This is a genomic window from Stenotrophomonas sp. YJH_SMC_127 (genome assembly GCF_059372445.1).
This window is the reverse complement of sequence record NZ_JCAFVO010000001.1, coordinates 1,076,650-1,133,224: the sequence shown is the minus strand read 5'-3', so window position 1 is coordinate 1,133,224 and position 56,575 is coordinate 1,076,650. Positions and strand designations below refer to the sequence as shown.

The following is a 56,575-nucleotide window of genomic DNA, read 5'->3' as shown; positions in this document are numbered from 1 at the left end:
CAGGCGCTGGTGGACGACCGTATCGACCTGGAAGAGGCCGCACAGCTGCTGCAGCAGCCGGCGACCCTGCAGGCGCCGTTCTCGTCGCCGCAGCGCCCGTTGCCGGCGCCGCGCCAGTGTATCCGGCGGCTGCTCGCGTTCATGGATGCACACAGCCGGCTGCAGCCGGAGCGGACGCTGTTCCCACTTGATCCGTTCGCGCACTCCACCAACACGATGAGCCTTGGTCTGGGGGCGACCGGTGTGATCCACGCCTTCCATGGGGTGGGTCATCAGCCGTCGCCGGCGGTGATGGAGCGCTATGCGCAGGAGCTGCAGGCCCTGGATCGCAGATCGCTACCGCCGGGGTTCCTCACCGGCCTTGCCGGCATCGCCTGGTCGGCGCTGCTGCGTGGCGAGGTGGAACTCGCCCGCAGCCTGCTCGACAGCGCTGACGGCAGTGACCTGTTGCATGCGCATCACTCGCTCTATCACGGCATGGCGGGTATCGGAATGGCGCACCTGGCCATGCATCACGCGACCGGCCTGCCCGGGCATCTCGACAGGGCGCTGTCGCTGGCGCGGCGGCTTGCAGACACCGTCCACCACGGAGAGCGGGGTGCCTACTGGCAGGACGAAGGTGGCGTCCGCATCGGCATGGGTTACGGCCAGGCCGGCGTGGCGCTGTTCCTGCTGAGGCTGTCGCAGCTCAGTGGTGATCCGGCATGGCGCGTGCTTGGCGAGCAGGCACTGCGACACGATCTCTCCTACGGCTTCGAGCTGGAGACCGGAGTGACCACCTTCCCCAGCTCACCGGAAGAGGTCAACACCTATGAACCCTATCTGGAGCAGGGGACTGCGGGCATCGCCAAGGTCGCGATCCGTTACGGCCTGTGGCAGGACGTGAATCGGCTGGTGGATGACTTCCATCGCAAGTATTCCGGCTTCTGCGGCCTGTTGTATGGCCTGTCGGGCATGCTGGATGTGTTTGTCGACGCCCATCTCTACTCCGGTGACCCTAGGTACCTGCAGATGGCGGAGCGACCGTACCAGGGCATCGTCGATCTGTATCTGTTCGAGGAGGAGGAGGGAATGGCGGCGGTGCCGGGCGAGAATCTGTTCCGCATTTCCTTCGACCACGGTACCGGCATCGCCGGAGTGATCCGCGCCCTGCATCGGTACGACACGCTGGCGCCGGATGAGTTCTTCCTGGATGCACTCGATGTGCATGGCGCGGTGGTACGGGAAGTGGACGGAGTCGGGGTGGGGCAGGCGGCGGTTGCATGAATGCGCGCCCGCACCCGGCCGGACAGCCACTTCAGCGCGAGCAGACCGCGCAGCGGCACAGCGTGCGCGCCATCCTCGCCAGCTTCGCGATCCTGCTCGGCCCCCTCCGCGGGCGCTACCTTGCGGTGGCCGCCACCACCGCGATGTTCGGCGGACTGGGCGGGCTGCTGCATCCGCTGCTGATCCGCGCGATCTTCGACGAGGCCGCCAGCCGGCAGGATTTCAATCGCTTCCTGCTGCTTACCGGTGCATATCTGCTGCTGTGCCTGGTGACCAACCTGGGCAACTACAGCTGCGCGCTGTGGCAGCAGCGCGTGGATAACCGCATCGTGGAGCGGATCGGGACCTCGTTGCTGACCGCCTACTATGGCCGCAGTTATGACGAGGTGGTGCAGAAGGGGGCTGGCTACTATGTGGCGCGGATCCGCTCGGACGTGAAGGATGGCGTGGTGCCGATGCTGTCGGTCGCACGCACCACCCTGACCCAGGCGGTGACATTCGTCGCCTTGATCGCAGCCCTGCTGATCATCTCCTGGCGTGCGTTCCTGGTGCTGATGGCCATCATTCCCATCGCCACCACTGTCAGCGTGCTGGTCGGCCGACGCATCCGCGAGCTGACCGTGGTGGAGCGTGACCGCGAGGCCGAACTGGTTTCTTTGCTGACCCGGGCCGTGTCTGCCTTCAAGATGGTCTGTACGTTCGGCCTGGGCCCCAGGACGGTGCAGGCCCATGACCGCAGCCTGCGCGAGGTGCTGGATTCGACCTACCAGCGCTTCAGGGTGGTGAGGACCCTGCAGGGTGCGAGCGACCTGACGATGGTGATCTCGGATGTCTGCTCGATCTTCGTCGGCGCACTGTTCGTGTTCCGCCAACAGATGACACTGGGTTCGTTCATCGCCTTCATGAACGCCTTCTGGCGCTCAGCCACGACGCTCATCGGCATCTTCAAGAACATTGCCGAGATGCACAGCCACGGTGTGGTGGTGGTGCGGGTGGCGGAGTTCATGACCGCGCCGGCAGCCGCGGCGTCGGCCACGCACGTTGATGGCGGTCTGCTGGCGACGTCGATCGGCTACGGGTACGGCGCCACTCCCGTGTTTTCGGATTTCACCCTGGCCCTTTCACCCGGTGAACGTGCACTGGTGATTGGCGACAATGGCAGCGGCAAGACGACCCTGGCCAACGTCCTGGCCGGGTACTTCCAGCCCGTCGCCGGCCAGCTGCTGCGACCGGCGCGTATCCGCGCCATCACGCTTCCTCTGCAGTTCCCTCCGCTGAAGGTGCGCGACCTCGGCGCCGATCCGGTGCTGCTGGCGCGACTGGGGATGGACGGCGACGGGATCGCCGACAGCCTGCCGGAAACCCTGTCGGCAGGGCAGCAGCAGAAGATCGCCTTGGCGATGGTGCTGGGCGAGGACGCCGACCTCTACATTCTTGATGAGCCGGTCGCCAACCTCGATACGGCCAGCCGCGAGATTGCGATGGACGCGATCTTCGCACGCAGCCATGGCCGCATGCTGGTGATGATCATGCACGGCGCCGAGGCCTACCGCGCCCGATTCGATCACGTACACGAACTTGGCAGGTCCATGTGGCAACCGGCACGGGTCACGCCCGTGCACGTCCGGGGAGAGGCATGACATGAAGTCGATACAGGGTGCAGAAAAGGGTGCGGGCATGCGCAGGCTGGTCTACTGCGCGCAGGTGGCGCTGCACAATACACTGCGGAGCAAGGCCATCACCGCCCTGATGGTGCTGGCCATCGCGGTGGGCATTGGGGCCAGCATGACCACCTTGACCGTGGTCTACCTGCTGTCCGGCGATCCCTTGCCCGGGCGCAGCGGTGACCTCTACTACCCCCAGCTGGATGCCAACCCGAACTCGAAGGGCCGCGAGCCGTACGACGTGCTGGACTATCGTTCGGCCTACGACCTGTGGTCGTCCGGGCGCGCGGACCAGCAGACACTGCTGGTCACCAATCCGGTCAAGCTGCGGCCCGATCAGGGCAGCGCGCCACCGGTCATCCGCTCATCGATCTCCACCACCACCGACTTCGCGACGATGTTCGCGGTGCCGCTGGCGCATGGACGCTGGTGGTCGCGCGAGGAGGATGACGCGCGCGCACGTGTGGTGGTGATCTCGTCGGAGCTCAACGAGCAGATGTTCGGTGGGGGCGACAGTGTGGGGCAGACACTGCGGGTCAAGGACACCGCGATGCGCATCGTGGGCGTGCTCGCGCCCTGGCGGCCCTCGCCGCTGTTCTACAAGGTGCGGGGCGGCCGCTTCAGCGGCGGCAACACGTCGGGCTTCTTCGCCTCGGCCGATGATCTGTTCATGCCGCTGACCTCCAGCCTGGAGATCAATGACGGCGACTTCGTGCCGTTCACCTGCTGGTCCACGCCGGAGGAGCGCGGCCGGCTGCAGACCGCGCCGTGTGTCTGGGTACACCTGTGGGTCAAGCTGGACAGCGCCGCCAAGGTGGCCGCCTATCAGCGGTTCCTGCAGAACTATGCCGCTGAGCAGAAGGCCCTGGGCCGGATCAGCCACGCCGACAACACGCGGCTGCGCTCATTGATGCAGTGGCTCGACTTCAACCAGGTGGTACCCAGCGACGTGAAGCTGCAGGCCATCCTGGCCTTCGCCTTCCTCGGGATCTGCATTGCCAATGTGGTCGGTCTGCTGCTGGCGAAGTTCCTGCGCTACAGCGGCGAGATCGGCTTGCGTCGCGCACTGGGCGCAAGCCGCGCGGCGATCTTCCTGCAGTGCGTGGTCGAGGCCGCGCTGGTGGGGGCACTGGGTGGCACGCTGGGCCTGTTGCTGACCTGGCTCGGCCTGAGCGCGGTGCGCAGCCAGCCGGTGGCCTATGCGGACCTGGCGCGGCTTGATACCACCATGCTGCTGTTCACCCTGGCGCTGTCGGTGCTGGCCAGCCTGCTGGCGAGCCTGATTCCCGCGATCCGTGCCAGTGCGGTCCAGCCCATCGCCCAACTGAAGCTTCTGTAGAGGAACCACCATGCAGATCGGCATCGTACTTTCGGCCCTGCGCCGGCACCGCCTGGCGACCTTCCTCATCGCGATGGAGATCGCATTGGCCTGCGCCGTGCTGTGCAACGCGATCTTCCTGATGATCGAGCGGAACGCTGCAATGCAGCTGGTCAGTGGCCTGGACGAGTCACGGCTGGGGGTGATCCAGCTCGACGGCATCGATGCCGAGCGCGCCAACGATGTCAACGCGCGGGTCGTTGGTGCATTGCGGGGGCTGAGCGGCGTGACGGCGGCCGGGCTGGTCAGTGCCATGCCGTTCGGCAGCCCGGGCATACGCGCCGGCGTCAACCTGGACGAGGACCAGCAGGTGCCCGGCGGTGTTCTGGATTTCTACCTGGCCGATGCCGTGGCCCTGGACGCGCTGCAGTTGCACCTGGTGGGGGGGCGCATGCCCGGTGCGGACGAGTTCGCACCGACCGATGAACTGGTGCCGGCCAATCCCCCGGCGCTGGTCACCCAGGAGCTGGCCCAACGCTACTGGCCCGGCGAAAACGCCGTGGGCAAGAGCCTGTGGGCGATGGACACCCGGCTGCGGGTGATCGGCGTGGTCGAGCACATGGCCGTATCCCGCCCCGGCCGCGGTGAAGCCAAGGGCTCGGACTGGTCGGTGATCGTGCCCGCATCGCAGGGGCCGCGCCTGACCGGCCGCTATCTGGTGCGCGCCGAGGCCGGCGACATGAACCGCGTAATGCGCGATGCGCAGCAGGCAATCCGCCGTGTCGCGCCGGACGTGGTGTTCGATGTCGAGGGCAGCCGGCGGATCTCCGAACTGCGCGAGCGGCATTTCGAAGGTGACCGGGTCATGATGGGGCTGCTGGGCGGTGTCATCATCGCACTGCTCGCTGCCACTGCCCTGGGCATTGTCGGACTGGCCAGTTACTGGGTGGAGCAACGTCGCAAGCAGATCGGCATCCGCCGCGCGCTGGGGGCCACGCGCACCGATGTGATGCGCTATTTCCAGATCGAGAACCTGCTGATTGTCTCCATCGGCATCGCGGCCGGGGCTCTGCTGGCCTACGCGATGAACCTGACCCTGATGCGCTTCTACGAACTGCCGCGCCTGCCACTGCTGTACCTGCCGGTGAGTGCGGTGATCCTGCTGCTGCTGGGCCAGGCGGCGGTACTGCTGCCGGCGCTGCGTGCCGCGGCCATCGCGCCGGTGTCGGCCATCCGTTCGTTGTGAGTCCCGCAGCGGCCTTGGCCGGTCGCTGCTTCCATCTGCAAGCGAGAATTTCCATGCTCAGGATGCAAGGCGTCAGCAAAGTGTTCCAGGTGGGTGAAGTCATGACCCATGCATTGCGCTCCATCGACCTGTCGGTGCAGGAGGGCGATTTCCTGTCGATTACCGGCCCTTCCGGCTCCGGCAAGTCCACACTGCTGAACATCCTCGGTCTGCTCGAGGGCTTTTCCGGCGGCCACTACGCGATCGGCGGCGTGGATGTTGGCGGCATGCGCGACGCGGCGCTCAGCGCGCTGCGCAACGAGAAGATCGGCTTCGTGTTCCAGGCGTTCAACCTGATCCCGGATCTGACCATCCAGGCCAATGTGGAGGTGCCGCTGCGCTACCGTGGCATGGCGGCAGCCGAATGCAGGCAGCGTGTGGTCTCGGCACTGGCCCAGGTCGGACTGGGCAGCCGCATGTCGCACTATCCCGGCGAACTGTCGGGCGGGCAGCAGCAGCGCGTGGCGATCGCCCGCGCCATCGCGGGTACGCCGGCCCTGCTGCTGGCTGACGAGCCGACCGGAAACCTGGACTCGCAGATGTCGCAGGGGGTCATGGAGATTCTGCGTGAGCTCAACCAGGGCGGCATGACCATCATCATGGTGACGCATGACAAGGAGCTGGCGGCATGCGCGGGTCGCAGCGTCCACATCGTGGATGGGCAGATCGTCGAGGTCACAGCACAGGCCATGCAGGCGCTGTGCGCCTGAGCTGAAAGAGCGTCACCTGCAAGCAGAAGGGGCGGCCGATCGGCCGCCCCTCCTGTTTTCATCGCATTGCAGGCACAGATCAGAAACGCACGGACCAGCGTGCATTCGCACCATGGTCACGGCTCTCGCTGCCGAACTGGCCGCTGTAGCCCAGCTCCAGCTGCTGGCGCGAGGTCAGCCACGCCGACAGGCCCAGTTCGGCCACCACCGCGTTGTCGGCGATCGGCGCGCCGTTGACCGCGAACGTGGAGCTGCCATTGGCAAACGCAAGGTTGGCGACCTGGCTGCGATCCCCCGAGGCACGACGATAGCCGACACCCCCGCGCAGGTGCAGCCAGCTGTCCTGCTGGAACGAAGCCTTCAGCCCCTTGTCGAAGCGCACGCCGGCGGTGGCGATCGTGGTTCCGGTGTCGTCCACCTTGCCCTGCAGCGCCGCTGCTCCACCGCGTTCGCTGATGCGCTTGAGGTCCACTTCCACGCGCGCCACCTGCAGGTACGGCTCCAGCCCGGCTTCGGGGCCACCGAAGCGATAACCAGCTTCGATGAAGGCCTGGCGGGTGCGGGCGTCGTAACGCGCGCTCAGGCTGTCACTGAAACCTGCGAAGGCGACTTCACGCGTGCTCTTCACCTCGTGCTTGCTCCACGCCACACCACCGCGCAGGCCGAAGCCGCCCCAGGTGTGGCTGGCGTAGGCACCGAAGTGCGTGTTGTCGATCTTCGACTTGGCGCGGCGGTCCTGCTGCTTGACGTCGGTACGGCCGGTACCGGCCAGCACGCCAACCTGCCAGCCGGAGAACTCGCGGTCGATGCCGACCAGCAGGCCGTTGCTGTTGGCCTCGGTGCGGGCGGTGTTGAAGTCACCGTCCAGCCTGCTGTTGCCACCGATGGCCTGCACCCATGCACCCGTCGCATCACCCACGTCGCTGCCGGGCGCGCTGGCGCCGGCACGGCGTGACAACGCGGCATCGCGCACGTAGCGGCTGCCCTCGACCAGGGCGATGGCCGTGGCAGGATGCAGCTCGCCGCTGAGGCCATCGAGCACGCCACCGACCTGCTGCGGGAACAGCTGGGTCAGCGGCTTGGGCAGGCCCTGGGCGATCGGCAGCAGGTCGGCGGCGGCCGCCACCGCACGCTGGTTGGGCGTGTTGGCAGCCGTGGCCAGCGAAGCGCCACGGGCAACGTCGATGCGCGTGCCATTGGCGCCGTAGGCCAGGCTGAACTGCAGGAAGGGCGAGAACGCACTGAAGTCGGTCTTGGCGAACTGGCCGCTGATGCCACCGTCGGCACGCAGGACGTTGAACTGTTCGCCGAGGTAATACACGCCCGGTTCCGGCAGGGCGACCAGGGTGCCGCCGAGGGTGGCGGTGCCGGTCACGTGCAGCTGGTCACTGCGACTACCCGGTGCCAGCTCCGCCGCATACACGCCGGTGGCGCCCTGCACGTAGTTGCCGTTGATGGTCAGCGTGCCGATCGAGTTGCCCGGCGCGATGATGCCGTCCACGCGGGTGTTGCCGAGCGTGCCGACGCCCTTCAACAGGCCATTGGCGCCGACCGTGGTGGTGCCACCGGCCTGCGTGCCGTTGAAGGACACCACGCCGCCGTTGACTACCAGGTTGCTGTTATCCAGCACGCCGCTGGTGCTGACCGTGCTGACGCCGCCGGTGGTGGTCAGGGCGGTGGAGACCAGGCTGCCGTTGAGCAGCAGCCGGCCACCCTGGACCTCGACCGCCGAGGTGAGCGTGTTGGCGCCGTTCAACTCCAGCATGCCGTCCTGCACCACGGCGCCGTTGAAGCTGTTGTTGCCGCTCAGGCGCAGCCAACCGATACCGGATTTGGTCAGCTTGCCGGGGCCGCCGATGTCGTTGGTCCAGTTGTCCCACGCATCGCCTTCCCAGACCTTCAGGCCGCCGGCCCTCTGGTTCATCACCACGTTGGTGTCCACGCGCAGCGAACCATAGCCTTCGATGGCCTTGCGCAGGTCGACCATGCCCCAGCCGTAGATTGCATCGATGCCTGGCGCGCCGAGATCGCGTGCGGTGGTCAACAGCACGTCGCGGACCTGGGCGTTGTCCAGGTACGGGAAGCGCTCCATCAGCAGGCCGAGGGCGCCGGTGATATGGGGTGCGGCCATCGACGTGCCGGTCTTGGTGCCGTAGACGTAGCTGGTGTTCTCGCTGTCGATGATCAGCCGCACGTAGGCGGAGGTGTTCTCGATGCGGCCCTGGATATCGCCGGAGACGATGGTGCTGACGATATCGGTACCGGGGGCCGAGATGCACCAGTTGGCGGCAACCCCGCAGATGCTGGAACTGCCATCGATCACGTAGTCGGTTTCACCTGCGGCGGTGTCGGGCCGGCGGACATTGGCGACCGCCAGCCAGTACGGTTCCAGTTCGGGCTTCCAGCGCGGCATCGAGGCGGTGATGCCGGCAACCGCACCGCTGCCGTTGCCAGCCGACCACACCTGGATGAGAGTGGAGCCCGGGGCATCGCCGTTGTTGGCGTAGATGCTGCCGTACACGCCGTAGTCGGCACCGATGCTGGCGTACTGCTGGTCCAGCGCGGCGGCGGTCATGTTGCGCGTGGAAATGCCCCAGCTGTGATTGATGGCGCGTACACCCTGCGCCTGGATCTGCGCATACATGTCCAGCGTGGCGGCATCATCCGGATCGGTGCGGTACACCGCGCGCGGACGATAGAACCTGTCCGGGTCCAGGCGCCACTCGTAGTAGGTGTCACCGAACACGCGGGCGGCAGTGAGATCCGCACCAAAGGCCACGCCATGCATGCCGGTGCCATTGCGGTTGGCGCCGATGGTGCCAAGCACATGCGTGCCGTGATCGGCGTAGCTGAAGCCATAGGGCTGGCCGGCGGCGATCAGGCGTGCCGCCAGTGAGGCCGGAACGCCGGCGCCCAGTCCGTAGTAGTTGTAGCCGGGCTGTTCGCCGCGGGTCTGCCCGCAGGCGCCGGCCCCTGCGACCACGCCCGGCGTCGCACAGTCGGCACCGATGGTGATGCTGGAGGTATTGCGTCCTGCGAACTCCGGATGCGCCAGTGCGGAGCCCGAGTCGAACAGCGCCAGGCGTACGCCCTTGCCGGTCAGGCCGCGCGCATAGGCGTAGTCCGCGCCCATCGCGCCCAGGCCCCAATCGGCGTTGAATTCGTCGCTGCGCCAGCTGGCCGGATCGCCGGGATTGCCAAGAACGGCGGTGCTGCTGGTGGCAGCTGCCGTGGCCGTGGTTGCAGGTGCGGTGCTGGCAGCGGGCTGCGCCCACGCGGCCTGCAGCTGGCGCTGCTGCTGCCAGGTCTCGAGTGATTCGCTGGCCATGGCTGGCAGTGCGGTGGCCAGCAGCAGTGAGCTGGCGACGGCAAGCGCCAGCGGGCGATGCGACAGGGAGCGGGACGAACGGCCGTACAGCGGGTGATTCATCGGACAACTTCCTTGGTTGACGGACAACAAGGCCGTTAACGCCAACGCATGGCGATATCCCCCAGTAATGTGAAGGGAATTTTATGAACGTGTTAATGTTTTGTGATCGGTGCATGGTGTGGCTCCAGCGGGCAGGGCACCGTGACCCGTCCTTCCGAGGCTTCGGAAGCGTCCATGCGTACCGCATTCCGTAAACCACCGTTGGCGATATTGGGTGGTGCCGATCCTGGCAGCGACGCGTTCGAGCGCGCAGCTGGTGGCCAGGTGCCCAGCGTCATCCCGGAAGGCAGCATGCCGCAGGCCGACTGGCCGGCCACGGTGGTGGTGCCCTGTGGCATGGGGGATGCGCGCAACCTGATCATGGCCCTTGCCGGTGATGCCTGCATCGTCAGCGGTGGGCGCGCCTGCACGATCTCGGAGGTTTGGCTGCACAAGCGGCCGCTGGTGTCGCTTGCAGGGGCAGGTGGCGGGTCCGACGCGCTGCCGGACACCCGCCGGACGAGCGCGGCAATTCGCCGATCCTGCCGTGGCGCAACAGTGATGAGCTGGCCGGGCAACTGCGTGTCCTGGGAATGCTGCAACACTGAGTCCAGCCGCATCCGCCTTCACCCAACGTCCCGTGTGCAGCGCTAAGGTGGCCCGGCCTGGGCTCCCCAGGCTTATCAAGGAGTGATGTCGATGCGTACTTTCAGGAAAGTGATCGCCGGTGCTGTGTTCGCGTTGGCCTGCAGCGGCTCGGTGGCCGTGGCCGGACCGATTCCGCCCTGCGATCTGCCCTGCTGGAAGGCCTACCAGGCGTGCGTAGCCGGTGGGGGTGATGCCATGGAATGCCAGTACGAATACGATCGATGCGTCATGGAGCGCTGCGGCGCGGTGTAAGCCCAGCCATGATCGGCTGATGACGGGCCCCGTCCATGACGGGGCTCTTCTGTTTGTGCGCAGGGTGGGGCACTCTCGGCGTATTCTTCCTGGTGGAGTGGAACATGGCCGTCATGCGTGTCGTCGCCAACATCGCCACGTCTGATCCCGCCCGCGCCGCTGCATTCTATGGCGAGCTGCTCGGCATGCCGGTGGTGATGGACCATGGCTGGATCGTCACCCATGGCGGGCAGGGCAGTGCGCTGGCGCAGGTCAGCTTCGCCAGCGAAGGGGGTTCCGGCGCACCGGTGCCGGACCTGTCTATCGAAGTGGACAACCTGCAGGAGGTGCTGGAACGCATGCACGCGGCTGGCATCGCGCTGGACTATGGGCCGGCCGACGAGCCCTGGGGCGTGCGGCGCTTCTTCGTCCGCGACCCGTTCGGCCGGCTGTTGAACATCCTCGCCCACGCCTGAGCGACGGCGGGCGCTTCAGCGACGGGTGCCGCCACGCTTCGGCGCCGGCGACACGCCGACCATGCGCAGGCAATCGGCCACCACCGCCGCAATGAAGGTGTCGGCGTCCTGCGTGGGCGCAGCGATCAGGTCATCGGTGGCGCCATGTACGCCGGCATAGATCAGCGAGGCCGTGATCTGCGGTGCCGGCAGCTGCCACAGGCCTGCACGGGTGCCCGCCTCGAGGATGTCGAGCAGCTGCTGCTGGATGGCGTTGCGCTCGGCATTGCCGCGCTGGTGGTGGTGGTGGTTGGCGTAGACGACGTCGTGCAGTGCGTGCGTGCGCACATAGGTCTCGATGTTGGCGCGGATCCAGGCGCACAGTCGCGCCACGCCATCGTGGGCAGGCTGCTGCTGAACGGCGTGGTCGACCTCGGCCATGAACTGCAGCGTGTAGCGCTGCGCCAGCGCCTGCAGGATCTCGGTGCGCGAGGCGAAGTAGGTATAGAACGTGCCCTTGGCCACGTCGGCGGCGGCCACGATGTCACTGATGGTGGTCGCTTCCACGCCCTGTGACAGGAACAGCGCCTGCGCGGCGTCCATCAGCTCTTCCTGGCGGGTTTCAGCGGGTTTGGTGCGGGGCCTGGCGACTGCGGGAATCTGCATGGGGCGGGGTCCGGGTGCGACGGTCGCCATTCTAGCTTCCTCCGGCAATGACTGACCGCCGGTCATTGACTGACGGTCAGTCATCAAACTACGATGCGCGCACGCCCCCTCCCGGCATCCGCACATGCAACGCTTCCGACGGCCGGCCCTGGTGCTGGCGGCCTACCTGGGCACCTTCCTCGCCTCGCTGGACATCAGCATCGTCAACGTCGCGCTGCCGACGCTGCAGCAGGCACTGCACACCGACATAGCCGGGCTGCAGTGGGTGATCAACGCCTATGCCATCGCCCTGTCCGCAGTGATGCTGTCGGCGGGGCCGCTGGGTGACCGCTATGGCCACCGCCGCATGTGGCTGCTCAGCGTGGCGACCTTCACCGTGGGCTCGCTGCTGTGTGCCCGCGCAGGCAGTCTTTCCGCACTGGTGGCGGGGCGGGCGGTGCAGGGGGTGGCCGGCGCCCTGCTGATCCCGAGTGCGATGCCGATCCTCAGCCATGCATTCCCTGATCCGCGCCAGCGTGCACGCGCGATCGGGGGCTGGTCGGCGTTCAGCGCGCTGGCGCTGGTGCTGGGGCCGCTGCTGGGAGGCGAACTGGTGCAGCGCGCAGGTTGGCCCAGCATCTTCCTGATCAACCTGCCGCTGGGCCTGCTTGCACTCGCGCTGGGGGCCTGGGGCATTCCTGAGCGACGGCATCCGCAGCACGCCGCGCTGGACCCGGCCGGGCAGCTGCTCAGCATCGTCGCGCTGGGTGCACTCAGTTACGGCCTGATCGCGATCGGCGAGCACGGCCTGCTGGCACCTTCGACCCTGCTGGCGCTCGGCATCGCAGCATCCGGCCTGGCGCTGTTTGCGTGGGTCGAGCGCCGCGTGGCGCGGCCGCTGCTGCCGCTGGACCTGTTGGCGAAGCCGGGTTTCGGCATGCTCAACCTGGCCTCGTTCGTTCTTGGATTCACCGCTTATGCGAGCCTGTTCTTCCTATCGCTGTTCTTCCAGCAGGCGCAGGGACATGGGGCTGCGCAGGCCGGTGCGCAGCTGGTACCGCAGTTCGTGCTGATGGCGGTGGTGTCGCTGCTGTTCGGCCGTCTGGCGGCGTGGTTCGGGCTGCATGCCGCGCTGGTGACGGGCTATGCAATGACAGGCATGGCGCTGTGTGCGATTGCCACGTTCGAGCCGACTACAGCGCACGGCCAGGCCAGCGCACTGCTGATGCTGCTCGGCACTGGCATGGGACTGGCGGTACCTGCGACCGGCATGGCGGTGATGTCATGCGTACCGGCCGAGCGTGCCGGCATTGCGTCGGCCACGATGAACGCGCTGCGCCAGGCGGGCATGAGCCTGGGCATCGCGCTGCTGGGCAGCCTGATGGGCCTGCGCGCGGTACGCCAGTTCACTGCGACCGCGCAGGCGGCAGGGCAGCCCGCAGTGGCCGCACAGGCGCGCACGCTGATCCTGCAGCCGTCGTCACTGCTGCCGGGGACACAGATACTGGCCTGGTACCGCGGCGCGATGGCCAGCGGTTTCGGCTGGGCGATGGCTGTCGCGGGCGTGCTGGCCCTGTTGGCGGCGCTCGCCCTGTACCGCCAGTGCAGGCGCGCCTGAGCACGCTGCGGTCAGCCCTGCTGGCGTTGCGGCCCTTCCTTCGTCGGCGCGGGTTCGGCCGCGTGCTGCCGCTGTTGCCGTGCATTGGCGTGGCGCGCGTGCCCGCCTTCGCGGCCGATCGCTGCCATGTGCTGGCGATTGCGGCTGATCGCCTCGCCGCCCTTGCGGCCCGCCACGCGTGCCTCGGCCGGGCTGAACTCATGTGCATTGCCGGACGCATGCGCGGCGCGTCCACCCTTTGCGGCAATCGCGCGCTGCTTGTCCCGGTCCATCGAAGCGAAGCCGCGATGGGAGGTGCCGTGATGCTGGTCAGCCATGTGAAGGCTCCCGGTGCATGGAAGGGGAGCTCATCCTTGCGTGTACCCGGCTAAGGCAGTGTCCGCACCGGCGGTGCTGCCCTCACGCCACGCCGCACCGGCTTTCACGGCGCAACTACGCCGCTGCGCGATGAGCGCCGCTTGGCTAGGATGGACCGGCATGGCGGATGACCGCCCAGACAGGAAAGGACGCCGTGAACAGATTCGGATGGCTTGTACTGCTGGCCTGCGCTGCACCGGCCCATGCGGACACTGCGCTGCTGAGCGGCAGTTTCGTTCACTTCGGTTACTCGTCCACCGATGAGCAGCTGCCAGCGGCGCAGCTGCCGCTGTTCCTCGACGAACTGCGGGACCTGGGCAACGACACGCTCATCATCGGCCAGACCCGCGCCACCCGTGCCGGCGTGGGCTGCGCCAGCAGCGCGCAGGATTTCGAATGGATCGCCGGCTTCCCGGCCAAGCTGGGCACGGTGCTGGACGCGGCCGCAGCGCGTGGGATGAAGGTCGTGGTCGGCACCACCTACAGTTCGGGCCAGTGTGCGGCATTCTGGCAGGGCTCGAACGCTGCAGCGGTGGCGCAGGACGCAGCGCAGTCGATGGCGCAGCTGGCCCAGCAGTACGCGATGCATCCGGCATTCGCCGGCTGGTACATCACCGATGAGCCCGCGCAGGTACCGGCCGAGCGTGCGTCGTTCTATCGTTCAATCGTTTCCACACTGAAAGCGGCGACGCCGTCCAGGCCGGTGATGGTGGCGCCCTATCTGGCATCCTCCAGCGTCGACCCGGCCAGCGTGGCCAGTGCTGCGCTACGGTTTCGCTCTGCCACGGGGGTCGACGTGCAGATCTGGCAGGACGGCATCGGCGCGGCGTCGCACGCGAAACTGTTCCAGTGGGATCGACCGGGCTATTCCACCGAGCAGTACTACCAGGCGTTGTCGGCGCAGCTGGGCGCCAGCGCTGTGTGGGCCGACATCGAGCTGTTCAACCATGGCAGCCCGCTGTTCCTTGATACCGGTAACGGCCTGTCCGGTGCATACCGGTCGGCGTCGGTGCAGCGCATCAACCAGCAGTTGTGGAGCGCGCGTTCGGCTGGCAAGCGCGTTGCCTGGCTCAACCAGTACCACCTGTCCGAAGTGGTCGGCCCCGGCCAGGGCTACGGCGAGGCGCCGCGGATGATGAACACCTATCGCGGGTTGTACGGGTTGGGTGCCTCGTACCTCGTCGATCCGGTGCAGACCACCTATCACTACAGCGTGGCGCCGGCGACCAGCTATCCCGACGGCAGCGGCCATGAGCTGTTCGACCGCCGGGTAGGCGACCCGCGCAATCCGATGGACGCGGGCTGGGTAGGCGTGCACGGCAACGTCAGCATCACCATCGACCTGGGCCAGCGCCGACGGGTGGACTGGATCGGCCTGCACACGATGACCCGCCCGGCCTGGGGCATCGTCACGCCGACGTCGGTGGAGGTGATGTGCGCCGAGCCCGGAACTGCCGCCGTAACGATCGGCACGCTGTCGGCACCCTTCACCCAGTCCGGCGTGATGGGCTCGACCGAAGAGGAGTACGTGCTCGGCAATGCAGCCCCCTTGGCTGCGCAATGCCGCACGCTGGAGCTGCGCGTGGCCAACGGCAGCTGGACCTTCCTCAGCGAGGTCGAGATGGTCGCAGAGCAGTAGCGCTTCAGCGCCGGCGGGCGTCCTGCAGGCGCTGTGCGAAGGGCCGTTGTTCGAGCGCCACCAGTGCTTTGCGCAGCACCTGCTCCAACGACTGCCCCAGATCGGCATCGAGGCTGCGTGCCGCCACTGCGGTGGCCTGCCATTGCGCCTGCAGCACAGGCATCGCGCGCTGCGCGCGCGGGCTCAACTGCAGGATGCGTTCGCGCCCGTCGTCACCATTGGCAGTGTGCAGCCAACCATCGCGCACCATCGCCGCCACGGTCTGGCTGAGCGCCGAATGGCTGAGCCCGCAGGCCAGCGCGAGGTCCTTGATCCGGCAGGGGCCCTGCGCCATCAGCGTGCGCAGCACCGGCGTGTAGCGCGGCCGGTAGTCCAGTTGCAGGTGCCGGTAGGCCTGCTCGACGGCCGGGTCCAGCTGGTCCAGCAGTGCGCGCAGCAGGGTACCCAGCGTGGCGTGTTGGAGATCCATGAGTGGGATGATATATAAGCGCTTATATATCCTCAATGCGGGGTGGATGATGGCGGTCTCCTGGATGCTCGGCGCGCTGCTGGCGACGGCCTGCCCGGCGCAGGATGCGGTGCTGCAGGCGGCCGCCAGCGCCGTGCAGGCGCAGTACCTGGACGAGGCGGAGGCCGCCCGCATCGCCGATGCCCTGCGCAGCTGGTCGGCGCAGCAGCGCTATGCGGACAGTTGTTCGGATCCTGCTGCGTTCAGCGCACGCCTGAACCAGGACCTGGACATGTTCGATGGCCACTTCCACGTTGAGCGCGTGGACGCAGCTGCCGGCCAGGACGACTGGTTGATGGCCTGGCGTGCCGATGCCCGCAGCAATGGTGCCGGTGTGCGCGAGGTGCGGGTGCTGGAAGGCAACGTTGGCTACCTGCGGCTGAGTACCTTCTATCCGCTGGATCTGGCGCGCCCGAAGTTCGCTGCGGCCTTCACGCTGCTGGCCGACACCGATGGCCTGGTGCTGGATCTGCGCCAGAATGGGGGAGGCGACGATGCAAGTGCCGACCTGCTGGTGCGCACGCTGCTGGACGCGAAGATCGGCGCGGTGCAGCAGCTGGACCAGCGTGGCCGGCGCACGCCGGTACCGCTGCCGCCTGCCAGCCTGCCTGTGTACCTGAAGCCGCTGGTGGTGCTGATCGACCGGCGTACCGGTTCGGCGGCCGAGTTCGTCGCCTATTCGCTGCAGGCCCTGGGCCGCGCGCGCATTGTCGGCACGCGCAGTGGCGGTGCCGCGCATATGTTTGGTGATCCTGTGTTGCTGCCCGATGGCTATCAGATCAGCATTCCCGACCGGCAACCAATCAATCTGCGCACCGGCGGCAACTGGGAAGGCACCGGCGTGAGGCCTGATGTGGCCGGCGGCGACGATCCGCTGTTCATCGCGCGGCAACTGCTGGCGCCTGCGAAGTCGTCAAGATGAACGCACGATTGCATGGCTGTCCTATCGCAGATGCGCGAATGCATGCCTAGAATCGAAGCATCCCGGTAGTTCCCGGGCGCTTCGAGTGAATGGACTCAATGAAGATTCTGTTGACCGGCAGTTCCGGGCGCATCGGGCGCGCGATCTTCGGTGCGTTGGCGGCCGCCCACGAAGTGGTGGGGCTGGACCGCAGCCCGTTCGCCACCACGCGCATCATTGCCGATGTCACCGATCGCCAGGCGGTCACGCGTGCGGTGCAGGGCGTGGACGCGGTCATCCATACCGCGGCCCTGCATGCTCCGCATGTCGGCCTGGTGCCGGACGCGGTATTCCAGCAGATCAACGTGGAGGCAACCGCGCACCTGCTGCAGGCCGCACGCGAAGCCGGCGCACGGCGTTTCGTGCTGACCAGCACCACCGCGCTGTACGGCCATGCCGTGGTAGCCGGTGGCTGCCGTTGGATCGATGAAGACACCGAGCCGCTGCCGCGCACGATCTACCACCGCACCAAGCTGCAGGCCGAGACCCTGGCTGAAGCTGCCGCCACGCCGGGCTTCAGCGTTCGCGTGCTGCGCATGGGCCGGTGCTTCCCGGAACCGCCCGAGCGCATGGCGATGTTCCGCCTGCATCGCGGCATCGACGCCCGCGATGTGGCCAGCGCACACGCTGCACTGCTGCTCGACGAAGGCGCCCGATTCGCCCGCTATCTCGCCTGCGCACCGACGCCGTTCCGGCGCGAGGACTGCCTGGAACTGGCCACCCACCCGCGCAGCGTGCTGGCCCGTCGCGCGCCGCAGCTGCTGGCCGAGTTCGAACGCCGTGGCTGGCCGCTGCCATTGAGCATCGACCGTGTCTACGACAGTGCCCGCCTGCGCAGTGAGCTGGGCTGGCAACCGTGCTTCGGGCCGGACGACGTGCTGCAGCAGTATGCCGTCGGCAGCATCGAGGTACTGCCGCGCGCGCAGTGGATCAAGGACCGCGTGGCCGAGTGAGGCCATCGCGACGGACGGGTGGCTGACCCGACCCTGAGCAGATTCAGGAATGTGCAGGCCGGTCGCCTCAACCTCGTTGGCGGGCGGCCGCTAACCCGGTGCGCTTCCAGCGCCGGGCCCGCCCGGCGGCCGGTGGCCTGCGCGACGGATCGCGCGCCTGCGCGGTGCCTTCGTGGTGCCGGTCGTCCTGAACTGCCTTGCGGACCCTCCCATGCCTTCTTCCCGTTCCGCCGCTGCCCGCCGCCCGGGCAGCATCGCCCACAAGCTGATGCTGGGCACCGCCGCGATCGCGCTGCTGTGCTTCGGCCTGACCGCGTTCCTGATCTACCGACAGGCCAGCGCCAGCCTTATCAGCGCCTCGCGCCAGACCATGACCAGCGAGGCGACCGCTGAGGCGCGCCAGGTGGCGGCCGATCTGGGCACCGCCTTTGCCAGCAACGATGCCATGGTTGAAAGCGTGCTGGCCCAGCGCGCCCGTGGTGACGTGCCCGACCGCGCCAGCCTGGCGGCGGTGCTGGGCGAGCAGCTGCGCGCCCATCCCGAATGGCTGGGCAAGAGCACCATGTGGGAGCCCGATGCCTTCGACGGCAAGGATGCCGAGTTCGTCAACACCGAGGCGCACGATGCCACCGGCCGCTACATGAGCTACTGGGCCTGGCAGGAGGGCAAGCCGCAGCAGTCGGTGATGACCGATTACACCGAGACCGCCAGCGGTTCCGGTGACTGGTACATGGTGCCCAGCCGCGACAAGCTGCCGAAAGTGAGCGAACCGTATGCCTATGACATCGCCGGGCAGCAGGTGCTGATGAGTACGCTGAGCACGCCGATCATCGAGAACGACAGGTTCCTCGGTGTCTTCACCGTCGACTTCTCGCTGGCAGCGTTGCAGAAGCACCTGGCCACGCTGAAGCCGATGGGGGCCGGCCGCGTCGAACTGCTGTCGCCGAAGGGCGTGGTGCTGGCCTCGGCCAATGCCGCCGAAATCGGCAAGCCTCGCAACGACGCACTGACCCGCAGCATGCTGGCCGAGATCGCCGCCGACCGCCCCTTCGAGGCCTTCAGCCCCGATGCGGCCGGCAACGTGCGCGTGTATGTGCCGCTGCGCGTGGGCGATGCCCCGCAGCGCTTCGCGCTGGGCGTGGTGATGCCGCATGCGGTGATCGTGGCCGAAGCGCGCCAGCTGCTGTGGCTGACCCTGCTGGTCGGCGTGATCGCCGCGCTGACCCTCAGCGCCGGTGTCTACATACTGCTGCGCCGCCTGGCGATCCGCCCGCTGGCCGAAGCGGTGCGCGTGGCCGGTGACGTCGCCGCCGGCAAGCTGGACAGCATCCTGCCTGCGCGCAGCAACGACGAAGTGGGGCGCCTGCTGGACGCGATGCAGGGCATGCGCGGCCAGCTGCAGGCGGTGATGGCTGCGCAGGCCGAAATGGCGCGCCGCCACGATGCCGGTGAACTCAGCTACCGCATGGATGCCGCGGCGTTCCCGGGCGAGTACGGCCGCATGGTGGCCGACAGCAACCAGCTGGTGGCCTCCAGCAACGCGATCACCCAGCGCCTGGTTGAAGTGATGCAGCGCTATGCCGTCGGCGACCTCAGCGTGGACATGGAAGCACTGCCGGGCGAGAAGGCGGTGTTCACCGCTGCGATGGCGACCACCAAGCGCAACCTGGCCGCGATCAACGAGCAGATCCAGCAGCTTGCCGCTGCGGCCGCCGCCGGTGACTTCGCCGTGCGCGGTGATGCACTGCGCTTCGACCACGACTTCCGCCGCATGGTGGAGACCCTCAACACCATGATGGAAGTCAGCGACCACAACCTGGCCGCACTGTCGACGCTGCTGCGCGCGATCGCCGGCGGTGACCTCAGTACCCGCATGCAGGGTGACTTCCATGGGGTGTTTGCGGTGATGCGCGACGATGCCAACAGCACCGTGCAGCACCTGACCCAGATCGTCGGCCAGATCCAGCAGTCGGCAGCCAGCATCCGCCTGGCCGCCGGCGAGATCGCCGCCGGCAACAGCGACCTGTCGCGCCGTACCGAACAGCAGGCTGCCAACCTGGAAGAAGCCGCCGCGTCGATGGAAGAACTGACCTCCACCGTGCGCCAGAACGCCGACCACGCGCTGCAGGCCAACGCGCTGGCCGGTTCCGCGGCGGGCGTGGCCAGCGAAGGCGGCCAGGTGGTCAGCCAGGTGGTGCACACCATGGAGCAGATCGAGGCGTCTTCGCAGCGCATCGCCGAGATCATCTCGGTGATCGATGGCATTGCGTTCCAGACCAACATCCTGGCGTTGAACGCGGCAGTGGAAGCGGCGCGCGCCGGTGAGCAGGGCCGTGGCTTCGCCGTGGTTGCCAGTGAAGTGCGCGCGTTGGCGCAGCGTTCGGCGGGTGCTGCGAAGGAGATCAAGGAGCTGATCGACGCCTCGGTGGCCCAGGTCGGTGCCGGTGCGCAGCTGGTGCACGGCGCGGGGCGCACCATGCAGGACATCGTCGGTCAGGTCGGTCGGGTCAACGAGATCATGGCCGAGATCTCGGCCGCGTCGCGCGAACAATCGGCCGGCATCGAGCAGGTCAACCAGACTGTGGTGCAGATGGACGAAACCACCCAGCAGAACGCCGCGCTGGTGGAGGAAGCCAGTGCCGCCGCGCGTGCGATGGAGGAGCAGGCCGAGCAGCTGGCGGTGGCGGTGTCGCGCTTCCGCCTGCAGGCCGAGCCGGCGGCCGTGGCACGCCGCGCGGCCTGATCGCGCAAATGAAGACGCCCGGCGGGGGCCGGGCGTCGGTTGCATCCTTGCCGCGCATCCCTGCGCCGGTCTGATGGCTTAGAACATTCCTTCAAACGGGTTCCAGCTGGCGCGACCTTCCACCTTCTCCAGGTAGTAGCTGTAGTTGGTGCTGGAGGCGACCAGCAGATTCATCGCGATGAACAGCATGCGCCCGACGACGTCGGGAAGGAACATGCTGACGATGGCCAGCGCGATGTTGATGCCGATGACCACCAGCGCCTTGCGCCACATGCCCAGGATCAACAGGTAGATCGCACCGAAGAACAACGCGAAGAAGTTCAGGTTGATCTTCAGGCGGTCACCGAACGACAGCGCCTTCCAGGCCTGCTTGAAACCGGGATTCTTGGGCGCGCCATGCTGACGGAAGAAGTTGAAGCGGAACTGCCACTTCGGGCTGAACTGGGACAGGTCGGTGGTATTCATTTTGGGGAAACATCCCTGTGAGAAAACGTTTTCATGATAAGGCAAGTCCTATTCAGGATCCAAGGGCTGCCGTCAAAAATGTGACGCGTGCCGTGTTCCACGTGCTGCGGCCGGGTGCCGCACCGTCACCCGCCCGCCTTGTTTTTAGGATAGGGTGCGCAGTTCCGCTGCCGCCCCGGTTGGACCCGTGCGGCGGCGGGATGTCCATGGAGGTTGCATGACCACACCTGCTACACCGGAAAACGCACCGGGACCGGTGCTCCTGCCGACACCTGAAGTGGTGCAGGCACAACAACTGCTCGCACGCCAGCAACTGGCGGTGGCGATGGACCGTGCGCGCACGGCCGCCACGCGGGACGCGGCACCGGCCGCGCTGGAAAGCGAGTAACCCGCAATACCGTCGATCGCGCTGGCATGTCGCCAGCGCGATCACGGCGCGTGCCGCCGGTCAGAAGCGCGCGGTCATGCTGAGGAAGTAGCTGCGCCCGGCGACGAAGTAGTCGGTGGAGCCTTCCGCATACAGCTTCTTGTCGGCCAGGTTGCTGACGCCACCGCGCAGGGTCAGCACCTCGTTGACGTTCCATGCCACGGTCAGGTCATACAGGGTGTAGGCCTTGAGGAAGGTCGTGGCGGTGCCGGTCTGCTTGCCGGTGTACTGCGCCGACAGGCTGCCGGAGAACACCATATTCGGCGACCAGTCCAGCGACGAGTAGCCGGAGAATTCCGGCGTATCGATCAGGTTGCGGCCGGTGGTCAGGTTCCTGGCTTCCTTCATCCAGGTTGCCGAGGTGCGCCAGCGCCACTGCTCGCCGAAGCGGACGTTGAAGTTGCCTTCCATGCCGCTGGTGCGCGCGCGCTGCACGTTGCTCATGCGCGTCCACCAGATGCCGTTGAAGCGGCCCAGCGGTGCGTATTCGATCTTGTTCCGGAAGTCGGTGTGGAAGTAGGTCACGCCAACATCGATCAGGTCATTGTCGAAGCTGATGCCGATCTCGCGGTTGGTGCTGGTTTCCGGATCCAGGTCCGGGTTGCCGGCCATGTAGCACCCGCCGCGGGTATACCCCAGCGGGATCAGCGAGGTGCAGCCACGGCCGCCGGACTGGGTGGCAGCGGTGGCCGAGTTCTCGGTCAGGCTGGGCGCACGGAACCCCTTGGAGACGCCACCGCGGATGGTCCACTGTTCGGCCGGATGCCAGACCAGGTACGCACGCGGGCTGACGTGGCCGCCGAACTTCTCATGGTGGTCCAGGCGCGCGCCCACGGTCAGGGCCAGGGTGCGGTGCAGCTTCAGTTCGTCTTCGACAAACAGCGCCCAGGTATCCACTTCCAGGCTGGAGCCGCTGACGGCGTTGCCGGCGTAGTCGATCGGCGCGCGGCCGATGGTATCGGTGTTGGTCAGTTCCTGGCGCTTCCACTGCCCACCCACGGCAAACTGGTGTTCAACGCCCAGGGTGAACGGCGTGGTCAGGCTGCCTTCGATGATCGTGTCGGTGGCCTCTGAGCGGCCGGTGGCGCCGATGTCGTTCTTGTATTCGGTCCAGTACGCGCTGAGCCTGGAGGTGCCGAAGCTCCACGTGCCATCGTGGTTGAGCGCCAGCGAGCTGCGCTTGAGCTCACTGGCTCCCCAGGCGCCTTCGTCCTGCTTTTCCAGCGACGCATCGATGAAGGCCTGCTGCACGCCATGGCCGGCTTCCAGCGACAGTTCCTGTGCGTCGCTCAGCTTCCACTGCAGCAGCGCATCGACAGTGCGGTCCTTCTCGCCGGCGTAGGCATTGCCGTAGACACCGTGGTTGGACTGGTCCGAATCACGGCGCATGCTGTTGGCACCGATGCGCAGGCCGAAGCGTTCGCCCAGTGGGCCGGAGAAGGTCGCGCCGATCTGCTGGGTATCGCCGCGCTTGCCATCACCGGGACGGGTGTAGCTGTGGGTGGCGCTGCCGTTCCATTCGTCGCCGATGCGCCGGGTGATGATGTTGATCACCCCGCCCATGGCGTCGGAGCCGTACAGCGAGGACATCGGCCCACGCACCACTTCGATGCGTTCGATCTGGTCGGGCGAGATCCAGTTCAGGTCCTGGCGGCCGAGGTCGGGGCGGTAGTTGGTCGCGGCCGAGCTGCCCATGCGCTTGCCGTCCACCAGCACCAGCGTGTAGTTGGACGGCATGCCGCGCAGCTTGATCTTGGACTGTTCGCCGACGGCGCTGAGGCCGCCGGTCACGCCCGGCACGCGGCTGAGCAGGGTGGCCAGGTCGGGAACCGGCTGGCGCTCGATGTCCTCACGGCTGATCACGCTGATGCTGGCCGGGGCATCCTTGATCCATTGCTGGCTGCCCGAGGCGGTGACCACCACGGTATCCAGATCCTTGGTGGAGGCATCGGCGCCGGCCTCTGCAGCGGCCAGGCCGGGCAGGGCCAGCAGGCAGGCGGAGGCCAGGGCAGGGGCCAGGCGGGTGCGCGGCAGGCGCGCGGAACGGGAACGGGACGATGGGGACATGGCGGCTTCCATGGGAGGTGGGGTGACCCGGTGGAAGCAGCAGGCGCAGGCAGACAGCAGGCAGCCACCCTTCCGTGGGTCGTCGGTGCGCGCGGTGTGGACCGGCGCAGCTGGGTGGGTCGCGGCCGTGCGGAAGACGGTGACCTGCCTGGTTAATGAAATGATAACCGTTCGCGTTTGATACGATCCAGTACCCGGGGCGATGCAGTGACATCTGGCCATCCCCCGACGTGATCGCCTGCTATTTGCTGAATGGGGATAAATCCCGGCGTAGGCCTTCGCACCCGGCTTACATCCAGCGCCCTAGACTGGGCCGCATTTTCGATTCCGCCCCGTTGGAGATCGTGTGGGTTCCGGTAGTGACAGACATCGACTGTGCGGCCTGAAGCCGACGCAGTCTGGACAAGTGCGGGCGCCGGGAAAGCGCGCCGGGAACCTTGGTGCATGCAGCCCGGCCGGGATGGCCGGCCGTGCCGACGGCGCGGAGTAGGCGGCGATGGGGGTGCAGACCATCCATGCGGAAGCAGAAACGCCCCGGCTCGACGCCGGCTGGGCGCTGCTGCCCGCTGAATCTCCGTTGCAGATGCCCGAACAGACCCTGCGCGATGGTGCACTGAAGGTCCGGCGGCATCGCACGTCGCCGCGCCTGATCGGCCTGCGCCGGCTGTACATCTTCGGTGGCACGCTCGGCATGACCGCCGTGGCCACGCGGATGATGTGGCGGGTGCTGTCGGCCAATGGCATCAGCGTGCTCGAAGCCTGCCTGCTGGTGCTGTTCGTTGGCCTGTTTGCCTGGATCGCGCTGTCTTTCGCCAGCGCCCTCGCCGGCTTCCTGACCGCCGTGTTCGACCGTGGCTATCGCCTCGGCATCGACCCGGACAAGCCGCTGCCGACCGTGCACAGCCGCACCGCGCTGCTGATGCCGACCTACAACGAAGACCCGCGCCGCCTGCTGGCGGGCCTGCAGGCGATCTACGAGTCGGTGGCGGCCACCGGCCAGCTCGGCCGATTCGATTTCTTCGTGCTCAGCGATACCCGTCGCGAGGACATCGCCGCTGCCGAGGAGCGGGTGTTCGGCGAGCTGCGCGAGCGGGTGCAGGACGGGCAGACCCGCCTGTTCTACCGTCGCCGTGGTGACAACAGCGGGCGCAAGGCCGGCAACATCGCCGACTGGGTCCGTCGCTTCGGCGGTGCCTACCCGCAGATGCTGATCCTCGACGCCGACAGCCTGATGACCGGCGACAGCATCGTGCGCCTGGTGGCCGGCATGGAGCACAACGCCGACGTCGGCCTGATCCAGACCCTGCCGTCGGTGATCGGCGGCCGCACCCTGTTCGCACGCATGCAGCAGTTCGGTGGCCGCGTGTACGGGCCGGTGATCGCCCGTGGCGTGGCCTGGTGGCATGGCGCCGAGAGCAACTACTGGGGCCACAACGCCATCATCCGTACCCGCGCCTTCGCCGACCACGCCGGCCTGCCGGCGCTGCCGGGGCGCAAGCCGTTCGGCGGCCACGTGCTCAGCCATGACTTCGTCGAAGCAGCGTTGATGCGTCGTGGCGGCTGGGCCGCGCACATGGTGCCCTACCTCGGTGGCAGCTATGAAGAGGGCCCGCCGACGCTGACCGATCTGCTGGTACGCGACCGCCGCTGGTGCCAGGGCAACCTGCAGCACGGCAAGGTCGTGGGCAGCCGCGGCCTGCACTGGATCAGCCGCACGCACATGCTGATCGGCATCGGCCACTATTTCACCGCACCGATGTGGGCAATGCTGATGCTGATCGGCATCGCCATCCCGCTGTTCCAGGAGGGCATCGACTTCAATGCCCTGCTGCACCTGTCGCCCAGCGTGTACTGGCGCGCACAGGACGAAGAGCAGGTGGTGCGCCTGTTCGCCGCCACGATGGCGGTACTGCTGCTGCCCAAGGTGCTCGGTTACCTGGCGATGCTGCTGGACCCGGTCGACCGCCGCGGCTGCGGCGGTGCGATCCGTGCCTTCGTGTCGATGCTGGTGGAAACCGTGCTGGCCGCACTGATGGCGCCGGTGGTGATGTACGTGCAGTCGCGGGGCGTGGCCGAAGTGTTGTCCGGCCGCGATTCCGGCTGGGATGCGCAGCAGCGTGACGACGGCGGCATCTCGTGGCTGGCACTGATCCGCGGCTACGGTGGCCTGGGTGTGTTCGGCGCCTTCATGGGCGTGCTGGCCTGGGCCGTGTCGCCGTCGCTGGCGGCGTGGATGGCGCCGGTGGTGATCGGCATGGTATTGGCCATTCCGGTGGTAGCGCTGACCTCCTCGCGTGGTCCGGGCGCCTTCCTGCATCGCCTGGGCCTGCTGGACATTCCCGAAGAGAACATCCCGCCACCGGTACTGGTCCGCGCCGCGCAGCTGCGGCGCGAAGCGGCCGAGCAACCGCCGCTGTACTGATTGCCCCACGCCAGCGGCATAATGCGGCTCGAACTTGAAGGAGCCGCATCATGCTGCAAACGGTGGAACAGGAAACCGGCGCCTCGCCGCAGTGGTCGGTGATCTGGCTGCACGGCCTCGGCGCCGATGGCCATGATTTCGCGCCGATCGTGCCGGAGCTGGTGCGGCCGCACTGGCCGGCGCTGCGCTTCGTGTTCCCGCACGCACCGGTGCGGCCGATCACGATCAACAACGGCGTGCCCATGCGCGGCTGGTACGACATCGTCGGCATGGACTTCCGGTCGCGTGCCGACATGGCCGGCGTGCAGGAATCGGTGGTGCAGCTGGACGCGCTGATCGCGCGCGAGATCGAGCGTGGCGTCGCGGCGGAGAAGATCTTCCTGGCCGGCTTCTCGCAGGGTGGTGCGATCATCCTGACTGCTGCGCTGTCGCGCACCGCGCCACTGGCCGGCCTGATCGCCATGTCCACCTATCTGCCCGAAGCCGACAGTGCCACGCGCGTTGAAGGCGCGGTGCAGGTGCCGGTGTTCATGGCCCATGGCAGTGGCGACCCGGTGATTCCGCAGGCCGTGGCGGCCCACAGCGCACAGGCGCTGCGTACGCTGGGCCTGGACGTGGCGTGGCACAGCTACCCGATGGCCCACCAGGTCTGTGCCGAGGAAATCCGGGCGCTGGGCGACTGGCTCCAGGAACGGCTGGGCGCGGCCTGAGCCATGTCCCCGGCCAGCCCATCGCCGTGGATGCCGGAACTGTGCCGCCTGCCGCGGCTGGCGGCGATGCTGGGCCTGGCCGAGCTGGTGGTGGTGGTGCTGGCGCTTGCGCCGGATGGCAGCCGCCACTGGACCGTTGGCGAGCTGCTGTCGGCCAGCGGCTTCGCGCTGTGGCTGGCGCTGGCCGTGACCGCCAGCCTGTGCCTGCTGCGGCAGGCGCTGTCCAGGCTGCCGCAGGTGATGGGGGCGGTCGCTGCCATCGCACTGGCGGCCCTGATCGCGGTCGTCTGCGCCGGCATCGTGCACGCGCTGTACGCGGTGCTGGGTGACAGCTTCGCCAACGGCATCAGCTTCTGGCGCTTCACCCTCGGCAGCGCCGCCACCACCGCGCTGATCACCGCGCTGGCGCTGCGCTACTTCTATGTCAGCGACCGCTGGGCCGCGCAGGTGCAGGCCAATGCACGCGCCCAGGCCGATGCGCTGCAGGCGCGCATCCGCCCGCATTTCCTGTTCAACAGCATGAACCTCATCGCCAGCCTGCTGCATCGGGACCCGGCGGTGGCCGAGCGTGCCGTGCTCGACCTGTCCGATCTGTTCCGTGCTGCGCTCGGTGCAGGCGAGGGCGATTCCACCCTGCGCGACGAATGCGAACTGGCCGAGCGCTACCTGTCGATCGAATCGCTGCGCCTAGGCGAACGCCTGCAGGTGCGCTGGCAGCGTGACGAGCCGCTGCCGTGGGACCTGCCATTGCCAAGGCTGGTACTGCAGCCGCTGGTGGAAAACGCCGTGCTGCATGGCATTTCGCGCCTGCCCGAGGGCGGCACCATCGAGCTGCAGCTGCTGCGCGAGGGCAACGATCTGCAGATCCGCGTGCGCAATCCCGCGCCTGATCCGCAGGCGCCCGGGCTGGCCCTGGCGCGGGGGGCTGGCCATGCCCAGCACAGCATCGGCCATCGGCTGGCCTGGCGCTTTGGCAGTGCCGCGCGGATGACGGCTGGCTGGAGCGAGGGCTACTATGCCTGCCAGGTGACAGTGCCGATCCAGTGAGGGGACGATCGTGAGGGTAGTCATCGCCGATGACGAACCACTGGCGCGTGAGCGCCTGCGCAGCCTGTTGGCCGCACAGGACGGCGTGGACGTGGTGGCCGAGGCCGGCAACGGCGAGCAGGCCCTGCACGCGTGCGCGGAGCTGCAGCCGGACCTGGTCCTGCTGGACATCGCAATGCCTGGGCTGGACGGCCTGGAAGCAGCCCGCCACCTGGCCAGCTTCGAACCGCGGCCGGCGGTGGTGTTCTGCACTGCCTACGATGCGCATGCGCTGTCGGCCTTCGAAGCGGCAGCCATCGATTACCTGATGAAGCCGGTGCGCGCCGAACGCCTGGCAGCGGCGATTGCACGGGCACGCACGTTCCTGGCCGGTCGCGATGGCCAGCCGCAGGCGCACAGCGGGCAGCAGGCACGCAGCGTACTGTGCGCACGCCTGCGCGGCAGCCTGCGCCTGATTCCGCTGGACGACATCCACTACCTGCAGGCCGAAGAGAAGTACGTGGTGGTGCACCACGCGCGCGGCGAGGACCTGATCGAGGAATCGCTGAAGTCGCTGGAGGAAGAGTTCGCCAGCCGCTTCATCCGCATCCATCGCAACTGCCTGGTGGCGCGGCACGAGCTGGTGGAGCTGCGCCGCGGCTCCGGCGGGCAGGTGCAGGCGGTGCTGCGGCATGGCAGGCAGCCGCTGGAAGTCAGCCGCCGCTGTGTGGCGACGCTGAAGCAGGAACTGCGGCATCTGTGAGTGGTCCCGCGCGGCCTGCGGCCGCGACTGCTATGAAATCAACAGCAACAGCAACAGCAACAGCGGGTCATGGCTCGTTGTTTCTACGTGCTGGGCCGGGCCGGGGTGGGGCGGCGGGACACGCTGCAAGTACATCCATGTAAGCTCGATGGCGCCATCCATGGCGCCAACGGTCCCGCCACCCCACCCCGGCCCAACCCTCTCGTTTTTCCCGCGTCGGACGGCAAAGGCATTGTTGTTATCGGGTGGGGGAAGAGGGGTCAGATCCCTTTTCCTGCGGAAAAGGGATCTGACCCCGGAAGCCGTCGGCTGTTGCCTTTGCTTCTGCACTCTTTTTTTTGATCTTCCGTGGCTGGCGCACACGGAAACTGTCAGGGGCCGGGGCGGTGGGGTCATGCGGGGTGTCCGCGGCATGGGCCCGAGGCATGCCTCGGGCGGGTTGGGCAGGACGCCCAACCCCGGTCTTGCCGTGTGCGCAGGACAGCGCACACGAGCAAGCCGCGGCCGAGCCCCCAGGGATGGGTTCACGGCGTCCCCGCATGACCCCACCGCCCCGGCCAAGCGCGGCTGTTGCTTTCACGACCCCGCCGCCAGCCACGAGGGGCTCCGCCGTTGGCCGTATCCGCGCCGAAGGCGCGATAATGACCGGATGGAAACCGTCCGCATCGCCACCCGCAAGAGCCCGCTCGCCCTCTGGCAAAGCGAACACGTCGCCAACCGCCTGCGCCAGGCCCATCCCGGGCTGCATGTGGAACTGGTGCCGATGAGCACCCGCGGTGACGAGGTGCTCGACCGCTCGCTGGCCGCCATCGGTGGCAAGGGCCTGTTCCTGAAGGAGCTGGAGCTGGCCATGCTGCGCGGTGAGGCCGACTGCGCCGTGCACTCGCTGAAGGATGTGCCGATGGAACTGGACGACCCCTTCGCGCTGCCGGCGATGCTGACCCGCCACGATCCAGCCGATGGTTTCGTCTCCAACCTGTACGCCTCGCTGGACGCGCTGCCGATCGGTGCGCGGGTCGGCACCTCATCGCTGCGCCGCCAGGCCCAGCTGCGCGCGCTGCGCCCGGATCTGGAATTGCTGGACCTGCGCGGCAACGTCAACACCCGCCTGGCCAAGCTCGACAATGGTGGCTACGACGCCATCGTGCTGGCCGTGGCCGGCCTGGAGCGCCTGGGCCTGGGCGGGCGCATCGTCGCGCGCCTGCAGCCGCCGCAGTGGCTGCCGGCACCGGCGCAGGGCGCGGTGGCGGTGGAGTGCGACGGTGGCAATACGCGCCTGATGGCGCTGTTCGCCACGCTTGATGACGCCGCTACGCGCGCCTGCGTGGAAGCCGAGCGGGCGATGAACCGCGCGCTGCATGGCAGCTGCCACGTGCCGGTGGCGGCCATCGCGCAGTGGCAGGGCGACGACCTGCACCTGCAGGGCCTGGTCGGCAGTGCCAGCGATGGTCGTGCGGTGCGCGCCGAGGCGGTGGGCCCGGCCCGGGATCCGGAGGCGCTGGGCCAGCGCGTGGCGAAGATGCTGCTGGAAGCCGGTGCCGGCGAACTGCTGAACGTCTGAGCTACCGCCGGTAGTGCCGGCCGCTGGCCGGCAACCGCGTGCCACCACTTGAACGCAGTTGCCGGCCAGCGGCCGGCACTACCGGAAGAAGAACGGGCGCCCTGGCGCCCGTTCTGCTTATTTGAACTTGTAGACCACGTTCATCGTGGTCAGCGTATCGGTCTTGCGCTTGTCCTCGGCCACGTCACTGTTGTAGCGCGCCTGCCAGCCGGCCTTCAGTGCCAGGTGCTCGTTCATGCTCACCGAGACACCGAAGTCGTTCTGGCCGAAGGTGTTGTACGAACCGGATTCGACCAGCAGCGTGTTGACCAGGTCGGTGTTGTCAGTCAGCGAATACTTCATGTCGAACAGGCCACGGCCGATCAGGCCGGTGCGGGTGCGGTCGTCCTCGGTGCTGTGGGTGCGGCGCACACCGGGGCCGATCTGCGCGTCGAACGAGAAGCGCTCGGTGTTCCACAGGCGGGTGCCGTAACCCAGACCGAACGAGCTCTGGCGGTCGTAGGTGGCGAAGTCGTCGCGTTCCGTACGCACCGTCGCGGTCAGCTGGCGGTGTTCGCCCAGCTGCAGCGCGCTGCCGGCACTGCCGGTGTAGCGGTTGGCGGTGGTGTTGTTGCGGCGGGTGGTGGTGCCGTCGTCGTTGGTTTCGGTCACCTTGGAGCTGGAGCGGAGGCCGAATAGGTCCATGCTATGCACCCAGTCACCGTCGGTGTAGCGCAGGCGCAGGCGGCCGTTGAAGCTCTCGGTGCTGCTGTTGCCGCGTGCCGAGGCAAACCCGAGCTCGCCACCACTGCCGCTCCACGGCGAGGACATCGCCGCCAGTTCGGAGGCATCCTGTGCGTATGCGAGCGGCGCACACAGCAGCAGGGGGATCAGCAGGGACACGCGCAGGGACATCGAGGCTTCTCCGGAACGGTTGACAGCCGGTGATGATACTGGAAGCGTGATGGCGGTCCGAATCGATCCAATGCGCGCTTCAGCGAACGTTGGCGCGGTCGCCTATTCAGGGCAGATCGACGCGCACCTCAGGGTCGTTGAAGCGCGAATAGCGCAGGCGCAGCTGGAAGCTGCGGCCATTGCTGCTGCCGCTGCGTACGATCTGGCGTGGCAGGCCCTGGGCATCCACCCAGTACTCCAGGCGTTCCCCGGGCTGGGCACCGCGCAGCCGGTAGTGCCGGGTCTGCACCCCGTCCAGCGACTCGCTGCCGAGATCTTCGGCCTTCAGTTCGGCGGGCAGGGCATCGGCGGGCAGCGGGTTGCGCCATTGCTCGAGCAGGCCGGGCGGGGTCGGCACTTGGCGGATCGCGCCGTCGGCCTGCAGGAACATGGTGTCGCCGATGATGGTCTGCGGCCCCGCCGGCGTCTCCACCCGGAAACGATCAGGCGCGACGAAGTCCATGGCGCTGCGCACCGGCTGTGGTGCGCCCAGCACCTCCAGTTCGGCGTGGAAGCTGCGCAGGGCCGCGAAACGCTGGCTGGCGCCCAGCACCGCCTGCGTCGGATCGGCGACGGGTACCGGGGGCTCGGCGCCGGCCGGCGCCGGCGCGCGATCACAGGCGGCCAGCAGCAGGCAGGCCAGCAGGGACAGGGCAGGCAACCGGCGCATCGGGCATTCCATGGGGGTGGGGGCGACCACGATAGCCCAAACGTCCCACACAAGACCCGCGACTCGGACATAATCGGGGGTATGGACCGATACGAACGCATCACCGCCCTGCATCGTCTGCTCAAGTCCGCGCGCTATCCGGTGACGGTGGCGACCCTGCAGGACAAGCTCGGTTGTTCCCGCGCCACCGTCTACCGCGACCTGGCCTTCCTGCGCGATGCGCTGATGGCACCGATCGAGGGCGACGGCGAGGCGGGCTTCCGCTACCAGGCTGACGAGAGCGACCGTTTCGAGCTGCCCGGCCTGTGGCTCAGCTCGGAGGAGCTGCATGCCCTGCTGGCCTCGCAGCACCTGCTGGCGCGGACCGGCGGTGGTGTGCTGTCGTCGGTGCTGGCACCGCTGCAGCAACGCATCGAGAGCCTGCTGGCGGCCCAGGCCGGCGTGTCCAGCTGGCCGGTCGACCGCGTGCGGGTGATTCCGCACCGTGGCCGCAAGTTTGACGAAGGCAGCTTCCGCAGCGTCGCATCGGCCGTGCTGGAGCGCCGCCAGCTGGCGTTCGAGTACCGTGCCCGTTCCACCGACGAGCCGACCAAGCGCACCGTCTCGCCGCAGCGCCTGACCCACTATCGCGACAACTGGTACCTGGATGCCTGGGACCATGACCGCGACGCCCTGCGCAGTTTCGCGGTCGACCGCATCCACAAGGCGCGGGTGGTCGACAGCACCGCGCGCGACGTCGCCGACAGCGAGCTGGACGAGCAGCTCGGCGCCAGCTACGGCATCTTCTCTGGCGCGCCGAAGGGCTGGGCGACCATCCTGTTCAGCGCCAAGGCCGCGCGCTGGGTGGCCGACGAGCACTGGCATTCCAAGCAGCAGGGCCGCTTCCTGGCCGACGGCCGCTATGAGCTGAAGGTGCCGTACAGCGTCTCGCGCGAGCTGCTGATGGATGTGCTGCATTACGGCTCGGATGCCGAGATCGTCGAGCCCATGATGCTGCGCGAGCAGGCCAAGGCGTTGCTTGAGCTGGCCCTGAGCAACTACGAAAACTCCTGACACTCCCCCGAGAATTCAATCCCCCATGAAAAAGACCCTGTTGCTGCCCCTGCTCGCCGCTGCGCTGGCCCTGACCGCCTGCGGCAAGTCCGGCGAGCCCTCGCAGAAGCTGGTGGTGGCCGCCACGGCCGTGCCGCATGCCGAGATCCTCGAGGTGGTCAAGCCGATCCTCAAGCAGGAAGGCGTGGACCTGGACGTGCGGGTGTTCAATGACTACGTGCAGCCCAACGACCAGCTGGTGCAGAAGCAGGTGGATGCGAACTACTTCCAGACCGAGCCCTACCTGGATGCCTACAACCGCGACCGCAAGACCGACCTGGTGAAGGTGATCGGCGTGCACATCGAGCCGTTCGGTGCGTACTCGCGCAAGGTCAAGTCGCTGGCCGAGCTGCGCGAAGGCGCCGACGTGGTGATCCCGAACGACCCGAGCAACAACAGCCGCGCGCTGATCCTGCTGCACAAGGCCGGCGTGATCGAGCTGAAGGACCCGACCAACGCACTGGCGACCCAGCGCGACATCATCGCCAATCCGAAGAACCTGAAGTTCCGCGAGCTGGACTCGGCGATGCTGCCGCGCGTGCTGGACCAGGTCGACCTGGCCCTGATCAATACCAACTACGCGCTGGACGCAGGCCTCAACCCGACCCAGGATGCGCTGGCGATCGAGAGCAAGGACTCGCCGTACGTGAATTTCCTGGTCGCGCGCCCGGACAACAAGGACGACGCCCGCGTGCAGAAGCTGGCCAAGGCCCTGACCAGCCCGCAGGTGAAGGCGTTCATCGAGACCAAGTACAAGGGCGCGGTGCTGCCGGCGTTCTGACGCCAGCGCCCATTCGCCTGTAGAGCCGAGCCTATGCTCGGCTCTGCTTTTTGCGGTATCCCGCCAGCAGCAGCCGAGCATGGCTCGGCTCTACAGTGTCACTCCACGTGCCGCAGCAGGGCAGGGCATTGCCGTTTCAATCGACGTGGAAGGCGAGGGTCGCGGCCACCGCCTGCTGCCATCCCGCATACAGTTTCTCGCGCCGGGCCACCTCCATCCGTGGCTCGAAGCGCCGGTCCAGGCCCCATTGCGCGGCGATCTGTTCGCGGCTGTTCCAGAACCCCACTGCCAGGCCGGCCAGGTAGGCCGCACCCAGCGCGGTGGTCTCGGTCAGTCGCGGCCGCAGCAGCGGCACACCGAGAATGTCGGCCTGGAAACCGGCCAGGAAGTCGTTGCCGATCGCACCGCCATCAGCGCGCAGCTCGGTCAGCGCGATACCCGCATCGGACTGCATCGCATCGAGTACATCGCGGGTCTGGTAGGCCATCGCTTCCAGCGCGGCGCGCACGAAGTGCGCCTTGCGGGTGCCACGGGTCAGGCCGAACATCGCACCGCGCACATCACTGCGCCAATAGGGCGCGCCGAGGCCGACGAACGCCGGCACCAGGTAGGCGCCGCCACTGTCGGGCACCTGCGCAGCCAGCGCCTGGCTGTCGCTGGCGCGTTCGATCATGCGTAGTCCATCGCGCAGCCACTGCACCACCGAGCCGGCGATGAAGATCGAACCCTCCAGCGCGTACTCCACGCGCCCGTCCAGGCCCCAGGCAATGGTGGTCAGCAGGCCGTTGCGCGACCGCACCGCCTGCGCGCCGGTGTGCATCAACATGAAGCAACCGGTGCCATAGGTGTTCTTGACCATGCCCGGCTGGAAACAAGCCTGGCCGAACAGCGCCGCCTGCTGGTCACCGGCGATGCCGGCGATGGGGATCGGATGGTCGAAGAAGAACTGCGGCCGGGTGTGTGCGTACACCGCGCTGGAGTCGCGCACCTGCGGCAGCATCGCGCGCGGAATGTCGAGCAGGGCCAGCAGGTCGTCATCCCAGTCCAGCGTGTGGATGTTGAACAGCAGCGTGCGCGCCGCATTGCTGTAGTCAGTCACATGTGCCTGGCCACCGCTGAGGTTCCACACCAGCCAGCTGTCGATGGTGCCGAACAGCAGCTCACCACGTTCGGCGCGCTGCTGCGCACCATCCACGTGGTCGAGGATCCAGCGCACCTTGGTCGCGGAGAAATAGGCGTCGATCAGCAGCCCGGTCCGCTCGCGGATCAGTGCATCATGCCCGTCGGACTTCAGCCGCTCGCAGATGGCGTGGCTCTGCCGCGATTGCCAGACGATGGCGTTGTGGATCGGCTGGCCGGTGGCACGGTCCCAGACCACGGTGGTTTCGCGCTGGTTGGTGATGCCCAGCGCGGCGATATGGCGTGGGTCGATCTGCCCGCGGCTGAGCAGTTCGGTCAATGTGGCATAGACGCTGGTAAGGATCTCGCGGGGGTCATGCTCGACCCAGCCGGGCTGCGGGAAGATCTGCGCGAACTCGCGCTGCGCGCTGCCGACGATGTCGCCGGCGCGGTCGAACAGGATCGCGCGCGAACTGGTGGTGCCCTGGTCGATGGCCAGCACGTAGCGGGGCGTCATGCAGCGTCTCCAATGGCGATGGGGAAATCCTAATGCATCGATCGCGTCGCGCGCGGCTGCCCTGGTAGCTGCCAACCTGGGTTGGCACACGTGGCAACACGGGGGTCAGAGCCCTTTCCGTGGAAAAGGGATCCGACCCTCCATCCACGCCTGCAGCCGTGCCACCTGCGCAGCATCCAGGCGCAACCCCAGCTTGCTCCGGCGCCACAGGATATCGTCGGTGTCACACGCCCACTCGCGTTCGCGCAGGAAGTCCACTTCGCGTGCATGCAGGCCACCGCCGAAGTCCTCGCCCAGATCGTGCAGGCCGTATACACCCTGCAGCAGTTCCGCGCTGCGACTGCCATAGGCCCCGGCCCAGCGTCGCGCGATACCTGCGGGCAACCACGGTGCCAGCGCCAGCAGGCGCGAGCACGCCTGTGCGGCGTCGCCCCAGTCGCTGCCCGGCAACGGGTCTCCGCGCGCCGTCCAGGCCGGTCCCATCTGTGGCAGGGCAGGGCGCAGCAGGTCCAGTGCCTCCTCGGCCAGCACCCGGTAGGTGGTCAGCTTGCCGCCCAGTACATGCAGCGCCGGTGCCGGGTCCACCTGCACCTGCAGGCGGTAGTCGCGGCTCAGCTGCGCTGCGCGCGGATCCGGGTCGGCCAGCAATGGACGGACACCGGCGAACGCCCAGACCACCTCGTCCGGGGCGATGGGGTCACGCAGGTAGCGATTGGCCGCTTCGCACAGGTAGGTCACCTCGGAAGGCAGCACGCTGCAGCGCGCCGGGTCACCGCGATAGTCGGTATCGGTGGTGCCCACCAGCAGGTGGTCGTGGGCGAAAGGCAGCAGGAACACCACCCGCCCGTCGGGCTGCTGCAGCAGGCAGGCGCTGTCATCGGGCCACGGCCTGCGCAGCACGATGTGGCTGCCCTGCACCAGGCGCAGCGCAGGGCCGCCGCTGCGCGCCTGCATCCGTTCCAGCAGGCCCCCGGCCCACGGGCCCGCCGCATTGACCACGGCGCGGGCATTCACGGGGTGCCGCTGGCCATCGGCGGATTCCAGCACGGCCCGCCACCGGCCCTGCACGGGGTGCAGGTCGATGCAGCGGCTGCGGACCTGCACCTGTGCGCCCCGCTGCGCGGCATCCAGGGCGTTGAGCAGTACCAGCCGCGCGTCATCGACCTGCGCATCGGCGTAGCTGAAGGCCTGCCGCAGCGCCGGGGAGAGCCACTGGCCGAGCGGATCGTGCTGCAGTTCCAGTGCTCGTGACGCGGGGAAGGCGGGGCTGCGCCGGCCCAGATGGTCGTACAGCCACAGCCCCGCGCGCAGCATCCAGCGCGGGCGCAGGTGCGGTTCCCACGGCAGGACGAAGCGCAGCGGATGGACCAGATGGGGCGCCTGCCGGCGCACCACCTCGCGTTCGCCCAGCGCCTTGCGCACCAGCCCGAACTCGCCCTGCTCCAGGTAGCGCAGGCCGCCGTGGATCAGCTTGCTGCTGGCACTGGAGGTATGCGCGGCCAGGTCATGCTGTTCGCACAGCAGCACGCGCAGGCCGCGACCGCTGGCGTCACGGGCGATGCCGGCGCCATTGATGCCGCCACCGATCACCAGCAGGTCGACGTCGTCCATCGTGTCTCCGCGTCCTGTGTCTGTAGAGCCGAGCCGCGCCACCCTTGACCGTGGGCGCCATTGAACGTAACGCATCGCAATGCGCGCGGAGCCCGCCGCTCGACTCGGGATAGGGGGCTTGGCTCGACTCTACAAAAAAGCAGCCGAGCATGGGCTCGGCTCTACACGCGGAACGCGGGTGACGGAAACGACGACGGGCCCCGAAGGGCCCGTCGCGTTGCATCAGTGAAGCAGGTGCTGCCTGGATCAGAAGCGGGCGCCGATGCCGAAGCCGACGGTCCACGGATCCATCTTGGCTTCGCCGATCTTCTCGCCGCCGACCTTGATGTCCGGGCGGGCGCGCATGTAGCGGGCGTCAGCGCGGGCGAACCAGGTGGAGTTGATGTTCATGTCGACGCCGACGGTGCCGATCACGCCCTTGGCATCCTTGAAGCGGATGTCGGTGTCAGCGCCGTTGCCCAGCTTCTCGTTGCTGAAGCTCGACTGGTAGTAGCCCACGCCCACGAACGGGCGGAACACGTTGTCAGCCTGGCCGAAGTGGTACTGGCCGCTCAGCGCGACCGGCTGCTGCTCGACCGAACCCAGGCGGGCGTTGTTCGGGCCCTTGAACTTGTTGTCGAACTTGTCGGCAGCGCCCCACAGCTCAACGGCCCAGTTGTCGTTGATGTAGTAGCTGAAGCTGACGGTCGGCGCCGGGCCACCGTCGGTCTTCTTCACGCCGGTGATCGGGTCGTTCTTCGGCTCCAGCAGCGAGATGCCGCCAACAACGGCAAAATGCTTGCCCGAAGCGGTATCGGTGGTGCTGCTGTCCTGGGCGAAAGCGGCCGGCGCAAAGGCGGCGGAGGTCAGCAGGGCGAGACTCAGGATACGGATGGAGCGCATGGGGGTATCTCCTAATGTTTCTTGTTTTGGGCCCCCGGTTGCGGGGCGAGCACACCGTAGTCGCCCCAACATGAATCGAATCCGACGCACGTTAAAAAATAGTTTTCCTTGTTCAGCGACGGGTGCGGAATGCCTTTATTCATGGCGTTTTCTGCTCTCGCCGACATTCATGCAGTTGGAGAAGATGTGAGCACGGCAACGTTGTGCATTGGCCTGCCAGCGCAGGTGAACGTCGATTGCAGGGTGCTGCTGCTGGGCTCGATGCCAGGCGTGGCATCCCTGCAGGAGCAGCGCTACTACGCGCATCCTCGCAACCGCTTCTGGCCGCTGATGGCCGATATCTGCGGTTTCGACGCGGATCTGCCCTATGCGCAACGGCTGCAGGCGTTGAACGCCGCAGGCATCGGCCTGTGGGATGTGATCGGGCGCTGCGAGCGGCGCGGCAGCCTGGATGCGGACATCGTGCGTGGCACGCAAGTGGCCAATGCACTGCCGGAACTGATCGCCACGTTGCCTGAGCTGACGCTGATCGGCTGCAATGGCGGCGCGTCATTGCAGGCATTCCATCGCTGGGTGTTGCCGCGGCTGGAGGCCCCGCCGAAGGTGGTCGCGCTGCCGTCGACCAGCCCTGCCAATGCGGCGTGGTCGTTGCCGCGCCTGCGCCAGGCCTGGCAGCCAGTGGCCGACGCGCGGGCGACATGAAGCGGACATCGCCTGGACAATACGCTACCGACTGGTCGCGCACCCGACCCATGGGCAACAGCCTGTCCCGGCTGCGTGCGTACTGAAAACACCTGTAACGGTTGGCGCTGGACCCCGCTGGCCGCACAATAGACGTTTCCCTACACCAGATTGCCGGAGTTATCCCCATGGCCGAAATCAAGGAAGCACTTGTCCCCGATATCGGTGACTACAGCGATATCCCGGTAATCGAGGTGCTTGTCGCCGTCGGCGACACGGTCAAGAAGGACCAGGGCCTGGTGACGCTGGAAAGCGACAAGGCGACCATGGAAGTGCCGTCCTCGGTGGCGGGCGTGGTCAAGGAGCTCAAGGTCAAAGTGGGCGACAGCCTGTCCGAAGGCAAGGTCGTGGCCCTGATCGAAGTGGCCGAAGGCGAAGCCGAAGCCGCCAAGCCGGCCGCTGCCGCACCGGCACCGGCACCGGCACCGGCCAAGGCCGCTGCCCCGGCTGCCGCCACCCAGAGCGCGCCGGCTGCAGCTGCGCCGGCCGCTCCGGCTGCCAGCGGTGGTGCGGTTGAAGCCCTGGTGCCGGACATCGGCGACTACGCCGGCATTCCGGTCATCGAAGTGCTGGTCGCCGTGGGCGATACGGTCAAGAAGGACCAGGGCCTGGTCACGCTGGAAAGCGACAAGGCCACCATGGAAGTGCCGTCGTCTGTGGCCGGCGTGGTCAAGGAGATCAAGGTCAAGGTGGGCGACAATCTGTCGCAAGGCGACGTGGTTGCCATCATCGAAGCCGAGGGCGCTGCCGCGCCGGCGCCGACCAAGGCCGCTGCTGCTGCCGCTCCGGCTGCCGCAGAGACCGCCACCAAGGTCGAGCCGGTCGCTGTGCCGGCGCAGCCGGACAAGCTGGCGGCCCGCGAGATCGCCTCGGCCGGTACCCCGTCCAGCCCGCCGGTGCAGTTCAATGCCGATGGCGTGTTGCCGGCCAAGGTGCCGTACGCCACCCCGGCGGTGCGCGTGTTCGCCCGCGAGCTGGGCGTGGACCTGCTGCAGATCAACGGCACCGAGAAGGGTGGCCGCATCACCAAGGGTGACGTACAGAAGTTCGTCAAGGCCGCGCTCAGCGGTGGCGTGCCGGCAGCTGCCGGTGGCGCCGTCGCCGCTGGTGGTGGCCTGAACCTGCTGCCGTGGCCGAAGGTCGACTTCAGCAAGTTCGGCGAGACCGAAGTCCAGCCGCTGTCGCGCATCAAGAAGATCTCCGGTGCGAACCTGGCCCGCAACTGGGCCATGATCCCGCACGTCACCCAGTTCGAGCAGGCCGACATCACCGACCTGGAAGGCCTGCGCGTGGCGTTGAACAAGGAGAACGAGAAGGCCGGCATCAAGCTGACCATGCTCGCCTTCCTGATCAAGGCCAGCGCCGCAGCGCTGAAGAAGTTCCCGGAATTCAACGCCTCGCTCGATGCCAGCGGTGAAAACCTGACCCTGAAGAAGTACTTCCACATCGGTTTCGCCGCCGACACGCCGAACGGCCTGGTCGTGCCGGTCATCCGCGACGTGGACAAGAAGGGTGTGGTGCAGATCGCGCAGGAAACCGGCGAACTGGCCAAGAAGGCACGCGACGGCAAGCTGGGCCCGGCGGACATGAGCGGCGGCTGCTTCTCGATCAGCTCGTTGGGCGGCATCGGCGGCACCGCGTTCACCCCGATCGTCAACGCACCGGAAGCGGCCATCCTCGGCGTCTCCAAGTCGTCCATCCAGCCGGTCTGGAACGGCAAGGAATTCGCACCGAAGCTGATGCTGCCGCTGTCGCTGAGCTACGACCACCGCGTCATCGACGGCGCACTGGCCGCACGCTTCACCACGTACCTGTCGCAGGTACTGGCCGACATGCGCCGCGTGCTGCTGTAAGGCACCGCTTCGCCCCCACCGTGCGGCCGCAGCCCCTGGCGCGGCCGCGTGAACAGATGCAGTGACAGCCCGCCGGCGCCGCCGGGCGGGCACGAGGAAAACCCACCATGGCCACGATTGAAGTCAAGGTTCCCGACATCGGCGATTACAGCGATGTGCCGGTGATCGAAGTGTTGGTCGCCGTCGGCGACACGGTGAAGAAGGACCAGGGTCTGGTAACCCTGGAGTCGGACAAGGCCACCCTGGAAGTGCCGTCCTCGGCCGCTGGTGTGGTCAAGGAAATCAAGGTCAAGCTTGGCGATACCCTGTCCGAAGGCGCCGTGGTCGTGGTGCTGGACACTGAAGGCGCCGCCGAAGCCCCGGCCAAGGCCGCCGCGCTGGCTCCGGCCGCCCCGGCCAGCAAGCCGCCGGTGACTCCGTCGCACCGCGCCCCGGCTGAACCGGCTGCGCCGAAGCCGGCGCTGTCCAGCGGCAAGCCGGCCGACATCGAATGCGAGATGGTCGTGCTGGGCTCCGGCCCGGGCGGCTACACCGCGGCCTTCCGCGCCGCCGACGTCGGCCTGGATACGGTGCTTGTCGAACGTTACGCCAGCCTCGGCGGCGTCTGCCTCAATGTCGGCTGCATCCCGTCCAAGGCGCTGCTGCATGCTGCTGCGGTGATCGACGAAGTGGCCCACGCCGGTGATTTCGGCGTCGAGTTCGGCAAGCCGACCATCACCCTGGACAAGCTGCGCGCGTACAAGGAAAAGGTCGTCAACCAGCTGACCAAGGGCCTGGCCGGGATGGCCAAGCAGCGCAAGGTGCGCAGCGTGCAGGGCGTTGGCAGGTTTGTTTCGGCCAACGAGCTGGAAATCACCGCGGCTGACGGCAGTACCCAGCTGCTGCGCTTCCAGAAATGCATCATCGCCGCCGGTTCGCAGGCGGTGAAGCTGCCGAACTTCCCGTGGGACGACAAGCGCGTGATGGATTCCACCGATGCGCTGGAGCTGGCCGAAGTGCCGGGCTCGCTGCTGGTCGTCGGCGGCGGCATCATCGGCCTGGAAATGGCCACCGTGTACAGCGCGCTGGGCAGCAAGGTCACCGTGGTCGAGTTCATGGACCAGCTGATGCCGGGCGCCGACAAGGACCTGGTCAAGCCGCTGGCCGACCGCCTGAAGAAGCAGGGCATCGACGTGCACCTGAAGACCAAGGCCTCGGGCGTCACCGCCGATGCCAAGGGCATCACCGTGACCTTCGAAGCCGCCGAGGAAGGCCAGGCGCCTGCGCTGGCGCAAGGCACCTTCGACCGCGTGCTGGTGGCCGTGGGCCGCTCGCCGAACGGCAAGAAGATCGATGCCGAGAAGGCCGGCGTGCAGGTCACCGACCGCGGCTTCATCCCGGTCGATCGGCAGATGCGTACCAACGTGCCGCACATCTTTGCCATCGGCGACATCGTCGGCAACCCGATGCTGGCCCACAAGGCCACGCACGAGGGCAAGCTGGCCGCTGAAGTGGCAGCCGGCCACAAGAAGGAGTGGGTCGCCCGCGTGATTCCGTCGGTGGCCTACACCAACCCGGAAATCGCCTGGGTCGGCGTGACCGAGACCGAAGCCAAGGCCAAGGGCCTGAAGGTCGGCGTGGCCAAGTTCCCGTGGGCCGCCAGTGGCCGCGCGATCGGCATCGGTCGCACCGAGGGCTTCACCAAGCTGATCTTCGACGAAGAGACCCACCGCATCATCGGTGGCGCGATCGTCGGCGTGCATGCCGGCGACCTGCTGGCCGAGATCGGCCTGGCCATCGAGATGGGTGCGGAAGCGGAAGACATCGGCCACACCATCCATGCGCATCCGACGCTGAGCGAGTCGGTGGCGATGGCCTCGGAAATCTACGACGGCACGATCACCGATCTGTACATGCCGAAGAAGAAGTAAGGCGTCCGCGCCGTTCCGAACGAAAAGCCCCGGTTTCTGCCGGGGTTTTTTGTTGGCTGCAGGAATGTCTTCGGCGTTGTCATCGCGAGGGTCCGGGCCACTGCACGGGTGGCAGGCATTTCGACAAATGTCCCCCGTCGTCCGCCTGCGGCGGTCGCCTCCTCCTTTACTTTGTCGAAATGCCCGCCACCCGCGCAGTAGCTCGGCTTGCGGATAGTCGAGAGCCACAGCCTGGCCCGCCTGGATGCCTGACACGCGAGGGAAGAGGGGCTTGTGTGCGAAGTAAAGGAGGAGGTGACGGCCGTAGGCCGGCGCCGGGGGACATTCGCACGCAAGCCCCTCTTCCCCCAGCGCTCGACCACGCATGCGTCTACGGCAATTGCCACCCGTGCAGCGGCTCGGCTTGCAGATAGTCGAGAGCCAGTGCCTGGGCCGCCGGGATGCCTGACACGCGGAGGGAGCGGGGGTTGTGTGCGAAGTAAAGGAGGAGGTGACGGCCGTAGGCCGGCGCCGGGGGACATTCGCACGCAAGCCCCTCTTCCCCCAGCGCTCGACCAGCCTGCTTTTCTGCTCGACGATGCAAAGAAAAAACGCGGCCCCGATGTTCCGGAGGCCGCGCCAGGAGAGAAGATGCCGTGGAAGGGGCAGGGGATCAGAACACGAAGCTGATACCGGCCACCGGGCCCTTGAATTCCTGCTTCAGGCCGACCGTGCCGTCGCTGCCCTTCTTGTCCACGTCCAGCTTGAACCAGTCGTAGCCGGCGAACACACCGAAGTTCTTGGTGAAGCGGTAATCGACGATCGCATTGGCGCGGCTCAGGTCGCCCTTGTAGTCATCGAAACTGCCCCAGCGCGTGTTCAGGTACTGGCCCTGCAGCGTGATCATCCAGCGCTCGGACGGAGTGAAGGTCATGCGCGCACCCACCACCGGTGCCACGCCATCGGCCTTCTCGTTGAGGAACTGGCCTTCATACACCGTGCCCAGGTCCGCGTAGCCCTTGGTGCTGACCTTGGCGTACTCGCCACCGATCTGCAGGCCCAGGTCGAAAGTGTCGGTATCGACGACCGAGTAGTCATAGACCAGGCTGGCCACCTGGTACTTCAGCTCGCCCTTCACGAAGCTGCCGGCCGGCACGCTCTCACCGCCGAAGGAAATGCCCTGGTCAAGCGTCTCGCGACGGTCCTTGTCGTACTTGAAGTAGTTGAACAGCAGGCGCTGACGGTTGCTGATGCGGAACATGCCGTCGATGCGCGGCTCCCATTCCTTGCCACCCAGCTTGAAGTCCTGGTTCAGGGAGATGTCCTGGCCGGCCACGGTGGTGCTGCCACGCAGCGTGTTGTCCGAATCGATGTTCATCGCACCCAGACGGATGGCGAAGCGGTCGTCGCCTTCGGCGGCGTGGGCGGCATTGGCGAACGAGGCGCCGGCAGCGAGCAGGGAAAGGGCGAGCAGGGTGGGTACGGGGCGCATCGAAGAGTCCTTGCAGTGGTTCATCAGAATGAAGACCACTGTGCCGGACGCCGCCGTCCACCATCCGTGAACGTATGGTCCACGGAGTGTGCACGGTTCAGCCCTGTCGCGACGACGCAAAAAGATGGCCCCGGAGCCGGGCTTCGGGGCCATCGCGGGACCTGCGGGGCGAAGCGTCGACGAGGTTGCTGCAGGCAGGTCGAAAGATCGGACCGGCGCATCCGGCGAAAGTTCCGCGCCTGCGACCAAAGTTCAATACTGCGGTGCAGCATCACGCGGACGTCATTGTCCCCCGGGTGGCACGCAAAAATGTAACCGTTACCGCAACTTGCGGCTTCCAGGGATGAACAGGCAGCGGTTGTCTCGCAAATTGTCCCATTGCTATAATTTGGCGGCTCGATGAGGCCCCCCTGCTGTAGCCGCCTCAGCCCTCCACTTGCAACCACGCGGGACGTCCTGTGCTGAACTCCGTTGATGCGGGTCGGCGACTGATGCTGCGCGCCGCGGTCTACCCGCTGGCCGCGGTGGCTGTCCTGGCCCTGGCCTTCCTGCTGGTAGGTCCGAAGTATGCCCTCGGCGCGCTGGCGTCCGGTGTGGCCATTTCGGCCGGCGGCTGGGTTGCGGCACGGATGGCTCTGGGCGGTGGTGCGGTGGCCGCAGGATCGGCGATGGCTCGCCTGATCATTGCGATCGTGGCCAAGTGGGTCGTGGTTTTCGGCGTCCTGCTGGTGGGGTTCCTGGTCTTCAAGCTGCCTGCATTGGCGCTGTTGGCCGGTATCGCCGTCGGCTTGATGTTCCAGGTCCTGGCCATGGCCAGGCGTTGACAGAATTCAATTAACTGAAGGTTCCGGACACATGGCGGGCGAGGCTCTAACCCCTACCAGCTACATCCAGCATCACCTGCACAACCTGACCGCACCGGTCGGCAAGGGTGAGGGTATGTTCTGGCATATCCACGTCGATACCTTCCTCACCGCCGTCCTGATGGGCCTGGTGATCGTTGTCGCGTTCTGGCTGGGAACCCGCAAGGCCACCGCCGGCGTGCCGGGCAAGTGGCAGGCCTTCGTCGAGATCTGCCTGGAGTTCGTCGACCGCCAGGCCAAGGACACCTACCACGGCAAGAGCAAGCTGGTCACGCCGATCGCCATCACGATCTTCTTCTGGATCCTGTTGATGAATCTGCTGAAGATGATCCCGGCCGATTTCATCGCCAAGCCGCTGGAATGGGTGGGCGTGCACTACTGGAAGCCGGTGCCGACCGCTGACGTCAATGCCACCCTCGGCATGGCCATCAGCGTGTTCTTCCTGATGCTGTTCTTCGCGCTCAAGTCCAAGGGCCTGGTCGGCTTCGTCAAGGAATTCCTGACGGCGCCGTTCGGCAAGTGGATGATGCCGTTCAACCTGATCCTCAACATCGTCGAGTGGCTGAGCAAGCCGATCTCGCTGGCGATGCGACTGTTCGGCAACATGTTCGGCGGCGAAATCGTGTTCCTGCTGATCTGGGTGCTGGGTGGTGCCGGTTTCTTCGGTGCCATCGCGGGTGGTGTGTTCGGCCTCGGCTGGATGCTGTTCCACCTGCTGGTGATCCCGCTGCAGGCCTTCATCTTCATGATGCTGTCGATCGTGTACCTGAGCCTGTCGGAAGACGCTCACTGAGTTTCAAGCTTCAACGCGTTTCAACCTTCATCCGTTTCATCACCCTTAGCAACTTAAGTTCCTGGAGATAACCATGTACTTCGCCGTCCTGACCAACTTCGCGCAGATTCAGAGCTCCACCGCCCTTGCCGTCGGCATCATGATCGGCCTGGCCGCGCTGGGCGCCGGTCTGGGTCTGGCCATCATGGCTGGTAAGTTCCTGGAGTCGGCCGCGCGCCAGCCGGAACTGATCCCGGTCCTGCAGGTCCGCATGTTCATCACCGCCGGCCTGATCGACGCCGCGTTCATCATCTCGGTCGCCGTTGGCCTGCTGCTGGCCTTCGCCAACCCGCTGTCGGCTGCCTTTGCTGGCGCCGTCACCAAGGCTCTGGCCGGCTGATACAGCGGTTTGAGACGACCGGGTGCTGATGCACCCGGTTTCGGATGAAGGCCGGATGTGCCGCTTCGGCGGCACGTCCACCCCGAAACCAGCGATCGAGCTAACCATGAATATCAATTTCACCCTTCTTGCGCAGGCGCTGGCCTTCGCTGGTCTGATCTGGATCATCGCGACCAAGATCTGGCCGCCGCTGATGAACGCGATCGAAGAGCGCCAGCAGAAGATTGCTGAAGGCCTCGCTGCTGCCGACCGCAGCCAGAAAGATCTGGCCCAGGCGCAGGAGAAGGTCAACGAAGCGCTGAAGGAAGCCCGCACCAAGGCCAACGAGATCATCGATCAGGCCCACGCGCGTGCCAACCAGATCGTTGATGCAGCCCGTAACGAAGCGATCACCGAAGCCACCCGTCAGAAGGAACTGGCCCAGGCTGAAATCGACGCCGCCGCCAACCGTGCCCGTGAAGATCTGCGCAAGCAGGTGTCCGCGCTGGCCGTGACCGGTGCCGAAAAGCTGCTCAAGCGCGAAATCGACGCCAACGCCCACAAGGCGCTGCTCGACGAGCTGGCCTCGGAGATCTAAGGATGAGCCAGGCCCTCACGCTTGCCCGCCCGTACGCCCGCGCCGCGTTCGCGACCGCGCGCGACGAAGGTGCGTTCGCGCCGTGGTCGGACGCCCTGGCGTTCTCCGCCCACGTCGCCGCCGACCCGCGCGTGGCGGCCCTGCTCGCCAACCCGGAGCTGGGTCGTGACGACGCCGTCGCCCTGCTGGCGCCGGTGTCGCACGGCGAGACCTACTCGCGCTTCCTGGCCATCCTGGCCGAATCGCATCGTCTGCCGCTGCTGCCGGAAATCTCCGGCATGTTCGACGCCCTGCGCGCCGAAGCCGAGCACGTGGTCAAGGCCACGGTGACCTCGGCTTCCGAGCTGTCGGCCGGCGAGCTGGACGCGATCAAGGTCGCGCTGCGCAAGCGCTTCAACCGCGAGGTCGACGTGACCACCGCGGTCGATGCTTCGCTGATCGGCGGCGCCGTGATCGACGCCGGCGACGTGGTCATCGATGGTTCGCTGAAGGGCAAGCTGGCCCGTCTGCAGACCGCGCTCGCTAACTGAATTCATTTAACGTCCGGCCCCGCTGCCGGCACTAGGACTTGACGATGGCAACCACGCTCAACCCCTCCGAAATCAGCGAACTGATCAAGAACCGCATCGAGAAGGTCAAGCTGGCCGCGGAATCGCGCAACGAAGGCACCGTGACCAGCGTGTCCGACGGCATCGTGCGCATCTTCGGTCTGGCCGACGTGATGCAGGGCGAAATGATCGAACTGCCGAACAACACCTTCGCCCTGGCCCTGAACCTGGAGCGCGACTCGGTCGGCGCCGTGGTCCTGGGTGACTACGAGCACCTGCGCGAAGGCGACGTCGCCAAGACCACCGGCCGCATCCTGGAAGTGCCGGTCGGCCCGGAACTGCTGGGCCGCGTCGTGAACGCGCTGGGCGAGCCGATCGACGGCAAGGGCCCGCTGGGCACCGACCTGACCGCTCCGGTGGAACGCGTTGCTCCGGGCGTGATCTGGCGCAAGTCGGTCGACCAGCCGGTGCAGACCGGTTACAAGTCGGTCGACTCGATGATCCCGATCGGCCGTGGCCAGCGCGAGCTGATCATCGGTGACCGCCAGACCGGCAAGACCGCCATGGCGATCGATGCGGTGATCAACCAGAAGGGCACCGGCATCAAGTGCGTGTACGTTGCGATCGGCCAGAAGGCGTCGACCATCGCCAACATCGTGCGCAAGCTGGAAGAGAACGGCGCGCTGGCCCACACCATCGTGGTGGCCGCGACCGCTTCCGAATCGGCTGCCATGCAGTACATCAGCGCCTACTCGGGCTGCACCATGGGTGAGTACTTCATGGACCGCGGCGAAGACGCGCTGATCGTGTACGACGATCTGTCCAAGCAGGCCGTTGCCTACCGCCAGATCTCGCTGCTGCTGAAGCGTCCGCCGGGCCGTGAAGCCTACCCGGGTGACGTGTTCTACCTGCACTCCCGTCTGCTCGAGCGCGCTGCCCGCGTGTCCGAGGAATACGTCGAGAAGTTCACCGAAGGCAAGGTCACCGGCAAGACCGGTTCGCTGACCGCGCTGCCGATCATCGAGACCCAGGCCGGCGACGTGTCCGCTTTCGTTCCGACCAACGTGATCTCGATCACCGACGGCCAGATCTTCCTGGAAACCGACCTGTTCAACGCCGGCATCCGTCCGGCCGTGAACGCCGGTATCTCGGTGTCGCGCGTCGGTGGCTCGGCCCAGACCAAGATCATCAAGAAGCTGTCGGGCGGCATCCGTATCTCGCTGGCCCAGTACCGCGAGCTGGCTGCGTTCGCGCAGTTCGCCTCGGACCTGGACGAAGCGACCCGCAAGCAGCTGGAGCGTGGCCAGCGCGTCACCGAGCTGATGAAGCAGAAGCAGTACGCGCCGATGTCGATCGCCAACCAGGCGCTGTCGATCTACGCCGTCAACGAGGGTTACCTCGACGACGTGCCGGTCAACAAGCTGCTGGCGTTCGAAGAAGGCCTGCACGCCCACTTCGCCAACACCCAGGGCGAGCTGATCAGCAAGGTCAACGCCACCGGCGGTTGGGACAACGACATCGAAGGTGCCTTCAAGAAGGGCATCGCCGAGTTCAAGACCACCGGCAGCTGGTAATCGCGGTCCTGTAGAGCGGAGCCGCTGGCTCCGCTGGACCAGATGACAAACGGTTGAACAACGCGGGGCATCAGCCCCGCGCCACGGGAAACAAGAGATGGCAAGCGGACGCGAAATCAAAACCAAGATCAAGAGCGTGCAGAACACCCGCAAGGTGACGCGCGCCCTGGAAATGGTCTCGGCCTCCAAGATCCGCAAGGCGCAGGATCGGATGAAGACCTCGCGTCCGTACGCGCAGGCGATGAAGCAGGTGATCGGTCATCTGGCCCAGGCCAGCACCGACTACCAGCATCCGTTCCTGGTCGAGCGCGAGCAGGTCAAGCGGGTCGGTTTCATCGTGATCTCCTCCGATCGCGGTCTGGCCGGCGGCCTGAACAACAACCTGTTCCGCAAGATGCTGGGCGAAGCCAAGGCATGGCAGGACAAGGGTGCCGAAGTGGACCTGGTGACCATCGGCCAGAAGGCTTCGACCTTCTTCCGCCGCGTGAAGGTCAACATGGTCGGCAGCGTGACCCACATCGGCGACGTGCCGAAGCTGGAATCGCTGATCGGTGTGATCAAGGTCATGCTCGACGCCTTCACCGAAGGCAGGATCGACCGCGTGTACCTGGTCTACAACCGCTTCGTGAACACCATGGTGCAGAAGGCCAGCTTCGATCAGCTGCTGCCGCTGCCGCCGGCTGAGAAGCAGGTCGCTCACCACGACTGGGATTACCTGTACGAACCCGATGCCGCGACCGTGCTCGAGCACGTGATGACGCGTTACATCGAGTCGCTGGTGTACCAGGCACTGCTGGAAAACGTCGCCTCCGAGCATGCGGCACGCATGGTTGCGATGAAGGCGGCGAGCGACAACGCCAACAAGCTGATCGGCACCCTGCAGCTCGTCTACAACAAGGCGCGCCAGGCAGCGATCACCCAGGAAATCTCCGAAATCGTCGGCGGCGCGGCAGCAGTCTGACCGCGTTCGTTCAAAGCACACATTAGAGGATGCAGCAATGAGTCAGGGCAAGATCGTTCAGATCATCGGCGCGGTCGTCGACGTCGAATTCCCGCGTGAATCGGTGCCGAAGGTGTACGACGCACTGAAGGTGGAAAACACCGAGATCACCCTCGAAGTCCAGCAGCAGCTGGGCGACGGCGTGGTGCGTACCATCGCCCTCGGTTCCACCGACGGCCTGAAGCGCAACCTGGTTGCCGTCAACACCGGCCGTGGCATCTCGGTGCCGGTCGGCGCCGGCACCCTGGGCCGCATCATGGACGTGCTTGGCCGTCCGATCGACGAAGCCGGCCCGGTCGCTGCCAGCGACAACTGGGAAATCCACCGCGCTGCGCCGTCGTATGAAGACCAGTCCCCGGCCACCGAGCTGCTGGAAACCGGCATCAAGGTCATCGACCTGATGTGCCCGTTCGCCAAGGGCGGCAAGGTCGGCCTGTTCGGCGGCGCCGGCGTCGGCAAGACCGTCAACATGATGGAACTGATCAACAACATCGCCAAGGCGCACAGCGGTCTGTCCGTGTTCGCCGGCGTGGGTGAGCGTACCCGTGAGGGCAACGACTTCTACCACGAAATGAAGGACTCCAACGTCCTGGACAAGGTGGCGATGGTGTACGGCCAGATGAACGAGCCGCCGGGCAACCGTCTGCGCGTCGCCCTGACCGGCCTGACCATGGCCGAGTACTTCCGCGACGAGAAGGACGAAAACGGCAAGGGTAAGGACGTCCTGCTGTTCGTCGACAACATCTACCGTTACACCCTGGCCGGTACCGAAGTGTCGGCACTGCTGGGCCGCATGCCGTCCGCCGTGGGTTACCAGCCGACCCTGGCCGAGGAAATGGGCGTCCTGCAGGAGCGCATCACCTCGACCAAGAACGGTTCGATCACCTCGATCCAGGCCGTCTACGTTCCCGCGGACGACCTGACCGACCCGTCGCCGGCGACCACCTTCGCCCACCTGGACTCGACCGTGACCCTGTCGCGTTCGATCGCCTCGCTGGGTATCTACCCGGCCGTCGATCCGCTGGACTCCACCAGCCGCCAGATGGATCCGCTGGTCATCGGCCACGAGCACTACGACACCGCCCAGCGCGTCCAGCAGACCCTGCAGAAGTACAAGGAACTGAAGGACATCATCGCCATCCTGGGCATGGACGAACTGTCCGAAGAAGACAAGCAGGCCGTGTCGCGCGCCCGCAAGATCGAGCGCTTCTTCAGCCAGCCGTTCCACGTGGCCGAAGTGTTCACCGGTTCGCCGGGCAAGTACGTGCCGCTGAAGGACACCATCCGTGGCTTCAAGGCCATCGTCGATGGCGAGTACGACCACCTGCCGGAGCAGGCGTTCTACATGGTCGGCGGCATCGAAGAAGCGGTCGAGAAGGCCAAGAAGATGGCCGAGAAGGCCTGATCCGGGACGGGCGGGAGCGATCCTGCCCGACCTGACGCCGGCGCCGGGCAACCGCCCGCGCCGGTGGACCCCCACGGCGGCATTGCGCCGCCGCGAACAGCGAAGAGATTTGCATGAGCACGATCCGTTGCGACATCGTCAGCGCCGAGCAGGAAATCTTCCGTGGCGAAGCGACCCTGGTCGTGGCCACCGGTGAGCTGGGCGAACTGGGCATCGCGCCCAAGCACGCGCCGCTGATCACCCGCCTGAAGCCGGGCAAGGTGGTGGTGACCACGCCGAACGGCGAGCAGCTGGATTTCGCCATTTCCGGCGGCATCCTGGAAGTGCAGCCGCAGGTGGTGACCGTGCTGGCCGACACCGCGATCCGCGCGCAGGACATCGACGAAGCCTCGGTCCGCAAGGCCAAGGAAGAAGCCGAGCGCATCCTGGCCAACCGCGGCGAAGCGATGGAAGTGGCTGAAGCCCAGCAGAAGCTGGCCGAAGCCGTCGTCCAGCTGCAGGCGCTGGAGCGCCTGCGCAAGAATCTCAAGCACTGAGGTTCGCGCGTCATCAAGCACAAGCGCCGGCTAGCTGCCGGCGTTTTTGTTTGTTCGCCACAGGAGCAGGGAATGCAGCACCACTCGACAGCGATTGAAGGCAGCAGCTGGCAGCGGCCGTGGCGCACACCGGCAGGCGTGTTCCTGATTGCGTGGATCGTTCTGTGCCTGCCATGGCTCAGTGGCATCAAGACCATTCCCTTTGATGCCGTGCAGCAGTTCTTCCCGGCGGTCAGTTTCAGCGCCGAGCAGTTGCGTCACCTGCAGGCCCCCTGGTGGAATCCGTATCTCTACGGTGGCTACCCGCAGGTGGCCGATCCGCAGATGATGACGCTGCAGCCGACGATGCTGCTGCCGATGCTGCTGGCGCCGGGCTCCCTGCACCTGTTCACGGTGGTGGTGCTGCTGCATGTGCTGGCAGGCGGCCTGGGTGCACTGCGGTTGAGCCGCGTGCAGGGCATGCCGCCGCCGGCGCAGCTGCTGTTCGCACTCACGCTGATGTTTGGTGGCGTGGCCGCGTCGCGCCTGCAGCACACGCCGATGGTCATCAGCTACTGCCTGCTGCCCTGGCTGTGGCTGGGCCTGGAGCAGGTCCGCCGGCGGGGACGGATGCGCGACATCCTGCTGGCCGGTGTGGCCGGCGGGATGTGTGCGCTTCAACTGACCCAGGTCACCTATTTCATCATCCTCGCGTGCGTGATCTACGCCGTGGCTGCTGTCGTGCTGGCACAGGGGCAGCGCATGCGCCTGCTGTGGCAGCTGGGCGTGGTGGCCATTCTCGCCGGTGGTGTCAGTGCGCCGCAGTGGCTGTCCACGCTGGCCTGGCTGGACCAGACCAATCGCAATGGCCTGACGCTGGAAGCCGCGCTGCCGGGTGCCATCCACTGGCAGACACTGGTGACACTGCTGTCGGGCAACGTGTTCTCGCAGGGGCGCGGCGACAGCTGGGCCTTCGGTGATATCAGCGCCGATTACCTCTATGTGGGGGCAGTGCCGCTGGCGCTGTGGCTGCTCTGGGGCGGTGAGGTGCTGCGGCGCAAGCCGGCGGCGACGCGCGTCGCGCTGTGTGCGCTGACGCTGGCGATCATGGTCGCGGTGGGTGGCGCCACGCCGCTGTTCCCCTGGTTGTTCGGCTGGCTTCCGGGGCTGGACCTGTTCCGGCGCCCGTCCGATGCGCTGTTCCTTACCGTGCCTGCGGCGGCGTGGCTGGGTGCCAGTGCCCTGCAGGTTGCCCTGCAGCGGCAGCCATTGCGATTGCATCGGGTGTCCGTGGCGGTCGTCGCAGTGCTGGGCGCGTGCGCTGCGTGGCTGGCGATCGATCATGGTCATCCGCTCGCTTTCGCCTGGCTTGCGGTCAGCGCCGCGCTGGGCGTAGCCGCGGTGTGGGTGCTGCGCCGCCACCAGTCACCTGCGCGCTGGGTGCTGGCGCTGGTGCTGTTGGACCTGCTGCTGTTCAACGTCGGCACCAGGTTCAACGCGGGCAGCGGCACAAAGTCGGTGCTCACCGCCGATCGTGCGGGTCCTGCGCAGCGCGCCTATGCGCTGCTGGCGGCAGAGCGGCATATCGGCATACCCGAGCGCGCGGTGGTCTTCGGCATCGGCGGACTCACCAACGGCGCGGCGGTGCATGCCATTGCGCTGGCAAACGGCTACAACCCGCTGCTGGCAAGCGACTATCTGCAGATGACCGGGATGCCGGGCGAGCCGGTGGATACCTTCCAGCAGAAGGTCCCCACTGCCTGGATGCCAGACACCGCTGCTCCCCTGTACGACCTGCTGGGCGTGCGTTGGCTGCTGGCCCAGGAGCCGTTCCCGGGCTCCAGCGCGCAGGGCGACCAGGTGGAACTTGCGCGGCGTGACAGCGTGCTGCCACGGGTGCTGAATCCGCGGCAGGTGCGCCGCCATGAGGAGCGTCTACCGCCTGCGCCGCTGTTCAACCAGACCGATTTCAACCGGCAGCTATGGCTGCCGGCAGCCGCCAGCAGCCACTGTGCCGAACAGGATGCCGGCGAGGCCACGGTACAGGTGCTGCACTACCAGCCGGGACGCATCGAGCTGACGGTGGTGGCCGACGATGCAGCATGGGTGGTGATCAACGAAACCACCGGTCGTGGCTGGCAGGCGCAGCTCGAGGATGGCCAGGTACTGCCGCTGCTGCGCGGCAATGGCCTCTTCCATGCGTTGTGCGTGCCGGCCGGGCAGCATCAGGTGCGGTTGCGCTACAGCGCGCTGCAGCTGTGGCGTGAGGGACTGGGAGCGCGCCTGCGCCGTGACGGTGATCGCTGACCGCTGACCGCTGACCGCGATCAGCGGTACACCACATAGCGCATCAACAGGAACGACACGCACGCCAGCCCGCCTTCCACCAGTGGCTTGGCCAGCCAGGTGTACTGCAGGCCCAGCGCGTGGTCGACCAGGCTCACCAGCAACGTGCTTGCCGCGGTCAGCAGCAGCCACAGCCCGAAGAAGCGTACAAAGCGCCTCCAGCCCAGCTTGTGGGTGCCGGCCTCGGCAAAGGTGTAGCGGCCGTTGAGCCAGAAGCCCAGCAGCATGCCGGCCAGGCGTCCGGCGACGTTGGCCGGTGCGACCGGTATGCCAAGCGCGGTGGCGACCACGAACACCAGCCAATCGACCAGCAGCTGCACGAGCCCGATCACGAGGTAGGCGCTTCCCTGGCGGACAAGGCTCATCGGCATGGTGAAGGAGGAGGGATGCCCATGTTAACGGCGTACGCTCTAGAATCGTCGGCAACGAACCACGGACTGCCGTTCCCATGACCCAAGCCCTGCACGTCATCATCCTCGCCGCCGGCGCCGGCAAGCGCATGAGGTCGGTGCTGCCGAAGGTGCTGCAGCCGGTCGCCGGCCAACCGATGCTGGCGCACGTGATCGATGCGGCCCGCGAACTGCAACCGGCGGCCATCCATGTGGTCTACGGCCATGGCGGTGAGGCGGTGCGGCAACAGTTTGCCGACCAGCCCGACCTGCAGTGGGCTGAACAGGCGCAGCAGCTGGGTACGGGCCACGCGGTGGCGCAGGCGATGCCGCAGGTGCCGGATGCCGTGCAGGTGCTGGTGCTGTACGGCGATGTACCGCTGATCCGCGCGCAGACCCTGCGCGATCTGCTGGCGCAGCCAGGGCGGTTGGCGGTACTGGTCGCCGAGGTTGATGACCCGACCGGTTACGGCCGCGTGCTGCGCGATGCCGAAGGCAAGGTGGGAGCGATCGTCGAGCAGAAGGACGCGACCGACGACCAGCTGCGCGTGCGCACGATCAACACCGGCATCATCGCCGCGGAGTCGACCGCGCTGCGCCGCTGGCTGTCGCAGCTGTCCAACCGCAATGCACAGGGCGAGTACTACCTGACCGACGTGTTCGCGTTTGCCGCGCATGAGTACACCCCGGCCGAAATGGCGCTGGTGGCCGACGCGCAGGAAGCCGAGGGGGCAAACGATCCCTGGCAGCTGTCGCAGCTGGAGCGTGCCTGGCAGCATCGCGCCGTGCGTGCGCTGTGCGCACAGGGTGCACGCGTGCGCGACCCGGCACGACTCGACATCCGTGGCACCGTCACCGTGGGCAGTGACGTGCTGATCGATGTCGATGTCGTTCTCGAAGGCAACATCGTGCTCGGCGACGGCGTTACCATCGGTCCGTTCAACCGCCTGAAGGACGTTACTCTCGGCCCCGGTACCGAAGTACGCGCGCACTGTGATCTGGAGGGTGTGGTCACCGAAGGCGCGGCGCTGGTCGGTCCGTTCGCGCGCCTCCGCCCAGGTACCGTGCTGGCCGATGGCGTGCACGTCGGCAACTTCGTCGAAACCAAGAAGGTCACCCTCGGCGTCGGCAGCAAGGCCAACCACCTCACCTATCTGGGTGATGCGGTGATCGGCAGCAAGGTGAACATCGGTGCCGGCACCATCACCTGCAACTACGACGGCGTGAACAAGTCGACCACCACCATCGGCGACAACGCGTTCATCGGTTCCAACAGTTCGCTGGTGGCGCCGCTGACGATCGGCGAGGGCGCGACCATCGCTGCCGGTTCGGTCATCACCCGCACCGCCCCGGACGGCAAGCTGACACTGGCCCGCGCACGACAGGAAACCATCGATGGCTGGAAGCGCCCGGTCAAGAAGTCCTGAGCCACGTATTCCGCATGCCGACGAGCTCGGCGTGCTGCCGGCAATTGAACAGCGTGCCGGCGAACTGCTGAAGGATCACGAAGCCCATCCGGTATTTGCCGGCCACGGCCTGGATCTGCCGACGCTGCAGGACGGCCTTCAGCGGGGCCAGCTGTGGGTTGTGGATGGCCCCGGCGGCGACATTGCCGGCTACCTGCTGGGCGGCGAGCTGTGTGGCGAGTTCCATGTCCTGCAGATGGATGTGGACCCCGCGCACGCGCGTCGTGGCCATGGCCGCGCATTGCTGCGGCACGCCTTGGCGCAGGCCAGGGCCACCGGCTTTGCTGCAGCGGTGCTGACCACCTTGAGCGATGTGCCATGGAATGCAGCCTTCTATGCCAGCGAAGGGTTCGACGTAGTGCCTGAGGCTGAGTGGAACGACGGCCTGCGCGCCGTCATGGCCGAAGAGGCTGCGCTCGGGTTTCCGATGCACCTGCGGGTGGCGATGCGGCGGGCCTGGTAGGTGCCGGCCCTGGTCGGCACATCCGCGCATGGCGTGGAGCTACCCGATCGGCCCGCTCAACCCACCGGCAACAGGATCGACACGCACAACCCGCCATCGCCGCGGTTCTGCAGCGACACGCGGCCACCGTGCGCTTCCACGATCTCGCGCGTCAGTGCCAACCCCAGGCCGGTGCCGTTGCGCTTGGTCGAATAGAACGGCATCAAGGCGTTCTGCAGCACCTGCTCGTTCATGCCCTTGCCGCGATCCAGTACGTCCAGGCGCAGCCATTGCGGCAGCCGCGTGAGTTGCACCTGTACGTCATCGTTGGGCGGATCGGCCTCGGCGCAGGCTTCATGCGCGTTCTTCAGAAGATTCAGCAATGCCTGCCCGAACTGCGCGATGTCGATGCGGCTGCTCAGGTCCTCGTCCGGCTCGCGTTCCATGGTGAACGGGATCTGCTGGCGCAGGCTGGACAGGAACGGCGCCCAGTGCACGGTCTGCAGTTGCGGCTGCGGCAGCTTTGCGAAGCGTGCATAGCCACGGATGAAGCCTTCCAGGTGGCGTGCGCGGTCCTCGATGGTGGTGAAGATCTCCGGCAACCGGTCGAAGCGTTCGCGCTGCACCAGCACGCCACCGGAGTGGGCCAGCGAGGCGATCGGTGCCAGTGAGTTGTTGAGCTCGTGGCTGATCACCCGGATCACCTTCTTCCACGTCTGCACTTCCTGGCGGCGCAGTTCGGCGGTGAGCAGGCGTACCAGCAGCAGGTCGTGCGGACGGCCGTTGAGCTGGAAGGCGCGGCGCGACAGGTGGTAGACCTGCTCGTCATCCTCGTCGCCGTCCTCGC

General features: G+C 66.9%; 50 protein-coding genes (2 of these 50 running past the window's edge). 36 read left to right on the top strand and 14 right to left on the bottom strand.

Translation table 11 applies throughout. The features are described 5' to 3' along the window. The 5 genes in view from lanKC to AC5QAB_RS05020 are tightly spaced (at most 53 nt apart) and all read left to right on the top strand, a layout consistent with a single transcriptional unit that may run on beyond the window. Window positions 1–1,266, top strand: partial view of a class III lanthionine synthetase LanKC gene (gene lanKC / locus AC5QAB_RS05040; RefSeq protein ID WP_495233198.1) — the 3' portion only. It extends 1,455 nt beyond the left edge of the window; the window shows 1,266 of its 2,721 coding nt (coding positions 1,456–2,721); its start codon lies off the left edge, out of view; it ends in the stop codon at window positions 1,264–1,266. Beyond that, a complete protein-coding gene (locus tag AC5QAB_RS05035) occupies window positions 1,263–2,906 on the top strand; it encodes an ABC transporter transmembrane domain-containing protein (RefSeq protein WP_495233197.1) in 1,644 nt (547 codons plus the stop codon). Before lanKC ends, AC5QAB_RS05035 begins: the two co-directional genes overlap by 4 nt. Window position 2,907: 1 nt before the next feature. Next, window positions 2,908–4,269, top strand: a complete 1,362-nt coding sequence (locus AC5QAB_RS05030; protein WP_495233196.1) for an ABC transporter permease — start codon at window positions 2,908–2,910, stop codon at window positions 4,267–4,269. 10 nt (window positions 4,270–4,279) lie between these two features. After that, on the top strand, window positions 4,280–5,494 hold the full coding sequence (locus tag AC5QAB_RS05025; RefSeq protein ID WP_032958343.1) for an FtsX-like permease family protein: 1,215 nt from the start codon (window positions 4,280–4,282) through the stop codon (window positions 5,492–5,494). 53 nt (window positions 5,495–5,547) lie between these two features. Further along, entirely contained in the window at window positions 5,548–6,243 is a 696-nt protein-coding gene (locus AC5QAB_RS05020; RefSeq protein WP_032958346.1) for an ABC transporter ATP-binding protein, read from the top strand. 79 nt (window positions 6,244–6,322) lie between these two features. On the opposite strand, the gene AC5QAB_RS05015 is transcribed toward AC5QAB_RS05020, so the two are convergent. Next, window positions 6,323–9,673 (bottom strand): autotransporter serine protease, encoded by a 3,351-nt coding sequence (locus AC5QAB_RS05015; protein WP_262216777.1) that lies wholly within the window; start codon window positions 9,671–9,673, stop codon window positions 6,323–6,325. A 174-nt stretch (window positions 9,674–9,847) separates the two neighbouring features. Here AC5QAB_RS05015 and AC5QAB_RS05010 point away from each other — a divergent pair, with 174 nt between their 5' ends. The 3 genes from AC5QAB_RS05010 (at window position 9,848) to AC5QAB_RS05000 (ending at window position 11,007) form a co-directional block, all read left to right on the top strand. Continuing rightward, entirely contained in the window at window positions 9,848–10,306 is a 459-nt protein-coding gene (locus tag AC5QAB_RS05010) for an SLOG cluster 4 domain-containing protein (protein WP_239508241.1), read from the top strand. A 45-nt stretch (window positions 10,307–10,351) separates the two neighbouring features. Then, window positions 10,352–10,552: a hypothetical protein gene (locus AC5QAB_RS05005; RefSeq protein ID WP_134965937.1), complete on the top strand. Its 201-nt coding sequence runs from the start codon at window positions 10,352–10,354 to the stop codon at window positions 10,550–10,552. A 104-nt stretch (window positions 10,553–10,656) separates the two neighbouring features. Next, window positions 10,657–11,007: a VOC family protein gene (locus tag AC5QAB_RS05000; protein WP_032958352.1), complete on the top strand. Its 351-nt coding sequence runs from the start codon at window positions 10,657–10,659 to the stop codon at window positions 11,005–11,007. Window positions 11,008–11,022: 15 nt separating this feature from the next. On the opposite strand, the gene AC5QAB_RS04995 is transcribed toward AC5QAB_RS05000, so the two are convergent. Continuing rightward, entirely contained in the window at window positions 11,023–11,652 is a 630-nt protein-coding gene (locus AC5QAB_RS04995) for a TetR/AcrR family transcriptional regulator (protein ID WP_046432686.1), read from the bottom strand. Window positions 11,653–11,776: 124 nt separating this feature from the next. Here AC5QAB_RS04995 and AC5QAB_RS04990 point away from each other — a divergent pair, with 124 nt between their 5' ends. Then, on the top strand, window positions 11,777–13,249 hold the full coding sequence (locus AC5QAB_RS04990) for an MFS transporter (protein WP_262216779.1): 1,473 nt from the start codon (window positions 11,777–11,779) through the stop codon (window positions 13,247–13,249). Window positions 13,250–13,260: 11 nt separating this feature from the next. On the opposite strand, the gene AC5QAB_RS04985 is transcribed toward AC5QAB_RS04990, so the two are convergent. Further along, window positions 13,261–13,566, bottom strand: coding sequence for a KGG domain-containing protein (locus tag AC5QAB_RS04985; RefSeq protein ID WP_046432675.1), 306 nt, complete (start codon window positions 13,564–13,566; stop codon window positions 13,261–13,263). Window positions 13,567–13,760: 194 nt separating this feature from the next. Between AC5QAB_RS04985 and AC5QAB_RS04980 the strand changes: the two genes are divergently transcribed. Next, window positions 13,761–15,245, top strand: a complete 1,485-nt coding sequence (locus tag AC5QAB_RS04980) for a DUF4434 domain-containing protein (RefSeq protein ID WP_495233195.1) — start codon at window positions 13,761–13,763, stop codon at window positions 15,243–15,245. A 4-nt stretch (window positions 15,246–15,249) separates the two neighbouring features. On the opposite strand, the gene AC5QAB_RS04975 is transcribed toward AC5QAB_RS04980, so the two are convergent. After that, a complete protein-coding gene (locus AC5QAB_RS04975; RefSeq protein ID WP_014648520.1) occupies window positions 15,250–15,714 on the bottom strand; it encodes a MarR family winged helix-turn-helix transcriptional regulator in 465 nt (154 codons plus the stop codon). A 49-nt stretch (window positions 15,715–15,763) separates the two neighbouring features. Between AC5QAB_RS04975 and AC5QAB_RS04970 the strand changes: the two genes are divergently transcribed. The 3 genes from AC5QAB_RS04970 to AC5QAB_RS04960 all read left to right on the top strand — a co-directional run bounded on the left by AC5QAB_RS04970 (window position 15,764) and on the right by AC5QAB_RS04960 (window position 20,410). After that, window positions 15,764–16,675: a S41 family peptidase gene (locus tag AC5QAB_RS04970; protein ID WP_495233201.1), complete on the top strand. Its 912-nt coding sequence runs from the start codon at window positions 15,764–15,766 to the stop codon at window positions 16,673–16,675. Window positions 16,676–16,773: 98 nt separating this feature from the next. Beyond that, on the top strand, window positions 16,774–17,667 hold the full coding sequence (locus AC5QAB_RS04965) for an NAD-dependent epimerase/dehydratase family protein (protein ID WP_014648518.1): 894 nt from the start codon (window positions 16,774–16,776) through the stop codon (window positions 17,665–17,667). Window positions 17,668–17,878: 211 nt separating this feature from the next. Next, window positions 17,879–20,410, top strand: coding sequence for a methyl-accepting chemotaxis protein (locus AC5QAB_RS04960; protein ID WP_197561924.1), 2,532 nt, complete (start codon window positions 17,879–17,881; stop codon window positions 20,408–20,410). 78 nt (window positions 20,411–20,488) lie between these two features. Here AC5QAB_RS04960 and AC5QAB_RS04955 read toward each other — a convergent pair whose 3' ends face one another. After that, on the bottom strand, window positions 20,489–20,875 hold the full coding sequence (locus AC5QAB_RS04955) for a DUF2628 domain-containing protein (RefSeq protein WP_014648516.1): 387 nt from the start codon (window positions 20,873–20,875) through the stop codon (window positions 20,489–20,491). A gap of 217 nt (window positions 20,876–21,092) precedes the next feature. On the opposite strand from AC5QAB_RS04955, the gene AC5QAB_RS04950 reads away from it, so the two are divergent. Further along, on the top strand, window positions 21,093–21,263 hold the full coding sequence (locus AC5QAB_RS04950; protein ID WP_005419553.1) for a hypothetical protein: 171 nt from the start codon (window positions 21,093–21,095) through the stop codon (window positions 21,261–21,263). Between the two features lie 60 nt (window positions 21,264–21,323). Here AC5QAB_RS04950 and AC5QAB_RS04945 read toward each other — a convergent pair whose 3' ends face one another. Next, complete coding sequence (locus AC5QAB_RS04945; RefSeq protein WP_495233194.1) at window positions 21,324–23,369, bottom strand: TonB-dependent receptor domain-containing protein; 2,046 nt, start codon at window positions 23,367–23,369, stop codon at window positions 21,324–21,326. A gap of 496 nt (window positions 23,370–23,865) precedes the next feature. Between AC5QAB_RS04945 and mdoH the strand changes: the two genes are divergently transcribed. From mdoH to hemC, 5 genes are all read left to right on the top strand, one after another. Further along, window positions 23,866–25,791, top strand: coding sequence for a glucans biosynthesis glucosyltransferase MdoH (gene mdoH, locus AC5QAB_RS04940; protein ID WP_164167082.1), 1,926 nt, complete (start codon window positions 23,866–23,868; stop codon window positions 25,789–25,791). A 50-nt stretch (window positions 25,792–25,841) separates the two neighbouring features. After that, on the top strand, window positions 25,842–26,501 hold the full coding sequence (locus AC5QAB_RS04935) for a dienelactone hydrolase family protein (protein WP_197562199.1): 660 nt from the start codon (window positions 25,842–25,844) through the stop codon (window positions 26,499–26,501). Between the two features lie 3 nt (window positions 26,502–26,504). After that, the gene (locus AC5QAB_RS04930; RefSeq protein ID WP_185741895.1) at window positions 26,505–27,548 is read left to right on the top strand and encodes a sensor histidine kinase; all 1,044 of its coding nucleotides are present in this window, start codon (window positions 26,505–26,507) and stop codon (window positions 27,546–27,548) included. 10 nt (window positions 27,549–27,558) lie between these two features. Further along, window positions 27,559–28,290 (top strand): LytR/AlgR family response regulator transcription factor, encoded by a 732-nt coding sequence (locus tag AC5QAB_RS04925; protein ID WP_014648511.1) that lies wholly within the window; start codon window positions 27,559–27,561, stop codon window positions 28,288–28,290. Window positions 28,291–28,939: 649 nt separating this feature from the next. Further along, window positions 28,940–29,851: a hydroxymethylbilane synthase gene (gene hemC / locus AC5QAB_RS04920; protein ID WP_329858173.1), complete on the top strand. Its 912-nt coding sequence runs from the start codon at window positions 28,940–28,942 to the stop codon at window positions 29,849–29,851. A gap of 117 nt (window positions 29,852–29,968) precedes the next feature. On the opposite strand, the gene AC5QAB_RS04915 is transcribed toward hemC, so the two are convergent. After that, complete coding sequence (locus AC5QAB_RS04915) at window positions 29,969–30,745, bottom strand: DUF481 domain-containing protein (RefSeq protein ID WP_032961276.1); 777 nt, start codon at window positions 30,743–30,745, stop codon at window positions 29,969–29,971. 106 nt (window positions 30,746–30,851) lie between these two features. Then, complete coding sequence (locus AC5QAB_RS04910; protein ID WP_197561630.1) at window positions 30,852–31,454, bottom strand: hypothetical protein; 603 nt, start codon at window positions 31,452–31,454, stop codon at window positions 30,852–30,854. 81 nt (window positions 31,455–31,535) lie between these two features. Between AC5QAB_RS04910 and AC5QAB_RS04905 the strand changes: the two genes are divergently transcribed. Both AC5QAB_RS04905 and AC5QAB_RS04900 read left to right on the top strand, forming a co-directional pair. Then, a complete protein-coding gene (locus AC5QAB_RS04905) occupies window positions 31,536–32,507 on the top strand; it encodes a helix-turn-helix transcriptional regulator (RefSeq protein ID WP_014648507.1) in 972 nt (323 codons plus the stop codon). A 25-nt stretch (window positions 32,508–32,532) separates the two neighbouring features. After that, window positions 32,533–33,327 carry a MetQ/NlpA family ABC transporter substrate-binding protein gene (locus AC5QAB_RS04900; protein ID WP_014648506.1) on the top strand — a complete coding sequence of 265 codons (795 nt, stop codon included), beginning with the start codon at window positions 32,533–32,535 and terminating at the stop codon, window positions 33,325–33,327. A 136-nt stretch (window positions 33,328–33,463) separates the two neighbouring features. Here the strand turns inward: AC5QAB_RS04900 and glpK are convergent, their stop codons facing one another. From glpK to AC5QAB_RS04885, 3 genes are all read right to left on the bottom strand, one after another. Then, window positions 33,464–34,963 carry a glycerol kinase GlpK gene (gene glpK, locus AC5QAB_RS04895; protein WP_197561628.1) on the bottom strand — a complete coding sequence of 500 codons (1,500 nt, stop codon included), beginning with the start codon at window positions 34,961–34,963 and terminating at the stop codon, window positions 33,464–33,466. A gap of 105 nt (window positions 34,964–35,068) precedes the next feature. Beyond that, a complete protein-coding gene (glpD, locus tag AC5QAB_RS04890) occupies window positions 35,069–36,574 on the bottom strand; it encodes a glycerol-3-phosphate dehydrogenase (protein WP_049405909.1) in 1,506 nt (501 codons plus the stop codon). 246 nt (window positions 36,575–36,820) lie between these two features. Further along, window positions 36,821–37,456, bottom strand: coding sequence for an OmpW/AlkL family protein (locus AC5QAB_RS04885; RefSeq protein WP_014648503.1), 636 nt, complete (start codon window positions 37,454–37,456; stop codon window positions 36,821–36,823). A 186-nt stretch (window positions 37,457–37,642) separates the two neighbouring features. Here AC5QAB_RS04885 and AC5QAB_RS04880 point away from each other — a divergent pair, with 186 nt between their 5' ends. From AC5QAB_RS04880 to lpdA, 3 genes are all read left to right on the top strand, one after another. Next, entirely contained in the window at window positions 37,643–38,158 is a 516-nt protein-coding gene (locus AC5QAB_RS04880; protein ID WP_197561627.1) for a DNA-deoxyinosine glycosylase, read from the top strand. Window positions 38,159–38,325: 167 nt separating this feature from the next. Continuing rightward, on the top strand, window positions 38,326–40,050 hold the full coding sequence (gene aceF / locus AC5QAB_RS04875; RefSeq protein ID WP_495233193.1) for a dihydrolipoyllysine-residue acetyltransferase: 1,725 nt from the start codon (window positions 38,326–38,328) through the stop codon (window positions 40,048–40,050). Between the two features lie 107 nt (window positions 40,051–40,157). Beyond that, the gene (gene lpdA, locus AC5QAB_RS04870; RefSeq protein ID WP_197561626.1) at window positions 40,158–41,960 is read left to right on the top strand and encodes a dihydrolipoyl dehydrogenase; all 1,803 of its coding nucleotides are present in this window, start codon (window positions 40,158–40,160) and stop codon (window positions 41,958–41,960) included. 652 nt (window positions 41,961–42,612) lie between these two features. On the opposite strand, the gene AC5QAB_RS04865 is transcribed toward lpdA, so the two are convergent. After that, entirely contained in the window at window positions 42,613–43,431 is an 819-nt protein-coding gene (locus AC5QAB_RS04865) for a hypothetical protein (protein ID WP_032961256.1), read from the bottom strand. A 458-nt stretch (window positions 43,432–43,889) separates the two neighbouring features. Between AC5QAB_RS04865 and AC5QAB_RS04860 the strand changes: the two genes are divergently transcribed. From AC5QAB_RS04860 to AC5QAB_RS04815, 10 genes are all read left to right on the top strand, one after another. After that, entirely contained in the window at window positions 43,890–44,255 is a 366-nt protein-coding gene (locus tag AC5QAB_RS04860; protein WP_014648497.1) for a hypothetical protein, read from the top strand. Between the two features lie 31 nt (window positions 44,256–44,286). Beyond that, window positions 44,287–45,087, top strand: a complete 801-nt coding sequence (atpB, locus tag AC5QAB_RS04855; RefSeq protein ID WP_014038569.1) for a F0F1 ATP synthase subunit A — start codon at window positions 44,287–44,289, stop codon at window positions 45,085–45,087. 73 nt (window positions 45,088–45,160) lie between these two features. Further along, window positions 45,161–45,466: a F0F1 ATP synthase subunit C gene (gene atpE, locus AC5QAB_RS04850; RefSeq protein WP_005411133.1), complete on the top strand. Its 306-nt coding sequence runs from the start codon at window positions 45,161–45,163 to the stop codon at window positions 45,464–45,466. Window positions 45,467–45,572: 106 nt separating this feature from the next. After that, window positions 45,573–46,043 carry a F0F1 ATP synthase subunit B gene (locus tag AC5QAB_RS04845; protein WP_005419512.1) on the top strand — a complete coding sequence of 157 codons (471 nt, stop codon included), beginning with the start codon at window positions 45,573–45,575 and terminating at the stop codon, window positions 46,041–46,043. A 2-nt stretch (window positions 46,044–46,045) separates the two neighbouring features. Continuing rightward, window positions 46,046–46,573: a F0F1 ATP synthase subunit delta gene (locus AC5QAB_RS04840; protein ID WP_032129048.1), complete on the top strand. Its 528-nt coding sequence runs from the start codon at window positions 46,046–46,048 to the stop codon at window positions 46,571–46,573. A gap of 44 nt (window positions 46,574–46,617) precedes the next feature. Continuing rightward, the gene (gene atpA / locus AC5QAB_RS04835) at window positions 46,618–48,165 is read left to right on the top strand and encodes a F0F1 ATP synthase subunit alpha (protein ID WP_005419511.1); all 1,548 of its coding nucleotides are present in this window, start codon (window positions 46,618–46,620) and stop codon (window positions 48,163–48,165) included. A gap of 97 nt (window positions 48,166–48,262) precedes the next feature. Next, window positions 48,263–49,126, top strand: coding sequence for a F0F1 ATP synthase subunit gamma (gene atpG, locus AC5QAB_RS04830; protein WP_014648494.1), 864 nt, complete (start codon window positions 48,263–48,265; stop codon window positions 49,124–49,126). Window positions 49,127–49,163: 37 nt separating this feature from the next. Next, the gene (atpD, locus tag AC5QAB_RS04825) at window positions 49,164–50,570 is read left to right on the top strand and encodes a F0F1 ATP synthase subunit beta (RefSeq protein WP_005419510.1); all 1,407 of its coding nucleotides are present in this window, start codon (window positions 49,164–49,166) and stop codon (window positions 50,568–50,570) included. 113 nt (window positions 50,571–50,683) lie between these two features. After that, complete coding sequence (locus AC5QAB_RS04820) at window positions 50,684–51,106, top strand: F0F1 ATP synthase subunit epsilon (RefSeq protein ID WP_005419509.1); 423 nt, start codon at window positions 50,684–50,686, stop codon at window positions 51,104–51,106. 72 nt (window positions 51,107–51,178) lie between these two features. Next, the gene (locus AC5QAB_RS04815) at window positions 51,179–53,392 is read left to right on the top strand and encodes a putative glycosyltransferase family protein (RefSeq protein WP_100450647.1); all 2,214 of its coding nucleotides are present in this window, start codon (window positions 51,179–51,181) and stop codon (window positions 53,390–53,392) included. Between the two features lie 20 nt (window positions 53,393–53,412). On the opposite strand, the gene AC5QAB_RS04810 is transcribed toward AC5QAB_RS04815, so the two are convergent. Continuing rightward, window positions 53,413–53,796, bottom strand: coding sequence for a GtrA family protein (locus tag AC5QAB_RS04810; protein ID WP_495233192.1), 384 nt, complete (start codon window positions 53,794–53,796; stop codon window positions 53,413–53,415). 83 nt (window positions 53,797–53,879) lie between these two features. Here AC5QAB_RS04810 and glmU point away from each other — a divergent pair, with 83 nt between their 5' ends. Continuing rightward, window positions 53,880–55,247: a bifunctional UDP-N-acetylglucosamine diphosphorylase/glucosamine-1-phosphate N-acetyltransferase GlmU gene (gene glmU / locus AC5QAB_RS04805; RefSeq protein WP_046432629.1), complete on the top strand. Its 1,368-nt coding sequence runs from the start codon at window positions 53,880–53,882 to the stop codon at window positions 55,245–55,247. Continuing rightward, the gene (locus AC5QAB_RS04800; protein WP_049440005.1) at window positions 55,216–55,749 is read left to right on the top strand and encodes a GNAT family N-acetyltransferase; all 534 of its coding nucleotides are present in this window, start codon (window positions 55,216–55,218) and stop codon (window positions 55,747–55,749) included. Before glmU ends, AC5QAB_RS04800 begins: the two co-directional genes overlap by 32 nt. A 56-nt stretch (window positions 55,750–55,805) precedes the next feature. Here the strand turns inward: AC5QAB_RS04800 and AC5QAB_RS04795 are convergent, their stop codons facing one another. Further along, a protein-coding gene (locus AC5QAB_RS04795) for a sensor histidine kinase (RefSeq protein ID WP_014648489.1) crosses the window boundary here: on the bottom strand, window positions 55,806–56,575 show its 3' portion. The gene runs 583 nt beyond the window's last position; 770 of the gene's 1,353 nt are visible here — the last part of the coding sequence; the start codon falls outside the window, past its right edge; it ends in the stop codon at window positions 55,806–55,808.

Coding starts and splice junctions, on each gene's coding strand:
- AC5QAB_RS05035 (WP_495233197.1), top strand. CDS start 1,263: ATGAATGCGCGCCCGCACCCGGCCGGACAGCCACTTCAGCGCGAGCAG.
- AC5QAB_RS05030 (WP_495233196.1), top strand. CDS start 2,908: ATGAAGTCGATACAGGGTGCAGAAAAGGGTGCGGGCATGCGCAGGCTG.
- AC5QAB_RS05025 (WP_032958343.1), top strand. CDS start 4,280: ATGCAGATCGGCATCGTACTTTCGGCCCTGCGCCGGCACCGCCTGGCG.
- AC5QAB_RS05020 (WP_032958346.1), top strand. CDS start 5,548: ATGCTCAGGATGCAAGGCGTCAGCAAAGTGTTCCAGGTGGGTGAAGTC.
- AC5QAB_RS05015 (WP_262216777.1), bottom strand. CDS start 9,673: ATGAATCACCCGCTGTACGGCCGTTCGTCCCGCTCCCTGTCGCATCGC.
- AC5QAB_RS05010 (WP_239508241.1), top strand. CDS start 9,848: ATGCGTACCGCATTCCGTAAACCACCGTTGGCGATATTGGGTGGTGCC.
- AC5QAB_RS05005 (WP_134965937.1), top strand. CDS start 10,352: ATGCGTACTTTCAGGAAAGTGATCGCCGGTGCTGTGTTCGCGTTGGCC.
- AC5QAB_RS05000 (WP_032958352.1), top strand. CDS start 10,657: ATGGCCGTCATGCGTGTCGTCGCCAACATCGCCACGTCTGATCCCGCC.
- AC5QAB_RS04995 (WP_046432686.1), bottom strand. CDS start 11,652: ATGCAGATTCCCGCAGTCGCCAGGCCCCGCACCAAACCCGCTGAAACC.
- AC5QAB_RS04990 (WP_262216779.1), top strand. CDS start 11,777: ATGCAACGCTTCCGACGGCCGGCCCTGGTGCTGGCGGCCTACCTGGGC.
- AC5QAB_RS04985 (WP_046432675.1), bottom strand. CDS start 13,566: ATGGCTGACCAGCATCACGGCACCTCCCATCGCGGCTTCGCTTCGATG.
- AC5QAB_RS04975 (WP_014648520.1), bottom strand. CDS start 15,714: ATGGATCTCCAACACGCCACGCTGGGTACCCTGCTGCGCGCACTGCTG.
- AC5QAB_RS04970 (WP_495233201.1), top strand. CDS start 15,764: ATGGCGGTCTCCTGGATGCTCGGCGCGCTGCTGGCGACGGCCTGCCCG.
- AC5QAB_RS04965 (WP_014648518.1), top strand. CDS start 16,774: ATGAAGATTCTGTTGACCGGCAGTTCCGGGCGCATCGGGCGCGCGATC.
- AC5QAB_RS04960 (WP_197561924.1), top strand. CDS start 17,879: ATGCCTTCTTCCCGTTCCGCCGCTGCCCGCCGCCCGGGCAGCATCGCC.
- AC5QAB_RS04955 (WP_014648516.1), bottom strand. CDS start 20,875: ATGAATACCACCGACCTGTCCCAGTTCAGCCCGAAGTGGCAGTTCCGC.
- AC5QAB_RS04950 (WP_005419553.1), top strand. CDS start 21,093: ATGACCACACCTGCTACACCGGAAAACGCACCGGGACCGGTGCTCCTG.
- AC5QAB_RS04945 (WP_495233194.1), bottom strand. CDS start 23,369: ATGTCCCCATCGTCCCGTTCCCGTTCCGCGCGCCTGCCGCGCACCCGC.
- mdoH (WP_164167082.1), top strand. CDS start 23,866: ATGGGGGTGCAGACCATCCATGCGGAAGCAGAAACGCCCCGGCTCGAC.
- AC5QAB_RS04935 (WP_197562199.1), top strand. CDS start 25,842: ATGCTGCAAACGGTGGAACAGGAAACCGGCGCCTCGCCGCAGTGGTCG.
- AC5QAB_RS04930 (WP_185741895.1), top strand. CDS start 26,505: ATGTCCCCGGCCAGCCCATCGCCGTGGATGCCGGAACTGTGCCGCCTG.
- hemC (WP_329858173.1), top strand. CDS start 28,940: ATGGAAACCGTCCGCATCGCCACCCGCAAGAGCCCGCTCGCCCTCTGG.
- AC5QAB_RS04915 (WP_032961276.1), bottom strand. CDS start 30,745: ATGTCCCTGCGCGTGTCCCTGCTGATCCCCCTGCTGCTGTGTGCGCCG.
- AC5QAB_RS04910 (WP_197561630.1), bottom strand. CDS start 31,454: ATGCGCCGGTTGCCTGCCCTGTCCCTGCTGGCCTGCCTGCTGCTGGCC.
- AC5QAB_RS04905 (WP_014648507.1), top strand. CDS start 31,536: ATGGACCGATACGAACGCATCACCGCCCTGCATCGTCTGCTCAAGTCC.
- AC5QAB_RS04900 (WP_014648506.1), top strand. CDS start 32,533: ATGAAAAAGACCCTGTTGCTGCCCCTGCTCGCCGCTGCGCTGGCCCTG.
- glpK (WP_197561628.1), bottom strand. CDS start 34,963: ATGACGCCCCGCTACGTGCTGGCCATCGACCAGGGCACCACCAGTTCG.
- glpD (WP_049405909.1), bottom strand. CDS start 36,574: ATGGACGACGTCGACCTGCTGGTGATCGGTGGCGGCATCAATGGCGCC.
- AC5QAB_RS04885 (WP_014648503.1), bottom strand. CDS start 37,456: ATGCGCTCCATCCGTATCCTGAGTCTCGCCCTGCTGACCTCCGCCGCC.
- aceF (WP_495233193.1), top strand. CDS start 38,326: ATGGCCGAAATCAAGGAAGCACTTGTCCCCGATATCGGTGACTACAGC.
- lpdA (WP_197561626.1), top strand. CDS start 40,158: ATGGCCACGATTGAAGTCAAGGTTCCCGACATCGGCGATTACAGCGAT.
- AC5QAB_RS04865 (WP_032961256.1), bottom strand. CDS start 43,431: ATGCGCCCCGTACCCACCCTGCTCGCCCTTTCCCTGCTCGCTGCCGGC.
- atpB (WP_014038569.1), top strand. CDS start 44,287: ATGGCGGGCGAGGCTCTAACCCCTACCAGCTACATCCAGCATCACCTG.
- atpE (WP_005411133.1), top strand. CDS start 45,161: ATGTACTTCGCCGTCCTGACCAACTTCGCGCAGATTCAGAGCTCCACC.
- AC5QAB_RS04845 (WP_005419512.1), top strand. CDS start 45,573: ATGAATATCAATTTCACCCTTCTTGCGCAGGCGCTGGCCTTCGCTGGT.
- AC5QAB_RS04840 (WP_032129048.1), top strand. CDS start 46,046: ATGAGCCAGGCCCTCACGCTTGCCCGCCCGTACGCCCGCGCCGCGTTC.
- atpA (WP_005419511.1), top strand. CDS start 46,618: ATGGCAACCACGCTCAACCCCTCCGAAATCAGCGAACTGATCAAGAAC.
- atpG (WP_014648494.1), top strand. CDS start 48,263: ATGGCAAGCGGACGCGAAATCAAAACCAAGATCAAGAGCGTGCAGAAC.
- atpD (WP_005419510.1), top strand. CDS start 49,164: ATGAGTCAGGGCAAGATCGTTCAGATCATCGGCGCGGTCGTCGACGTC.
- AC5QAB_RS04820 (WP_005419509.1), top strand. CDS start 50,684: ATGAGCACGATCCGTTGCGACATCGTCAGCGCCGAGCAGGAAATCTTC.
- AC5QAB_RS04815 (WP_100450647.1), top strand. CDS start 51,179: ATGCAGCACCACTCGACAGCGATTGAAGGCAGCAGCTGGCAGCGGCCG.
- AC5QAB_RS04810 (WP_495233192.1), bottom strand. CDS start 53,796: ATGAGCCTTGTCCGCCAGGGAAGCGCCTACCTCGTGATCGGGCTCGTG.
- glmU (WP_046432629.1), top strand. CDS start 53,880: ATGACCCAAGCCCTGCACGTCATCATCCTCGCCGCCGGCGCCGGCAAG.
- AC5QAB_RS04800 (WP_049440005.1), top strand. CDS start 55,216: ATGGCTGGAAGCGCCCGGTCAAGAAGTCCTGAGCCACGTATTCCGCAT.